59 protein-coding genes and 1 riboswitch (1 of these 60 only partly in view) are annotated in these 56,166 nt (G+C 45.7%); of the genes, 39 read left to right on the forward strand and 20 right to left on the reverse strand.

Going from position 1 to position 56,166, the window contains the following annotated elements; genetic code table 11:
- Positions 1–155 precede the first annotated feature (155 nt).
- Positions 156–1,157, reverse strand: coding sequence for an HTH-type transcriptional regulator GntR (gene gntR, locus LSG34_RS03600; RefSeq protein ID WP_233007444.1), 1,002 nt, complete (start codon positions 1,155–1,157; stop codon positions 156–158).
- Between the two features lie 125 nt (positions 1,158–1,282).
- On the opposite strand from gntR, the gene LSG34_RS03605 reads away from it, so the two are divergent.
- From LSG34_RS03605 to LSG34_RS03660, 12 genes are all read left to right on the forward strand, one after another.
- Positions 1,283–1,834, forward strand: a complete 552-nt coding sequence (locus LSG34_RS03605; RefSeq protein WP_233007445.1) for a gluconokinase — start codon at positions 1,283–1,285, stop codon at positions 1,832–1,834.
- An 87-nt stretch (positions 1,835–1,921) separates the two neighbouring features.
- Positions 1,922–3,319, forward strand: coding sequence for an MFS transporter (locus tag LSG34_RS03610; protein WP_233007446.1), 1,398 nt, complete (start codon positions 1,922–1,924; stop codon positions 3,317–3,319).
- A 2-nt stretch (positions 3,320–3,321) separates the two neighbouring features.
- Positions 3,322–5,697: a GH36-type glycosyl hydrolase domain-containing protein gene (locus LSG34_RS03615; RefSeq protein WP_233007447.1), complete on the forward strand. Its 2,376-nt coding sequence runs from the start codon at positions 3,322–3,324 to the stop codon at positions 5,695–5,697.
- 68 nt (positions 5,698–5,765) lie between these two features.
- Positions 5,766–6,758, forward strand: coding sequence for a Gfo/Idh/MocA family protein (locus LSG34_RS03620; protein ID WP_233007448.1), 993 nt, complete (start codon positions 5,766–5,768; stop codon positions 6,756–6,758).
- A 233-nt stretch (positions 6,759–6,991) separates the two neighbouring features.
- Entirely contained in the window at positions 6,992–7,297 is a 306-nt protein-coding gene (locus LSG34_RS03625; protein WP_233007449.1) for a transcriptional regulator, read from the forward strand.
- Complete coding sequence (locus tag LSG34_RS03630; protein WP_233007450.1) at positions 7,294–8,544, forward strand: type II toxin-antitoxin system HipA family toxin; 1,251 nt, start codon at positions 7,294–7,296, stop codon at positions 8,542–8,544. Before LSG34_RS03625 ends, LSG34_RS03630 begins: the two co-directional genes overlap by 4 nt.
- A gap of 69 nt (positions 8,545–8,613) precedes the next feature.
- Positions 8,614–9,612 (forward strand): YecA family protein, encoded by a 999-nt coding sequence (locus LSG34_RS03635; RefSeq protein WP_233007451.1) that lies wholly within the window; start codon positions 8,614–8,616, stop codon positions 9,610–9,612.
- A 182-nt stretch (positions 9,613–9,794) separates the two neighbouring features.
- On the forward strand, positions 9,795–11,390 hold the full coding sequence (locus LSG34_RS03640; protein ID WP_233007452.1) for a type I restriction-modification system subunit M: 1,596 nt from the start codon (positions 9,795–9,797) through the stop codon (positions 11,388–11,390).
- Positions 11,390–12,556 (forward strand): restriction endonuclease subunit S, encoded by a 1,167-nt coding sequence (locus LSG34_RS03645; RefSeq protein WP_233007454.1) that lies wholly within the window; start codon positions 11,390–11,392, stop codon positions 12,554–12,556. The genes LSG34_RS03640 and LSG34_RS03645 overlap by 1 nt, the downstream gene beginning before the upstream one ends.
- Before the next feature lie 125 nt (positions 12,557–12,681).
- Positions 12,682–13,458 carry a hypothetical protein gene (locus tag LSG34_RS03650; protein ID WP_233007457.1) on the forward strand — a complete coding sequence of 259 codons (777 nt, stop codon included), beginning with the start codon at positions 12,682–12,684 and terminating at the stop codon, positions 13,456–13,458.
- Between the two features lie 55 nt (positions 13,459–13,513).
- Entirely contained in the window at positions 13,514–13,921 is a 408-nt protein-coding gene (locus tag LSG34_RS03655) for a nucleotidyltransferase substrate binding protein (RefSeq protein WP_233007458.1), read from the forward strand.
- Positions 13,921–17,760 (forward strand): type I restriction endonuclease subunit R, EcoR124 family, encoded by a 3,840-nt coding sequence (locus LSG34_RS03660; protein ID WP_233007460.1) that lies wholly within the window; start codon positions 13,921–13,923, stop codon positions 17,758–17,760. Before LSG34_RS03655 ends, LSG34_RS03660 begins: the two co-directional genes overlap by 1 nt.
- Positions 17,761–18,015: 255 nt before the next feature.
- Here LSG34_RS03660 and LSG34_RS03665 read toward each other — a convergent pair whose 3' ends face one another.
- Positions 18,016–19,437 carry a Fic family protein gene (locus LSG34_RS03665; RefSeq protein ID WP_233007464.1) on the reverse strand — a complete coding sequence of 474 codons (1,422 nt, stop codon included), beginning with the start codon at positions 19,435–19,437 and terminating at the stop codon, positions 18,016–18,018.
- 250 nt (positions 19,438–19,687) lie between these two features.
- Complete coding sequence (locus tag LSG34_RS03670) at positions 19,688–20,548, reverse strand: YicC/YloC family endoribonuclease (protein WP_233007465.1); 861 nt, start codon at positions 20,546–20,548, stop codon at positions 19,688–19,690.
- A 244-nt stretch (positions 20,549–20,792) separates the two neighbouring features.
- Between LSG34_RS03670 and rph the strand changes: the two genes are divergently transcribed.
- Genes rph through LSG34_RS03685 form a run of 3 tightly spaced genes read left to right on the forward strand, consistent with a single transcriptional unit; the run spans position 20,793 to position 22,583 of the window.
- On the forward strand, positions 20,793–21,506 hold the full coding sequence (gene rph / locus LSG34_RS03675; RefSeq protein ID WP_127019779.1) for a ribonuclease PH: 714 nt from the start codon (positions 20,793–20,795) through the stop codon (positions 21,504–21,506).
- 33 nt (positions 21,507–21,539) lie between these two features.
- Complete coding sequence (gene pyrE / locus LSG34_RS03680) at positions 21,540–22,184, forward strand: orotate phosphoribosyltransferase (RefSeq protein ID WP_233007466.1); 645 nt, start codon at positions 21,540–21,542, stop codon at positions 22,182–22,184.
- Positions 22,185–22,211: 27 nt separating this feature from the next.
- Entirely contained in the window at positions 22,212–22,583 is a 372-nt protein-coding gene (locus tag LSG34_RS03685; protein WP_233007467.1) for a diacylglycerol kinase, read from the forward strand.
- Between the two features lie 77 nt (positions 22,584–22,660).
- Here the strand turns inward: LSG34_RS03685 and slmA are convergent, their stop codons facing one another.
- The 3 genes from slmA to coaBC are packed head-to-tail and all read right to left on the reverse strand — an operon-like array spanning position 22,661 to position 24,938.
- Positions 22,661–23,254, reverse strand: coding sequence for a nucleoid occlusion factor SlmA (gene slmA / locus LSG34_RS03690; RefSeq protein WP_046518824.1), 594 nt, complete (start codon positions 23,252–23,254; stop codon positions 22,661–22,663).
- A gap of 18 nt (positions 23,255–23,272) precedes the next feature.
- Complete coding sequence (gene dut, locus LSG34_RS03695) at positions 23,273–23,731, reverse strand: dUTP diphosphatase (protein WP_233007468.1); 459 nt, start codon at positions 23,729–23,731, stop codon at positions 23,273–23,275.
- The gene (coaBC, locus tag LSG34_RS03700; protein WP_233007475.1) at positions 23,715–24,938 is read right to left on the reverse strand and encodes a bifunctional phosphopantothenoylcysteine decarboxylase/phosphopantothenate--cysteine ligase CoaBC; all 1,224 of its coding nucleotides are present in this window, start codon (positions 24,936–24,938) and stop codon (positions 23,715–23,717) included. The genes dut and coaBC overlap by 17 nt, the downstream gene beginning before the upstream one ends.
- An 82-nt stretch (positions 24,939–25,020) precedes the next feature.
- Between coaBC and radC the strand changes: the two genes are divergently transcribed.
- The 5 genes from radC (at position 25,021) to mutM (ending at position 27,836) form a co-directional block, all read left to right on the forward strand.
- A complete protein-coding gene (gene radC, locus LSG34_RS03705) occupies positions 25,021–25,695 on the forward strand; it encodes a RadC family protein (protein ID WP_127019791.1) in 675 nt (224 codons plus the stop codon).
- A gap of 166 nt (positions 25,696–25,861) precedes the next feature.
- On the forward strand, positions 25,862–26,098 hold the full coding sequence (gene rpmB / locus LSG34_RS03710; protein WP_008899984.1) for a 50S ribosomal protein L28: 237 nt from the start codon (positions 25,862–25,864) through the stop codon (positions 26,096–26,098).
- Positions 26,099–26,109: 11 nt separating this feature from the next.
- Positions 26,110–26,265 (forward strand): 50S ribosomal protein L33, encoded by a 156-nt coding sequence (rpmG, locus tag LSG34_RS03715; RefSeq protein WP_008219722.1) that lies wholly within the window; start codon positions 26,110–26,112, stop codon positions 26,263–26,265.
- 277 nt (positions 26,266–26,542) lie between these two features.
- Positions 26,543–27,013 carry a hypothetical protein gene (locus LSG34_RS03720; protein ID WP_233007477.1) on the forward strand — a complete coding sequence of 157 codons (471 nt, stop codon included), beginning with the start codon at positions 26,543–26,545 and terminating at the stop codon, positions 27,011–27,013.
- Between the two features lie 7 nt (positions 27,014–27,020).
- On the forward strand, positions 27,021–27,836 hold the full coding sequence (mutM, locus tag LSG34_RS03725) for a bifunctional DNA-formamidopyrimidine glycosylase/DNA-(apurinic or apyrimidinic site) lyase (protein WP_233007479.1): 816 nt from the start codon (positions 27,021–27,023) through the stop codon (positions 27,834–27,836).
- Here the strand turns inward: mutM and LSG34_RS03730 are convergent.
- The 3 genes from LSG34_RS03730 to LSG34_RS03740 all read right to left on the reverse strand — a co-directional run bounded on the left by LSG34_RS03730 (position 27,833) and on the right by LSG34_RS03740 (position 31,247).
- Positions 27,833–29,479, reverse strand: coding sequence for a BamA/TamA family outer membrane protein (locus LSG34_RS03730; protein WP_233007480.1), 1,647 nt, complete (start codon positions 29,477–29,479; stop codon positions 27,833–27,835). The two genes, mutM and LSG34_RS03730, sit on opposite strands and share 4 nt — an antisense overlap.
- Positions 29,480–29,577: 98 nt before the next feature.
- Positions 29,578–30,435 (reverse strand): mechanosensitive ion channel family protein, encoded by an 858-nt coding sequence (locus tag LSG34_RS03735; protein WP_233007481.1) that lies wholly within the window; start codon positions 30,433–30,435, stop codon positions 29,578–29,580.
- Positions 30,432–31,247, reverse strand: coding sequence for a DUF432 domain-containing protein (locus LSG34_RS03740; protein ID WP_233007482.1), 816 nt, complete (start codon positions 31,245–31,247; stop codon positions 30,432–30,434). The genes LSG34_RS03735 and LSG34_RS03740 overlap by 4 nt, the downstream gene beginning before the upstream one ends.
- Positions 31,248–31,531: 284 nt before the next feature.
- On the opposite strand from LSG34_RS03740, the gene mgtE reads away from it, so the two are divergent.
- The 5 genes from mgtE to LSG34_RS03765 all read left to right on the forward strand — a co-directional run bounded on the left by mgtE (position 31,532) and on the right by LSG34_RS03765 (position 36,927).
- Positions 31,532–32,881 carry a magnesium transporter gene (gene mgtE, locus LSG34_RS03745; RefSeq protein WP_233007483.1) on the forward strand — a complete coding sequence of 450 codons (1,350 nt, stop codon included), beginning with the start codon at positions 31,532–31,534 and terminating at the stop codon, positions 32,879–32,881.
- Between the two features lie 71 nt (positions 32,882–32,952).
- Positions 32,953–33,052, forward strand: a riboswitch (TPP riboswitch).
- A 43-nt stretch (positions 33,053–33,095) separates the two neighbouring features.
- Positions 33,096–35,186 carry a TonB-dependent receptor gene (locus LSG34_RS03750; protein ID WP_233007484.1) on the forward strand — a complete coding sequence of 697 codons (2,091 nt, stop codon included), beginning with the start codon at positions 33,096–33,098 and terminating at the stop codon, positions 35,184–35,186.
- Between the two features lie 21 nt (positions 35,187–35,207).
- Positions 35,208–35,456: a YkoF family thiamine/hydroxymethylpyrimidine-binding protein gene (locus tag LSG34_RS03755; RefSeq protein WP_046520436.1), complete on the forward strand. Its 249-nt coding sequence runs from the start codon at positions 35,208–35,210 to the stop codon at positions 35,454–35,456.
- Positions 35,453–36,079, forward strand: a complete 627-nt coding sequence (pnuC, locus tag LSG34_RS03760; RefSeq protein ID WP_233007485.1) for a nicotinamide riboside transporter PnuC — start codon at positions 35,453–35,455, stop codon at positions 36,077–36,079. The genes LSG34_RS03755 and pnuC overlap by 4 nt, the downstream gene beginning before the upstream one ends.
- Complete coding sequence (locus tag LSG34_RS03765) at positions 36,034–36,927, forward strand: phosphotransferase (protein WP_233007486.1); 894 nt, start codon at positions 36,034–36,036, stop codon at positions 36,925–36,927. Before pnuC ends, LSG34_RS03765 begins: the two co-directional genes overlap by 46 nt.
- Positions 36,928–36,931: 4 nt before the next feature.
- On the opposite strand, the gene LSG34_RS03770 is transcribed toward LSG34_RS03765, so the two are convergent.
- Complete coding sequence (locus LSG34_RS03770; protein ID WP_233007487.1) at positions 36,932–37,114, reverse strand: helix-turn-helix domain-containing protein; 183 nt, start codon at positions 37,112–37,114, stop codon at positions 36,932–36,934.
- A 418-nt stretch (positions 37,115–37,532) separates the two neighbouring features.
- Between LSG34_RS03770 and nhaB the strand changes: the two genes are divergently transcribed.
- The 7 genes from nhaB (at position 37,533) to LSG34_RS03805 (ending at position 45,262) form a co-directional block, all read left to right on the forward strand.
- The gene (gene nhaB, locus LSG34_RS03775; protein ID WP_233007488.1) at positions 37,533–39,122 is read left to right on the forward strand and encodes a sodium/proton antiporter NhaB; all 1,590 of its coding nucleotides are present in this window, start codon (positions 37,533–37,535) and stop codon (positions 39,120–39,122) included.
- 365 nt (positions 39,123–39,487) lie between these two features.
- Positions 39,488–42,286 (forward strand): monovalent cation/H+ antiporter subunit A, encoded by a 2,799-nt coding sequence (locus tag LSG34_RS03780; protein ID WP_233007489.1) that lies wholly within the window; start codon positions 39,488–39,490, stop codon positions 42,284–42,286.
- Positions 42,286–42,642, forward strand: coding sequence for a Na+/H+ antiporter subunit C (locus tag LSG34_RS03785; protein ID WP_053425803.1), 357 nt, complete (start codon positions 42,286–42,288; stop codon positions 42,640–42,642). The genes LSG34_RS03780 and LSG34_RS03785 overlap by 1 nt, the downstream gene beginning before the upstream one ends.
- Positions 42,639–44,129, forward strand: a complete 1,491-nt coding sequence (locus LSG34_RS03790) for a monovalent cation/H+ antiporter subunit D (RefSeq protein ID WP_233007490.1) — start codon at positions 42,639–42,641, stop codon at positions 44,127–44,129. Before LSG34_RS03785 ends, LSG34_RS03790 begins: the two co-directional genes overlap by 4 nt.
- Complete coding sequence (locus LSG34_RS03795; protein WP_233007491.1) at positions 44,129–44,638, forward strand: Na+/H+ antiporter subunit E; 510 nt, start codon at positions 44,129–44,131, stop codon at positions 44,636–44,638. Before LSG34_RS03790 ends, LSG34_RS03795 begins: the two co-directional genes overlap by 1 nt.
- The gene (locus LSG34_RS03800; RefSeq protein ID WP_233007492.1) at positions 44,638–44,907 is read left to right on the forward strand and encodes a K+/H+ antiporter subunit F; all 270 of its coding nucleotides are present in this window, start codon (positions 44,638–44,640) and stop codon (positions 44,905–44,907) included. Before LSG34_RS03795 ends, LSG34_RS03800 begins: the two co-directional genes overlap by 1 nt.
- Before the next feature lie 22 nt (positions 44,908–44,929).
- A complete protein-coding gene (locus LSG34_RS03805; RefSeq protein WP_233007493.1) occupies positions 44,930–45,262 on the forward strand; it encodes a Na+/H+ antiporter subunit G in 333 nt (110 codons plus the stop codon).
- Between the two features lie 21 nt (positions 45,263–45,283).
- On the opposite strand, the gene LSG34_RS03810 is transcribed toward LSG34_RS03805, so the two are convergent.
- From LSG34_RS03810 to LSG34_RS03855, 10 genes are read right to left on the reverse strand one after another with little or no spacing between them, the layout of a single operon-like run.
- Positions 45,284–45,562: an HPr family phosphocarrier protein gene (locus LSG34_RS03810; RefSeq protein WP_233007494.1), complete on the reverse strand. Its 279-nt coding sequence runs from the start codon at positions 45,560–45,562 to the stop codon at positions 45,284–45,286.
- The gene (rapZ, locus tag LSG34_RS03815) at positions 45,552–46,409 is read right to left on the reverse strand and encodes an RNase adapter RapZ (protein WP_053425809.1); all 858 of its coding nucleotides are present in this window, start codon (positions 46,407–46,409) and stop codon (positions 45,552–45,554) included. The genes LSG34_RS03810 and rapZ overlap by 11 nt, the downstream gene beginning before the upstream one ends.
- The gene (gene ptsN, locus LSG34_RS03820; protein WP_233007495.1) at positions 46,406–46,876 is read right to left on the reverse strand and encodes a PTS IIA-like nitrogen regulatory protein PtsN; all 471 of its coding nucleotides are present in this window, start codon (positions 46,874–46,876) and stop codon (positions 46,406–46,408) included. Before ptsN ends, rapZ begins: the two co-directional genes overlap by 4 nt.
- Positions 46,877–46,886: 10 nt before the next feature.
- On the reverse strand, positions 46,887–47,174 hold the full coding sequence (gene hpf, locus LSG34_RS03825) for a ribosome hibernation promoting factor (RefSeq protein ID WP_233007496.1): 288 nt from the start codon (positions 47,172–47,174) through the stop codon (positions 46,887–46,889).
- Between the two features lie 25 nt (positions 47,175–47,199).
- On the reverse strand, positions 47,200–48,693 hold the full coding sequence (locus LSG34_RS03830) for an RNA polymerase factor sigma-54 (protein ID WP_264345274.1): 1,494 nt from the start codon (positions 48,691–48,693) through the stop codon (positions 47,200–47,202).
- A gap of 48 nt (positions 48,694–48,741) precedes the next feature.
- Positions 48,742–49,464, reverse strand: coding sequence for an LPS export ABC transporter ATP-binding protein (gene lptB, locus LSG34_RS03835; RefSeq protein ID WP_233007498.1), 723 nt, complete (start codon positions 49,462–49,464; stop codon positions 48,742–48,744).
- A complete protein-coding gene (gene lptA, locus LSG34_RS03840; RefSeq protein ID WP_233007499.1) occupies positions 49,464–49,958 on the reverse strand; it encodes a lipopolysaccharide transport periplasmic protein LptA in 495 nt (164 codons plus the stop codon). Before lptA ends, lptB begins: the two co-directional genes overlap by 1 nt.
- Complete coding sequence (lptC, locus tag LSG34_RS03845; protein WP_233007500.1) at positions 49,948–50,502, reverse strand: LPS export ABC transporter periplasmic protein LptC; 555 nt, start codon at positions 50,500–50,502, stop codon at positions 49,948–49,950. Before lptC ends, lptA begins: the two co-directional genes overlap by 11 nt.
- Positions 50,499–51,056, reverse strand: a complete 558-nt coding sequence (kdsC, locus tag LSG34_RS03850; protein ID WP_233007501.1) for a 3-deoxy-manno-octulosonate-8-phosphatase KdsC — start codon at positions 51,054–51,056, stop codon at positions 50,499–50,501. The genes lptC and kdsC overlap by 4 nt, the downstream gene beginning before the upstream one ends.
- Positions 51,056–52,024: a KpsF/GutQ family sugar-phosphate isomerase gene (locus LSG34_RS03855; RefSeq protein WP_233007502.1), complete on the reverse strand. Its 969-nt coding sequence runs from the start codon at positions 52,022–52,024 to the stop codon at positions 51,056–51,058. Before LSG34_RS03855 ends, kdsC begins: the two co-directional genes overlap by 1 nt.
- 376 nt (positions 52,025–52,400) lie before the next feature.
- On the opposite strand from LSG34_RS03855, the gene LSG34_RS03860 reads away from it, so the two are divergent.
- The 7 genes in view from LSG34_RS03860 to murA are tightly spaced (at most 9 nt apart) and all read left to right on the forward strand, a layout consistent with a single transcriptional unit that may run on beyond the window.
- Complete coding sequence (locus LSG34_RS03860) at positions 52,401–53,216, forward strand: ATP-binding cassette domain-containing protein (RefSeq protein ID WP_233007503.1); 816 nt, start codon at positions 52,401–52,403, stop codon at positions 53,214–53,216.
- On the forward strand, positions 53,213–53,995 hold the full coding sequence (mlaE, locus tag LSG34_RS03865; RefSeq protein WP_264345287.1) for a lipid asymmetry maintenance ABC transporter permease subunit MlaE: 783 nt from the start codon (positions 53,213–53,215) through the stop codon (positions 53,993–53,995). The genes LSG34_RS03860 and mlaE overlap by 4 nt, the downstream gene beginning before the upstream one ends.
- A gap of 3 nt (positions 53,996–53,998) precedes the next feature.
- On the forward strand, positions 53,999–54,466 hold the full coding sequence (gene mlaD, locus LSG34_RS03870; protein ID WP_233007504.1) for an outer membrane lipid asymmetry maintenance protein MlaD: 468 nt from the start codon (positions 53,999–54,001) through the stop codon (positions 54,464–54,466).
- A 2-nt stretch (positions 54,467–54,468) separates the two neighbouring features.
- Positions 54,469–55,134 carry an MlaC/ttg2D family ABC transporter substrate-binding protein gene (locus LSG34_RS03875; protein ID WP_233007505.1) on the forward strand — a complete coding sequence of 222 codons (666 nt, stop codon included), beginning with the start codon at positions 54,469–54,471 and terminating at the stop codon, positions 55,132–55,134.
- Complete coding sequence (locus LSG34_RS03880; RefSeq protein ID WP_233007506.1) at positions 55,121–55,432, forward strand: STAS domain-containing protein; 312 nt, start codon at positions 55,121–55,123, stop codon at positions 55,430–55,432. The genes LSG34_RS03875 and LSG34_RS03880 overlap by 14 nt, the downstream gene beginning before the upstream one ends.
- Positions 55,422–55,679: a BolA family protein gene (locus LSG34_RS03885; RefSeq protein ID WP_233007507.1), complete on the forward strand. Its 258-nt coding sequence runs from the start codon at positions 55,422–55,424 to the stop codon at positions 55,677–55,679. Before LSG34_RS03880 ends, LSG34_RS03885 begins: the two co-directional genes overlap by 11 nt.
- Before the next feature lie 9 nt (positions 55,680–55,688).
- Positions 55,689–56,166, forward strand: the 5' end (the start) of a protein-coding gene (murA, locus tag LSG34_RS03890) for a UDP-N-acetylglucosamine 1-carboxyvinyltransferase (RefSeq protein ID WP_233007508.1). It continues 785 nt past the right edge of the window; only the first 478 of its 1,263 coding nucleotides appear in the window; its start codon is at positions 55,689–55,691; its stop codon lies off the right edge, out of view.

Below are 56,166 nucleotides of genomic sequence, written 5' to 3' on the forward strand. Positions count from 1 at the left end.
TCGTCGCTGCGCTCCAATGTTCACAAAACGGCAGGATAGCCGTTTTGCACAGCTTTAGCTGCCGAAGGCGAACATCATGGACGATGTGAGTGAAAAACATTCCAGATGTTTTTGTATGTTTGAGGATACAAATATCTAGGGCTGACCTTGAGGAATTAAGTCGAAGCCCTTTCCACTATACGATAACCCACATCTATAGGTGGCTTATGGGTTTTGTCCTGTCCTGAGGCTGTCATCAGTAATTCAACAGCTTGCTGGCCCATCTCAAAACGAGGTGAGGCGACGCTGGTTATGGCGGGTTCGACCAAAGCTGAAGCTTCTAAATCGTTAAAACCACAAATGGCAATATCTGCCGGTACTTTCAGGTTCATTCGTTTGGTTTCAAACAAAGCACCCAAGGCCAAATCGTCATTACAGCAGAACACTGCATCACACTGGCCTTGAGATTCTGCCATCACAGCCTGCAATAACTGACCACCTAAACGTATGGATGAAGACTGAGTGGTAGTGACCACATAACTCTGACAAGGCTGTTTAAAATCCGCTATCGCCTTTTTAAAACCAGCTAACCTTTGCTGAGTACGGGTATCCATGCGGGCACCCAAAAAGCCCAGTTTGCGATAGCCTTTTTGCAGTAAATGCCTGGTGATATCCACCCCTGCATTAAAGTGCGAAAAACCAATATTCATATCAATAGGGCAGTCGCTGAGTTCCATCAGCTGCACTATAGGAATCCCTGATTGCTGCAGTAATTTGCGGGCGTAATCGGTTTGATCTGTGCCGGTTAAAATAAAACCTTCAGGCGACTGACTCAGTAAAGTAGCGATCAGTTTTTCTTCTTCCAATGGCGAATAATGGCAATCGCCTAATACCACCTGCAGATGGTGTTGTTTCACAGCACTATAAATACCCTGCAGTACATCATTAAAAACTATGTTAGATAATGATGGAATGATAACCGCTATCACACCTGAACGACGGGAAGCCAAAGCACTGGCGGCATGGTTACGGATATAACCAATTTCATGCACTGCCTGTTCAACTTTTGCCCGCAGTTTTTCTGATACTTTATCCGGATTGCTAAGCACGCGGGACACCGTAATAGCGCTGACACCTGCTACTTTAGCCACATCTTTCAGGTTAGGTTTTTTATTCATCGCACCATTCTCTTTATTTTTAAAAAACAATAACTGAAAGCTCAGTTTGAGTCAAAATGGTTGCGCTATCATTTTATCTGAATTAAGCTGAGACCACATTTTTACAGTAGGTGTGATCGTATCTGATGCAACAGGATCTAACAGCTCAGAAGCAGGCAAGCAGTACAACAAAAAACCAAAGTCTGATCATTATGGGTGTAGCCGGTAGCGGCAAATCTACGCTGGCTTTGCGCCTTGCAGAGCAGCTGGGCTGGCATTATCTCGAAGGTGATGATTTCCATAGCCTGGAAGCCAAACAGATGATGGCGTCAGGCACTCCTATTACCAGTGAGATGCGTGACCAATGGGTCGGCCGTTTATGTGCAGCATTACAAGAGTGCGCAGCCAAACAACTGCCCGTGGTATTAAGTTATTCAGGTTTAATCCGTAAGCATCGTGAGCGTATTCGTCAGGCGGCTTCCAACCCACAGTTCATTTATTTACAAGGCAGTGTTGAATTGCTGGCCGAACGACTGGCGCAGCGACAAAACCATTTTATGCCTGTGTCTATGCTGCAAAGCCAGTTGGCGACTATGGAATCGGTAGAGCAGGAAGCTGACGTGTTGTGTCTGGATATCAGCCAAAGCGTCAACGAACTGATGCTGCCAGTCATTTTAAAAATAGAACAACGACTATAACAAGCGATCACGACTGGCCATCAGTGGCTGGCGCATGATCAATCAAATCTGCGAATCAAAACAACAGAACAACGACAGGGTGACAAAGTGACAACAGAAACTGCGGTACCTCAAGACAGGCTAAAGCTGAGTGAAAAACTCGGCTATGGCGTGGGCGATATGGGCTTTAACTTCTACTGGGCCAATATCTCCGCCTTTTTATTAATTTTTTATACCGATGTGTTTGGTATTTCAGCTGCTGCTGCCGGCACCATGATGCTGATCACTAAAATCATCGATGCGTTTACCGACCCAATGATGGGTGCTATAGCGGACAGAACCAAAACCCGGATGGGCAAATTCAGACCCTATTTGTTGTGGTTGGCTTTGCCTTTAGCTGGTGCTGGTGTATTAACTTACAGCACGCCAGACTTAGGCCCAGGCGGTAAACTGGTATGGGCTTATTGTACTTATAGCCTGCTGATGCTGACCTACACCGCCATTAATATTCCTTATTCAGCTTTGTCTGGTGTGATGACCCGCAATAGCCAGGACAGAACCACTTTAGTTAGCTTCCGTTTTATCGGCGGTTTTACCGGCGGTATTCTGGTGACTTATTTAACCCCTAAGCTAGTGGTGTTATTAGGCCAGGGTGATGAAGTGTTAGGTTGGCAGCTGACTATGGGCGTCTTTGGTATAGCTGCTGCTTTGCTGTTTTTATTTACTTTTGCCAGCACCAAAGAGCGTATTCAGCCTGTTAGTGAAACCAACAATGCCGTGAAACAGGATTTGCTCGATTTAAAAAACAACAAACCCTGGCTGGTGCTGTTTAGTCTGGCGCTGATCATTATGATCACTATCACCATGCGCGCCAGCAGTGGTACTTATTACTTTAAATACTATGTAGAGCGGCCTGAGCTGGTCGGCGAGTTTTTATCCTCTTACATGCTGGCTTTGGCTTTAGGCGCGGCATCTACGCCTTTAATGACCAAGTTTATGGATAAAAAGCCGCTGATGATGCTGCTGATGAGCCTGGCCGGATTATTCTCTATCAGCTTGTTTTTTGTTCCAGCCGATCAGATAGGTTTAATTTTTGCCATCAACCTGGCTATAGGTTTTGTGTTAGGACCTAAATCGCCACTGGCTTTTTCTATGTATGCCGACACCGCAGATTACAACGAATGGCGCACTGGCCGTCGTGCTACAGCTATGACCTTTTCAGCCGCTACCTTTTCGCAAAAACTCGGCGGTGCTATTGCCTCTGCTGTGATTGGCTGGTTATTAGCGCTGATAGGTTATGTCGCCAACACTGAACAAAGTGCGGGCTCACAAATGGGTATTTTGTTAATGGTATCGGTGATCCCTGGCTTAGTGGCCTTTTTGGCAGCTTTTGTCATGCGCTTTTACCATTTAGATGAAAAACAATTGCTGACTATTCAACAGGAACTGGATCAGCGCAAAACAGCACCTTCAAACAAAGCGGCAGTAGTCGGAGTGTCGGAGTAACTATGAAGAAGTTGATGCAAGCCACAGAAAACGGCCAGCGTTATGAATTGTACAGCGCCACTGCGATGCCACAGGCTGCGGGCTTTTTATGGAACAAGGTCATGATGATCCAGCAAAACTGCCGTGGTTATGCCACAGCGCAGTTTATGCAGCCAGAGCCAGCCAAATATGCCCATGCGCCAAACTTAGAAGCTAAGACTTTTATGCAGCCGGAGCAGCCGTATTACGCTCATCATCCGGGTCGTTTTGTTTATATCAAAGATGAAAACAGCGGTGAAATCTGGTCTGTGCCTTACGAGCCGGTGCGCAAAGAAGCCCAAAACTTTGTGTTTTCAGCAGGCCAGTCGGATATCCGCTGGCAGCTGACGCTGGACTGTGGTTTAACTGTAGAGTGGTTATTAACCTTAACTCCGGATCAACCGCTGGAGTTATGGCAGCTAACAGTACGCAACGATTCAAATCAGAACCGTTCCTTAAGCCTGTATCCGTATTTCCCGGTCGGTTATATGTCCTGGATGAACCAGTCTGGCCGTTATGATGCTGATTTAAAAGCCATTATCTGCTCATCAGTGACGCCTTATCAAAAGTATCCGGATTACTTTAAAAACAAGTTCTTAAAAGACAAAACCTTCTTATTGGCCGAGCGCACACCGGATTTCTGGGAAGTGAACCAGCAACATTTCGAAGGGCAGGGCGGTTTACATGCGCCTTCTGCAGTGCAACAGCCGTTTTTAGCTTGTGGTGATTCAGATTACGAAACGCCAGCTTGTGTGATGCAATACAGACTGTCTTTAGCCAAAGGCCAGACAGAGCAATACCGTTTTGTGTTTGGTCCGGCTTATGACAAATCAGAAGTTGCGCAAATTCGTCAGCAAGTGTTTGGTACGCCAGAGAGCTTCGGCCAAATTCAGCAGGCTTATGCCGCTTATGTAGCCCAGGCTGTGCCTTGTCTGGAAATCGACACTCCGGACCAGGAGCTGAATAACTATGTGAACCACTGGCTGGCGCGTCAGGTGTATTACCATGGCGATGTGAACCGCTTAACCACAGATCCGCAAACCCGTAATTACCTGCAGGATAATATGGGCATGAGCTATCTGGCTCCTGCTGTGGCACGTCAGGCTTTTTTAACGGCTTTATCGCAGCAGCATCTGTCGGGCGAAATGCCAGACGGTATCTTGTTGCACAAAGACGCCGAACTGAAATATATCAATCAGGTGCCTCATACCGACCAATGTGTCTGGTTACCTGTTTGTATCAGTGCTTATCTGGCTGAAACCAATGACTATGCGCTTTTAAGCGAAAAAGTAGCCTACAAAGATTCTGCCGAGCAACACACTGTGGCTGAACATATCCACCGTGCTATGGGCTGGTTATGGCTGAAAAAAGATGAACGTTGCTTAAGTTATATCGAGCAGGGCGACTGGTGTGACCCAATGAATATGGTGGGTTACAAAGGCAAAGGTGTATCGGGTTGGTTGAGCTTAGCTGCAGCTTATGCACTGAATGTTTGGGCGCAAATTTGCCGTGATTTAAATTTTGACGAACAAGCCGCTTTGTATCAGCAACAGGCCAGTGAATTTAATGCCGCCGTTAATAAGTATTTATGGGATGGCAACTGGTATGGCCGTGGTATCACAGACGAGAACCTGGTGTTTGGTATCAGCAAAGATACCGAAGGCCGTATTTATCTGAACCCACAAAGCTGGGCATTATTGAGTGGTGCCGCCAACAGCGAACAACAGCAGCAACTGTTAAAAGCTGTAGAGCAGCAATTGCATACGCCTTATGGTCCGCAAATGCTGGCGCCTGCTTATACAGCCATGCGTGAAGACGTGGGCCGTGTTACCCAGAAATATCCGGGTTCGGCAGAAAACGGCTCAGTCTATAACCACGCCGCAGCTTTTTATCTGTTTGCTTTGTATCAGGTGAATCAAGCCGACAAAGCCTATCAGGTATTAAAACAAATGCTGCCGTCTGACGATCCACAGGATCAGTTACAACGTGGCCAGTTGCCGGTATTTATTCCAAATTATTACCGTGGCGCTTACCAGACGTTACCGCGCACTGCAGGTCGTTCCAGCCAACTGTTTAATACAGGCACTGTGCACTGGGTATATCGTTGTTTAGTCGAAGGTTTGTTTGGCGTGAAGGGCGATCAACAAGGTTTAACTTTGGCGCCTCAACTGCCGGCTAGTTGGAGCAAAGCCTCTGTGTTACGCCGTTTCCGTGGCGCAGACTTCCATATCCGTTTTGAACGTGTTGCTGGTGTCAAAGCTCCAACACTCTGGCTGGATGGTGTGCAGCAGGCGGAGTTGGCGGTACGTAATATCACAGCAGGCCAAAGTTATCAGTTGCTGGTGCAATTGCCGCTTTAAGGCAGTTCGCAAAGGCTGTTTGTTAAAAGCAGAGCTTTAAGGGAATAGGCTAAACAAAAGGTATAACTATGATCCGTATAGGTTTATTAGGTGCCGCACGTATTGCTGAGCGGGCTATTATTCAGCCCGCTGCTTTACGCCGTGATGTAGTCATAGCAGCAGTGGCTGCATCGAATCTTGAAAAAGCTCAGGCTTTTGCCCAGCAGTTTGATATAGAACTGGCTTTAGGCAGTTATGACGAGCTATTGGCCCGTGATGATATAGACCTGATTTACAACGCTTTACCGCCGTCTTTGCATGCCCAGTGGTCCATTAAAGCTCTGCTGCTTGGCAAACACGTCTTGTGCGAAAAACCTTTTGCAATGGATGTGGAAGAAGCCAAAGACATGGTGGCCACCGCAGAAATCAGTGGCCGTTTACTGATTGAAGGTTATCACTACCGTTTTCATCCGGTTTTTGCGGAAGTTCAGCGTTTAGTCGCCAGCGGCGAGCTTGGCACTATTCACACAGTGCGCAGCAATTTTTCAGTGCGTATTGCCGAAACACCAGGTTCTTTGCGTCATAACGTGCCTTTAGGTGGTGGTGCTTTAATGGATTTAGGCTGCTACCCACTGCACTGGTTACGCACTTTATTTGGCAGCACGCCAGAGATTTTATGGGCCGACGCCATTTGCCCTAAACCTCAGCTCGATAGCAGCTTCGAGCTTCGCCTGCAGTTCCCGAACGGCCCACTTTGCTATGTCGGCTGCTCGATGAGCGAACATTTAAACCGCCAACACGACGCTTATTTATGCCTCGAAGGCGACAAAGCCCAACTGGAAGTCTTTAACCTGGTCGCCCCACATCAGGGTCACCACTTACGACTCACCAAATACGGCGAAGCCCACGACTATCAAATGAACGGCGACTCCACCTACGACCACCAACTGGCGCATGTAGTCGCCTGCATCAAAGGCGAAACCAAGCCGCTGACAGGTGGCCGTGACGCAATCGACCAAATGCAACTGATTGATGATGCGTATAAAGCTGCGGGTTTATTGCCCAGAGGGCTTTGTAAGTAGTTTTGGGTTTTACTGCTGAATTTGGAAGCCGCTTTTTATAGCGGCTTTTTGTTGTCTGGTATTCTCGGGGTAACTGGGACTATATTCCTACTTAACTATAGTTTTATGGGAATATAGTCCCATTTTTATTTTACGAATCAGGCGCTACCTTGCATTGAAATAAACCATAAACAGGACTATATTCCCTATATAGCTAAAATAAAGGGAATATAGTCCCATTTTGGATAGTTTTTATGTCAAAGCGCGATATGCACAGAGTGTTATTTCCTAAGCAGCAAAAAATCCTCGCTACTTTTGGTGAAGACTTGCTGCTTGCGACCAGACGTCGTGGTTTTAATAAACAAACCATCTGTGACAGAACAGGCTTTGATAACAAGACTGTCAGTAAAGTATTTGCCGGTGATCCAGGTGTATCCATAGGGGCCTATCTGAAGGTCATGGCAGTGCTGGGTATGGAAGACAATTTTGCTGAAGTGGCGGCACATGATGAAGTTGGGCTCAAACTGCAAAACATCCAGCTGTTGGTGCGCTCACGATGAACCGAACTCTGGTAGACGTTTATGCAGCATGGATGCCGATAGCTGAGCCTTTACAGATAGGGCAACTGACTTTTGCTGAAACAACCAGAGGCGGCATTTTTAGTTTTGCCTACGACAAAAGTTTTCTTAGTTCTAAATATCGTCTGCAAATCGACCCGCTGTTAGCGTTGCATAGCGGTGAGCTTTATAACGACTTGCCCGATCAAAATTTTCGTGCATTTTTAGACTCATCGCCAGACCGTTGGGGGCGTTTATTAATGCAACGACGGGCTGCGATTGAGCATCGCAAAGGCATTCGGGCTTCGGCCAGATTAACAGAGCTGGATTATCTGTTAGGTGTGCATGATTCCTATCGAATGGGTGGGATCCGCTTTAAAACTGGCGGATCGTCAGACTTTCTGGACAACAACGCCGAGTTTGCTGCTCCACCTATTACATCACTCAGAGAGCTTGAATATGCTGCGATGAAAATTGAGCAGGATGGCAACATCGACAGTGACGAATACTACCGCTGGTTAAAGATGTTAATTTCTCCAGGCTCATCATTGGGCGGAGCCAGACCCAAAGCTTGTGTGACTGATGCTGATAACAACCTTTGGATAGCCAAATTTCCTAATCAAAACGATAACTTCGACGTCGGTGCCTGGGAAATGTTGTGTCATGAACTTGCACTAGCCTCTGGCATTGATATGTTTCCCTGCAGCGTACAGCGCTTTTCTTCCAACCATCATACGTTTTTGACCAAACGCTTTGATCGGGTGGGTGACCAAAGAATTCACTTTTCCTCGGCCATGACGCAGCTGCAATACTATGATGGTGAACATTCAGCAGGAGCAAGCTACCTGGAAATCGCAGAGTTCCTGAGTAACAAAGGTGCTCAGACGAAAGCAGACCTTACTCAGTTATGGCGGCGAATAGTCTTTAATATTGCAGTGTCGAATACCGACGATCACTTACGAAACCACGGTTTTTTATTGACGGAAAAAGGCTGGAAACTTTCTCCGGCTTACGATTTAAACCCAAGCCATGACAAACAAGGTTTGCATCTGAACATTACCGACAACTCCAACGCCCTTGATTACCAGCTGGCTTTTGAAGTGAGAGATTTCTTCCGTTTAAGTGAGGCTGAAGCTACCGTTATTTATGACGAAGTACTCAGCAAAGTGAGGCACTGGCAAGCCGTGGCAACCAAACTGGGGATTAGCCGCAGTGAGCAAATTACTAAGCAAGGGGCGTTTAATCTTTAGCCCGTATTATTCAGGGTAGTGTTGTTTTGCTTTTATGGTTAACAGAGGAATAATTCAGAGCATATCAGGATGAAAACAGGTCGTAACGATCCTTGCCCTTGCGGCAGTGGTAAAAAATACAAACAGTGCTGCATCAACGCCCTATCAAAGCGGCATACAGAAGTGTTCGACGACATAGCGCAAGTAGTGGTGATGAACCCAAACCTGAGTTTGGACCAATTGAATCTGGTGGCTCAGCATAAAATGGCGGAGCGTAACAACAAGCCTCATGCTGATTTTTGTGGCCTGTCACCCACGCAGATGGAAAACTGGTTGTATGCGCCTTTGAGCGAATTAGCTCTGGTCAATATCACTACACCTGAAGATTTATTCGCCAGCCCTGTGATGCGTTATTTGGCTTTGATGCTGGATGAAGCCATAGAACAAGGTGGATCTTTTAAGGCAACGACCAAAGGTAATCTTCCTGCCAAGTTGGTGAAACAAGCCTGTGAGCTGTTGCCAGAATTTACGGTAGCCCGGTTTGAAACAGAACCCAGTATCAGCGAATTTTCTGGCGGCAACGAAGATAAATTTAATGCTCTGCATTACAGCCGATTATTGGCTGAACTTGCAGGTATTCTTTATAAAAAAACCGGCAGTTTTTATGTGAAAAAAGCGGCGATAAAACAGTATCAGCAGCAGGGCATCCGGGCTTTTTTCCTGCCCATGCTGGAAGCCGCTGTGAAGCAATATAACTGGTGTTATCTGGATGGCTGGAGTGAGCAGGTGAAGCTGCAACCATTCTGGATTTTTATGCTGTGGCGTTTACAAACCCATGCCTCAGTCGAAAAGCTGATTGAGGAAGTGTGTGTCGCATTTCCTACTCTGCTTCAGCAACTGCCGGATAAGCACTATTCTTCACCTGAAGAACAGCTGGGAAAAATGATTGAATCGCGTTTTGTGCTGCGCTTTTTACAATTTTGGGGCTTTGTCACTTTAGACCCAAGGCTGTACGTTAATGGAGTGAAAGTGCAGAGAAAGGCCAGTATAGAGCCGCTGCTGATTCAGAGTTTTAAGTTTATGGTCTAGGTTGAGTACGTTGCTTCTGGACCAGAACCCACCTGCACTCACTCTCAGGTTATCCATAGCGATAAAAAGCTTTGGTAAAACTTCTTCAGGGCTATACCATAGGCGCCTATCTGAATCGGTTTTATAAAACCAATGTCAAAGCATTGATTTTGCATTAACCGCTGCCTTATTTGAGAGTAACCATGACCGAAGATCAAAAGAAAAAGCTAGAACAGAAACTGTGGAATATTGCCAATGAACTACGTGGCAAAATGAACGCAGATGAGTTCAGGGATTACTGTTTAGGCTTCATTTTCTTTAAGTATTTGTCTGAAAAACTACACAACTTTGCCAACAGCATTCTGGCAGAAGACAACATCGACTTTTTACAGATTGATGAAGCCAGTACTGATGGCCAGGACATGCTAAACGCCATCAAAGAGGAGGCAGTGCAGGAGTTAGGTTATTTTTTAAAGCCCTCTGAGCTATTCAGCAGTATTGCTAAACGCGGTGCCCATAAAGCCAGCGATGATGAAGACGATGTAGTAGTGGATACCTTTATTCTGGACGACCTGACCCGGGTGCTGAATAACATTGAGCATTCCACTATGGGTACGGACAGTGAAGAAGATTTTGACCACCTGTTTGAAGATTTAGACCTGACCTCTACCAAGCTGGGCCGTACTGCAGATGCAAAAAATAAGCTGATTGCCAAAATTATGCTGCATTTAGACAGCATAGATTTTGCGTTAAGCGATAGCGAAAGCGATGTGTTGGGTGATGCCTACGAATATCTGATTGGCCAGTTTGCGGCCGGTGCAGGTAAAAAAGCCGGTGAGTTTTATACCCCTCAGGCTGTGTCGACTGTATTAGCTAAGTTAGTCACGATAGGCAAAAGCCGTTTAAAGTCTGTGTATGACCCAACCTGTGGCTCGGGTTCCTTATTGTTGCGCGTTGCCAAAGAAGTGGAACATGTGGGCGATTTTTATGGTCAGGAAATGAACCGTACTACCTACAACCTGGCGCGTATGAATATGATTTTGCACGGTGTGCATTATCGTAACTTCAACTTGCAGCAAGAAGATACACTGGAGCAACCTCAGCATTTAGATTTTAAGTTTGAAGCCGTAGTAGCAAACCCGCCGTTTTCTGCGCAGTGGAGCGCCAACAAAATCTTTGAAAGCGACGACCGCTTTGCCCAATACGGCAGACTGGCACCGGCATCAAAAGCCGATTTCGCTTTTGTGCAGCATATGCTGTATCAGCTCGACGACAACGGCACTATGGCTGTGGTATTGCCACATGGCGTATTGTTTCGCGGCGCAGCCGAAGGCCATATTCGTAAATACCTGATTGCCGAGCGCAACTGGCTGGATGCGGTAATAGGGCTGCCTGCCAATATCTTTTATGGCACCAGTATTCCCACTTGTATTCTGGTATTCAAAAAATGCCGAGAACACCCGGATAATGTGTTGTTTATTGATGCCAGCGGCAGTGAGTATTATGAAAAAATCAAGAGCCAGAATTATCTGCGCTCGCAGGATATAGACAAAATTATCAGCACTTACCGCGAACGTAAGGAAGAGACCAAATATAGCTATATTGCTCCTTTAGCAGAGCTGGCCGAAAACGACTACAACCTGAATATTCCTCGTTACGTTGATACCTTTGAAGAAGAAGAGCTGGTGGATTTAGCCGCCGTGGCGGAAAAAATTAAGAAGCTAGATGCAGAGATGGTGGAGATTGATCTGAGCATCCGCGAATTTTGCAAAGAGCTAGGGATAGAGGCGCCAGTGTAATGAGTGAATCAATGCAGAAATTGCCTGTTCTTAGATTTCCAGAATTTGACCAGCCTTGGAAAAGCTGCAAACTCATAGATATTGCGGAAGTTTATGATGGCACACATCAAACTCCGAAATATACTGATGAAGGGATTCCATTTGTTAGTGTTGAGAACATTAACAACCTTTATGCAACTAATAAATTTATTTCAGAAGAAGATTTTGAAAAGAATTTCAAAGTTAAGCCCCGGCAAAATGACATCTTAATGACCCGTATAACTGCTGGTATTATCGGTGCTACTACTTTAGTTGAAAGCAATGAACCCTTAGCTTATTACGTGAGCTTAGCATTGATCAGAGCAGGGGAGGATATCAATTCTCGTTTTCTTGAAAAGTTAATAAATTGTGAGATATTTAAACGTGAGCTTCACAAAAGAATAATTCACGTTGCTTTCCCTAAGAAAATTAACCTTGGTGATATTGGTGAATGCGCAATAAAAATACCGGACTTGGATGAGCAAAAGAAAATATTTCAAGCGATTGACAGTATCGATAGAAAAATTGCCAATTTGAATAAAAAACTAGGACTGTTTATTGAATACAAACTTGGGATTGTGAAGGATATTTTTTCCCAGAGAATTAGACTGAAAAATAGTAATGATAGTAATTATGAAGAGTGGAAGACTTGTACTCTTGGAGAAGGTAACTTAGTCAGCATAACAACTGGCGGTTCCAATAGAGAAGACTCAACTGAGGTTGGTAAATATATATTCTTTGATCGTTCTACCGATGTAAGAAAAAGCGATAAATATATCTTTGATTGTGAAGCTATTATTGTTGCAGGGGAAGGGAAAGATTTTATTCCTCGTTATTTTAAGGGTAAGTTCGATTTGCATCAACGAGCATATGCAATAAAAGACTTCAATAATTGTTATGCTTTATATATTTATCACTGGGTTATGCATCATAGAGATCATTTTTTGAAGTTTTCTGTCGGTTCTACTATGCCATCTTTGAGAATGGAATCTTTTACTAAATTTCCAATAAAACTTCCAGAAATAGAAGAACAAATCGCCATCGCAAATTTGTTCACTAAGTTTGAAGGTAAAATTGAAAAGATTAAAGAAAAAATAAAAGAGCTAGAAGCGTTTAAAATAGGTCTTTTGCAGAAAATGTTTGTGTAGTTGGGGGGGGGATATGTTTAAGATAAATAAACTGCCTGCAGGATTTACCTCAAAAAATTTTACTATTTACCAGTTATGTACGGAAATCAATAGCGCTTGTTGCCGCTCTCGTAAAGGCGTCATAAATGCGTAAAACTAGGAAACTACTTAACAGTAATCGAGAAAGCTTCGATATGTACTCGAATTTTTCTGATTATCAGATATTGATAGATTGTATCGAAAGTAAAGTTACAGCAGATAATAGTATCGAAGCATGTAAGGCTTTGATTGAGGGTATTTCAAAAACTATTATAGATAGAGTGGATTTAAGGTGTCGATTTATACTTCGTGAGTTAGATAATAATCAAATTGATAACATATCGAACGCGAAAAGTCAGATAAAAAATAATACAATAAAATTTGTTTTTGCTTTTAAGCAAGCGTCGTTAATATTGTCGATATATCATCATTCTTTTGGAAAGTCATTCTTTGATGCGGTAGGTAATCCTTTTTGTAATATGATTGGTGAAATAAGGAACTGGAAAGGGGATGTCTCGCATGGGCGTGTTGCTCCAAAAATGGAAAAAACTTCTCTTGAATTAGCTAGTCTTGTGGAAAGCCTAACCGATACGATTACTTTTCACATGCTCGAAGTGTTCTCATTGATAGATTTTTCTGCAGGTTTAGTTCCAGATCGCTCGACTATTATCTCCGAGTCTTTCGTAGATAAAACCGAAACGCAATTAACCGATATACCAGACGAAGAGCGCGATATTAGAGATTTTAATGATGTGTTGGATGAACTGTATCCACTTCCAGGTAAGCCTAGATATAGCAGAGCTTTGTACGAGCAGTATTTTGAAGATTATGAGATACAACTAAAAGAGTTTTTGGACAATAAAGAACTGGAGTTATCAGAATGACCGGAGGCACGGTAACTATAGAGGTTGTAAGTCGTTATATAAAAAGGAAATCCTTATGACTGACGATATTCGCTGGCAACAACGACTGCAAAACTGGAACCGGGCTTTAGCACAGCTGAGCAAGTTCATGCAGCGTGATTCGCTGAATGAGCTGGAGGAGCAGGGCCTTATCCAGAGTTTTGAATATAACCATGAACTGGCCTGGAAAACGCAAAAAGACTTTCTGGAAGATCAGGGTTATACCGATTTGTTTGGCTCGAAAAACGTGGCAAAAAAGGCTTTTGAAACCGGCCTGGTGCAAAACGGTGAGTTATGGCTGGATATGATTAAAAGCCGCAATTTAACTTCTCATACCTATAACGAAGCCGTCACCCGGCAAATAGTGGATGCGATCATTGATCACTACTTTGCAGAGTTGTGTGAGCTAAATAAAAAAATGAATGACATAGCGGAACAAGATTAATGTTAAGTGATAAATCCGGCCTGCCTGCCCAGACCATTGATGCCATAAAACACACCTTGGCTCAGTTTACTGCTATTCGCTCTGCAATGCTTTATGGTTCGCGTGCTAAAGGCAGCTACAGACCTGGTTCGGATATTGACCTGACATTGCATACCACGCCTGATGCGCCAGCCAATTTATTATTGAAAGTGAGTACGGCGCTGGATGAGCTGAACATTCCCTATAGCTTTGATCTGTCTTTGTATCACCAGATTGATAATGCGGCACTGAAAGAACATATTCAGCGGGTGGGTGTTGAACTCTACAACGCAGCCAGCTACCACATGGCAGTCACACAAAGTGAAAACATCAGGCGTTATCTGGAACAGGAGCATCAGTCTGAAGCCCAGCTTGAAGCCAAGCTGGTAAAACAACTGAGCGAGCTTGGGTACCAGCCGGTCAGTATCACTAATGCTGATGAACTTAGGGCTAACCTGAAGCGACAGCTGGAAATTCATAACAAAATTGAACTGAGCCATGGTGAATTTAATAGAATTTTGAATCATCTGGACAAAGGCAATGTGTTTGTCCGTGCCAAAACACTGCGTGACCGGTTTTTACTGAACCGTGATGATGGCTCCACTTGTTATATTCAGTTTTTCAATACTTTGCACTGGTGTCAAAATCAGTATCAGGTTTCTCACCAAATCACTCAGCAAGGTAAATATCAGAACCGCTACGATGTTACCTTACTGATCAATGGTTTGCCCTTGGTACAAATAGAACTGAAGCGCCGTGGTATTGAACTGCAGGAAGCCTTTAACCAGATTAACCGCTACCAACGTCACTCCTTTTGGAGTGAAAATGGCCTGTTTAACTATGTGCAGTTGTTTGTTATTTCCAATGGTGTAAATACTAAATATTACGCTAATAACCGGAAGCAGGAATTTAAACAAACCTTTTACTGGTCAGACAAAAACAACCACTTAATTACCCAGTTGGATGCTTTTACCGACGCTTTTTTAGAAAAATGCCATCTGTCGAAAATGATCAGCAAATACATTGTGTTGCATGAGTCTGACAAGCTTTTGATGGTACTGCGGCCTTATCAATATTACGCAGTAGAGGCTATAGAGCAGCGGGTAAAGGAAGGTCGGAAAAACGGTTATATCTGGCACACTACGGGCAGTGGTAAAACTCTTACCAGCTTTAAAGCTGCCCAATTACTGACTGAACTTTCGAAGGTGGACAAAGTTGTATTTGCGGTCGATCGGGCGGATCTGGACTACCAAACTACACGCGAATTTAACCATTTCAGTGAAGGTAGTGTGGACGGCACGAGTGATACAGTCGCACTGGTAGAACAAATGGCTGGCAAGAATAAGCTGATAGTTACTACCATTCAAAAGCTCAATAGCGCCATCAAAAGTAGTAAACACGAAAAAGCTATGGCTGCACTGCGTGATCAACGCGTGGTGTTTATTTTTGATGAGTGCCATCGCTCGCAATTTGGTGATACCCATAAAAATATTGTCAACTTTTTCACTAAAGCTCAGCTGTTTGGTTTTACCGGTACTCCTATATTGGCTGAAAATGCCACGGCAAATCAGGCTGGCAAGCGCACAACCAAAGATTTATTTGAAGAGCGGCTGCACGAATACCTGATCAACAATGCGATTGCCGATCATAACGTGCTTAAATTCGCCGTTGAGTATTGGGGCAAAGCTTTTACAAACGACTCACCTGGCCTTAATGAACAAGTCAGTAGTATTGATACTCAGGGTTTTTTACAAAGTGATAAGCGCATAGACCTGAATGTCGATTGGATCATAGCGAACCATGATCGCAAAACTCACAACAGGCAGTTTTCAGCCATGTTGTGTGTCAGCAATAAAGATATGCTGTTTAAATACTACGACACTTTCAGGCAAAAACAGCTGGCAGGCGAGCATGATCTCCGAGTCGTTACTATTTTTACCTATGCGGCTAATGAAGCAGATGACGAAGCCAATGGCCTGATAGGTGAACCTGACTTTGATATGGCTAGCGCTGATATCAAAGCTGATGATCCTCAGTATGCAGATAGCAGAGAAAAGCTGCAGCGGTATGTGGCTGATTACAACACTTTGTATCAGACCCAGCATTCAGTAAAAGACAGCAAGGCCTTTTACAGCTACTACAAAGATATTGCCAAGCGCATGAAAGAGCGCGACAAGGAAAACTTTCAGGATAAAGACAGGGCTGACATTCTGTTGGTAGTTAATATGTTTTTAACCGGTTTTGACGCGAAAAAGCTCAATACATTGTATGTGGATAAGAACCTGAAGTATCACGGCTTAATTCAGGCTTTTTCCCGCACTAATAGGGTGCTGGGTGAGTTAAAGTCGCAAGGCAATGTGGTTTGTTTCCGTAACCTGAAGCACAACACAGATGAAGCTATTACTTTGTTCAGCGACCCGGATTCCAGTGAAAAAGTATTACTGGAACCCTATGAACATTATGCTGCCGAATTTAACCTGGCTGTAGAGCAGTTACTGGCTCTTGTAAATAGTCCCAACGATGTGAACAGCTTGCAAAGCGAAAGTGAGAAGCTGGAATTTGTGAAGCAGTTTCGCCAGTTGATTCGAACCCTCAATAAGCTGAAGTCTTTTGCTGATTTTGACTGGAAAGATTTACAACTGAACGAACAAGTGTTTGAGGATTATAAAAGCAAATATCTGGATATTTATGATTTTGCTCATAATAAAGAACCAGGCGCTTCAATTTTGGAAGAGATTGATTTTGAGCTGGAACTGATCCATCGCGATGAAGTGAATGTGGATTACATTCTGAAGTTGTTAAGTCAGATCCAAAAAAATCAGGGTAAGCACGGTAAATCAGTAAGCAACGATGACGCCAAACAGACAGTGCTTAATTTATTGGGCAAAGAAACACAGCTGCGAAGTAAACGTGAACTGATTGAGAAGTTTATTTCCGATTATATGCCTAAGCTCACAGCTAAGCAGGATTTACGTGATGTTTTCACAGGCTTTTGGCGGCGCGAAAAACGTTTAGCCATTCATCAATTGTGCGAGCGTGAGTCTCTGGATAAAGAGGCCGTTTACCAAATGCTGGACGATTACAGCTTTACGGGTAAAGATCCGCTGCGTGAGCAAGTTTTTTCCGCTCTTACCTTCCGCCCAAAACTACTGGATCGTAAACAAATTTATGAGCGTATTCTGGGTGATTTAAAAGAGATTATTCAGCGTTTTGAAGATCATACCGGCACTATGGAGGCCGGGGAAGAACCCAGTGACTATGAGTTTATCAGCCATTATGTGCATAGGTTGGGCGACTATGAGCTGTTTTTTGCTGACGAGGTAAAAAAATCCCGTTATGCCCACCAATTGGCACGTTTTAGCATAGTGTTGGATAAACCTTATCAGGAAGGGTTACCAAGCTTAGCCGCTTACCCTGTGGTCAGTCACCTGTTGGGACATGGTATCGCCAGCGAAGCGATGTTTGACGACTATATGCAGCTGACTGCAGAGTTTCAGCAAACGTTAAGCCAATATGGTTTTGAGTTTGATCGTACTGAAAATTTCAAAGATGGCACAGTATTCTGGGCCCTTGCTGAAGCCCGTGAAGGCAGCCTTATTCTTGAATTTGCGCTTTTTATATGGGTAGCCAGTAAGGCTGTCAAAACGGTAATGGAAATTCTGAAAGACTATAAAGATGCGGCTGAAGGCTTGGACAGGCTAAAGTCTGATATCAAATCGCGCTTTGTTGCGAAAACTGAAGATCCAACGAAACAGCCGAGTATGATTATCGTCGACGGTATTGAAGAAGAACTGAAAAAACTGCGTAATAGTAGGCATTAGTTCTTGCAGGAACTAAAACGCAGGTTCAGATTAGAACCTGCGTCTTGCTTAGAATGAATTAGTTATATCACTCAATGTTTTGGATTTGTCATGAGAATAGCTGGTGTAATTCTTTATATTTCAAAATGTTACGTTCATCTCATCAAAACCACCATTTTAGTCACCAAGATGACAAATTGTAATTACCGTTTTCCTCATGTACTCAATGTTCATTTGAGTACAAAACTAATTGAAATGACACAATAAAATCAGCTTTTATCGTTGTTTCTTCCACTCTGTAAACATCTTCTCAGTAATACCTAGTCCAATGATTGAACCGGTGTGGAGTTGTTCTAAATCACTCAGTGCCATGTTTACAAATTTGTCAGCAGAGGGAATGCTATTGTCTGCACAGTACTGTTCGAGATACTGAGTCGCTGAGCGCTCATCGAGGTTTTGACGAATAATATGGCCCATCGCAAACTTTCGTGCCGCTCTGTGCTGCACTCTGTATGCATCAATTTCTCCAAGTGATTCTTTGACAACATCATACTGCTGACATGAGCGTAAATAAGCCCACTCAAAGAGTTCTAATGCCGGTTGCAGCTCATTTGTCTCATAGAAAAACAGCAATGACTTAAAATAATCTTCCTGTGGTACATCAATAAAACTTAATGGGCACAAGTTGTGCTGAATAAATGGGATATTGCAGGAGAGGCGAGCTGTTCGCTTATTCACATCCTCAAAAGCTTGCAGATAGGATAAATGGATCAATAAGAAAAAGCTCTGTTCAAACGGATCATTAATTTGTGCTGCTTTTCGCAGCAGTAACGCTAAATATTCTTCCAGTTGATGTGGGTTATTTAGCGGCAAATAAGCTGATTTTCCAATAGTGACTTCAATCCGCCTGACATTGCCACAGGCAGCGGCGTTGGCTAATAGGTCTTGTGACAGGAGGGCATGAATATTTCGGATTGTAAAAGTGTTGAGAGCAATTTCTTCGGCATTCTCGATCAAGAACCCGATAGCTTCTTTGTGATTCATGATCATCACTGTTTCTTCGTGCACTTTGCCTTCGGCAGACAGCCCTTGCTCAAGCAATCGCTGAGTATCAAGCTTTGAGTAGGTGTTACCCTCTAGTCGGCTAGAGTTGTAAGACAGATCAATTAACAGTTTTTGACTAATATTTTTTGCATAAGTCCCGGCAGCCACTTTGTGATCAAACCGCTTTCCAGCTTCAAGAAGCCTTTCCCGCATTGGTTTTGGGACATAGTGGGTTTGATTAGGAATGTAGTCATCAACCAGGGCGAACTGATAGCTAGACTTCTTACGCGCATAAGAAGGGGTGTCTAAATAACTAAGTTGAGACATGGCAGCATTTGAAAATATGGGGTGCGAGTCTTTGTTTTCGTTATTTGTCTGTATACCTTGGCTGGCGCTGTCCTTATCAGAGTCTTTAGAAACATTTTTTAAAAGGTTTTTGTCCTTATTTACATAGTATTTGGTATTTCTTTTTTTACCTTCAGTACTCACGTAACCGTCAGCCTGCAAGTCTTTCATTCGACGTTGAAGAGTTTTTTTATGTATTGATATAGGTAGCTTTTTTTCTATTTCCCCTAAGCTCGCAGGCGAGCTTAATTGCTCTAGAAAATTTAAAATGCATGCTTTTTCTTGCTGTATTAAGCTTTCTTTACTCATGTAGATAAGGACAAAAATAGAATAATTGTCTCTAAATTTAATCGATATAAGGACATAAATCAAGCTGATAAGGACATTTTTAGTGGTTTGTCTCTATGTTCTTGTGAATAAGGACACTTGAGCTGGGCGGATTGGGCTATGAAGTAAAACATTTTGCGATGGATTGCCTGAAATGGCCTTTGCTTGAGCTAAGATCAAGCAAAGACTTTAACCAGTTTTATGAGTGGGATTTTATTATAATATATTGATTTTATTCGATATTTTGAATTTGTTCCCGCATCTGCTCAATTAAAACTTTAAGCTCCACCGCTGTATTGGTGATCTCGGTTGAGATTGCTTTAGAGGACAAAGTGTTCGCTTCGCGGTTGAATTCCTGCATCATAAAATCGAGGCGGCGGCCTATGGCTCCGCCTTGTTTTAGGCTGTGGCGGGTTTCTTTGATATGAGCGTCTAAACGGTCCAGCTCTTCTGCCACGTCAGATTTCTGGGCTAAAAAGGCCATTTCCTGCTCAAGGCGGTTTTGGTCCAGTTCGGCTTTTACTTCTTGCAGGCGGTTGAGCATTTTGTCGCGTTGCCATTGCAGTGCTTGTGGTAAATGCGTGCGTAAGGTGCTGACATGAGTGGAGATTTGATCCAAACGGTCGCGGATCATTTGCTCTATCGCAACACCTTCACGGCCACGGCCTGCAACGAAGTCTACTAAGGCGGCGTCAAAAGCTGCCATCAGTTCGGCTTGTAAGCTGTCGATATCTTCTTCCTGAGTTTCCATCACACCAGGCCAACGCAGAATATCGACCACGTTAAGTTGGGCTTTGCCGCTTTGCTCAGCTAATACACTGGCGCTTTGCATCAGTTGTTTGGCCAACGCTTCGTTAATTTTTAACTCACCAGCAGTGTTTGATGCGCTGTATTTCAGGTTGATTTCCAGTTTGCCGCGGTGCAGTTTCTGCCGCAGTTTGTCGCGTAATAAACCTTCTAAGCAACGAAACTGTTCTGGCAGGCGGAAATAGCTTTCCAGATAACGTTGGTTAACGGAGCGAATTTCCCAAACGGCATTGCCCCAGCTGGCACGAATTTCGTGGCGGGCATAAGCGGTCATACTGTGGATCATAATGAAGTCCTGAAATACAAAATAATTCCGAGTATACCCAGTTCAGGCATGATTCGTCTAATCTGGCCGTCGCACCTGAAGCTGCAACTTTGTAGCCTGCGCTCTGCGATAAAATATGCGATGAGATCCTGTCACTGCTTTGATGCAAAAAAACGCCTTGCCGCATTTACTTAGTGTATAGATGGCACAGCAAGGCCTAAATCCCTATAATGAAGCACTTTTAATATCAGGTTGAGGCTTCACCATGCGTCCTAGCGGCAGAACAGCGAGTCAAATTCGTCCTATTACTTTCACCCGTCAATTTACGGCTCATGCTGAAGGTTCAGTATTGGTTGAGTTTGGTAACACCAAAGTTATTTGTACTGCCAGCGTGATTGAAGGTGTGCCACGTTTTATGAAAGGCCAGGGCAAAGGCTGGATCACAGCTGAATATGGCATGTTGCCACGTGCAACTCATACCCGTAACGACCGTGAAGCGGCTCGTGGTAAGCAGGGTGGCCGTACTATGGAAATTCAGCGCCTGATTGGTCGCGCTTTACGTACTGCTGTGGATTTAAAGCTGTTGGGTGAAAACACTATTACTATCGACTGTGACGTGATCCAGGCCGATGGTGGCACCCGCACTGCGTCTATCACTGGTGCTTGTGTGGCTTTAGTGGATGCGCTGAATTTTATGCGCGCTAAAGGCATGATCAAAACCAACCCATTGAATTTTATGGTCGCTGCAGTTTCTGTGGGTGTTTATAAAGGCACTGCTGTTGCCGATTTAGACTACGCCGAAGATTCAAACGCTGAAACCGATATGAATATCGTCATGACTGAAACCGGCAAAATCATTGAAATTCAGGGCACAGCCGAAGAAGCGCCATTTAGCTTTGAAGAAATGCAGCAGATGATGGAATTAGGCAAACACGCCATCCGTGAAATTATCGACGAACAAAAACGCGTTTTAGCTTAAGTTTCGCTTAAGGTTTTGAGGTCACACTAAGTTATGAAACAGTTTCAAAAAGACTTTATTGAATTTGCATTGTCGCGTCAGGTACTGAAGTTTGGCAGTTTTACGCTGAAATCCGGCCGTAACAGCCCGTACTTTTTTAACGCAGGTTTATTTAATACAGGCGGCGACTTAGCCCGTTTAGGCCGGTTTTATGCCGCTGCTTTAGAAGACGCTGGCGTAGAGTTTGACCTGCTGTTTGGCCCTGCCTACAAAGGTATTCCTATAGCTACTACTACAGCTGTGGCTTTGTTTGATCAGTACGGTAAAGACGTGCCTTATTGCTTCAACCGCAAAGAAGCGAAAACCCATGGTGAAGGCGGCAACTTAGTGGGTTCGCCTTTACAGGGCAAAGTGATGCTGGTGGATGATGTGATCACGGCCGGTACTGCTATTCGTGAATCGATGCAGCTGATCCAGGCACAAGGCGCCAGTTTAAGTGGTGTACTGATTGCGCTTGATCGTCAGGAAAAAGGGCAGGGCGAACTTTCAGCTATTCAGGAAGTCGAACGCGACTTTGGCACCCAAGTGGTTTCTATCATTTGTTTAAACGACTTAATCAATTACCTGCAAGGTAAACCAGAGCTGGCCCAGTATTTAGAAGCTGTCTCTGCGTACCGCGCCCAATATGGTGTGAGCTAAGGTTGTGATCTAGTTTAAGGACCGGGAATGAGCAAGCTGAATGGCACAGGTTTAGGCCGTATTATTAAAGCTGCGGATTGCAGCCGTAAAGGTTTTACTGCGGCTTGGGTGAACGAAGCCGCCTTTCGTCAGGAAGCGGCTTTAACTTTGATAGCTATTCCTTTTGCCTGGTATTTAGCAGCTGATTTTGGTCACTTTGCTATTTTGATGGGGGTTTGGTTACTGGTGATTATTGTTGAGTTACTCAACTCAGCCATTGAAGCCTTAACCGACCGAGTCAGTTTAGAGCGGCATGAATTATCAGGCCGGGCTAAAGATATGGGCTCTGCTGCTGTGACTTCAGCCTTGGCGTTCGTCACATTGGTATGGGCAGCCGCTATCTGGCAGAAATTTAGCTAAGCAGATTTAAATAATAAAAAACCGGTCAACTTCAAAACTGACCGGTTTTTTTATCTGTAGCTTTTAAACAGTAATCTTTAAACCGTGAATAAGGTTTTTTGCAGTAAAGCCCATTGGTTTGGCCATTGAGCTGTTGGCAAGCGGGCAAAACCTGAGCGGACAAATTGCTGCATTTTGCCTTCACAAATACCCAGCAACAGGTTGGCTAAATCACCTTCATCCACAGGAAAACTTTTGCCTTCGCGTAACTTACGTTCGCGTAAACATTGTTTTAACTGGGTTTCCAGCTTTTCATACAAGGCGCTGATGCGCTCCTGCAAACGCTCCTGTTCACCCTGTAAGGCATCGCCGGTCAGAATGCGGCAGATACCAGGGTTACGCTCGGCGAAGATCAGCAACAGCTGCATAATCAGTTCGATACGTTGCTCGGTTTGTTTGTGCTCCTGCACTATCGCATTAATACGCGACAACAAGGTGTCTTCAATAAAGTCGATTAAGCCTTCAAACATCCGGGCTTTGCTAGGGAAATGCCGGTACAAAGCCGCTTCGGATACACCCACCTGAGCAGCCAAAGCTGCTGTGGTGATACGCTGGCCCGCATGGCTTTGCAGCATAGCGGCCAGAGCCTGCAAAATATCTTCTTTGCGGTTGGGACGTTTTGTCGTTGCCATGGATATCCTTGTCACTAATTACTGCCGGCCAGAGTGACCAAATCCACCTTCGCCTCTGTCTGAAGCGTCAAAATCTGAAACTATGTTCAATTCTGCCTGCACTACCGGCATAAACACCAGCTGAGCGATGCGATCGCCCGGGTTAATAGTGAAGTGTTCCTGCGAACGGTTCCACATAGACACCATCAGCTGGCCCTGATAATCCGAGTCGATTAAACCCACTAAGTTACCCAGCACTATGCCGTGTTTATGACCTAAACCAGAGCGTGGCAGTATAGTGGCGCATAAATTTGCGTCACCAATATGAATAGCCAAACCTGTTGGGATCAGCGTGGTTTGGCCTGGGGCCAGTTGTACTTCTGCATCCAGACAAGCCCGTAAATCTAAACCAGCGCTACCCGGTGTGGCATAAGCCGGTAATGGGAATTCAGTGCCGATACGTGGGTCGAGAATTTTTAAATCAATGGCTTTTTTCATGCAGATAACGCTCGTTAATCAATAAAAGAAGTTGGTGTGCCAGCTCTGTTTTGGGTTGTAAGCCAAACTGCTGTTCGCCGTCAGCCCAAAATACAGTGAGAGCATTTTGTTCGCTGTTAAAGCCCTGGTTCGATAGAGATACGTCGTTAGCGCAAATCAGATCCAGTTTTTTCTTCGCCAGTTTCTGGCGGGCATAATTGGCGACATCCTGAGTTTCAGCAGCAAAACCTACAGTAAAAGGACGTTGTGACTTTAATGCGGCCACAGCGGCAATAATGTCCGGGTTTTTCACTAAGGTCAGGCTGGTGCTGTCGTCGCTGGTTTTTTTCAGTTTCTGTTCTGCAATCTGAGCCACTTTATAATCAGCTACAGCCGCGCAGCCAATAAAGATGCTTGCGCTGGTCGCCTGTTCTAATGCGACCTGATACATCTGATCTGCTGTGACCACATCAATACGTTTTACCTGATCAGGAGTCTTAAGCTGCACTGGTCCTGCAATTAAAGTGACCTGTGCACCCAATTGCACAGCGGCTTCAGCTAATGCAAAACCCATCTTGCCCGAGCTGTGATTGGAGATATAACGCACAGGGTCTATCGGTTCGCGGGTAGGGCCAGCGGTAATCACCAGCGATACGCCGGTTAAAGGCTGAACTCGCGGCGCAAAATGCTCAAGTACTAAATCCACCAACTGCAAAGGTTCTAACATCCGGCCCATACCGACATCACCACAAGCTTGTTCGCCTGCTGCCGGGCCCCAGATGTAAAAATTACGTGTCTTTAATGTATCTATATTATGTTTGGTGGCTATATTTTTATACATCTGCTGATTCATAGCAGGAGCCACAGCCACTGGGGCATCAGTTGCCAGCACACAAGTGCTCAACAGGTCGTTGGCCAGACCATGAGCCAAGCGGGCAATTAAATCAGCCGAAGCTGGGGCTATGAGTAATAAATCGGCCCATTTGGCCAGCTCAATATGGCCCATAGCGGCTTCAGCAGCTGGGTCGAGCAAGCTGTTGGCCACCGGATTGCCGGATAAGGCCTGCAAAGTTAAAGGCGTAATAAATTCGCGCGCTGCGTCGGTTTGAATCACCCGTACTTCAGCGCCACGTTCTTTTAAACGGCGAATTAAATCGGCACTTTTGTAAGCGGCAATACCGCCGCTAATGCCTAATAAAATGCGTTTTCCTGCCAGTAATAGTGCCATGTCTGTCGCAGCAAAAAGTGGTTAAGTTGGCGTTAAGATAACACGGAAAGATGAAGGAAAACAAAAACTCAAGGAGGCGAAGATGAGTATCAAAAGCTGGCCTGAAGGTGAAAGGCCAAGAGAAAAACTGCTGGCGCATGGCGCAGAACATTTATCGGACGGCGAATTGCTGGCTATTTTTTTACGTACTGGTGTGGCTGGTATGGATGCGGTGGAATTGTCCCGCACTTTATTGCATCAGTTTGGTGGCCTTCGGCCTTTATTAGCAGCCAGTCAGGCGGACTTTTGCAAAGGTCACGGTTTAGGTCAGGCAAAATATGTGCAATTACAGGCGGTTATGGAGCTAAGCAGGCGCTACCTGGTGCAAAGCATGCAGCGTGATACTGTCTTTACTGAACCTGCTTTGGTGAAGCGTTATCTGCAACAAAGTTTAGCTTCGCAAAAACGTGAAGTTTTTATGTTGCTGTATTTAGACAGCCAACACCGGCTAATTTGCGCCGAGCCGTTATTTTTCGGCACTATTGATGCATCTCCTGTGTATCCGCGTATTGTAGTTCAGAGTGCTTTAGCGCATAATGCCGCCGCCGTTATTTTGGCTCACAATCATCCATCCGGAGTTGCAGAGCCGAGCCGTGCCGATCGGGTTATAACGGAACGCCTGACTCAAGCCATGTCTCTTGTCGACATTAAGTTGCTGGATCATTTTGTGGTAGGTGATGCAGAGGTTATTTCCTTTGCCGAACGCGGCTGGCTATAAAGGTCTGAAGTTTGGATGTGCAAACGATCGCCTGAACCGTACAGATTTGCTTGAATTTGATCAGGCTTTCGTGTATAAATTGCGCCCTTTCAGAAATCCGGGGCATTCTTCTTGGCCAGAAGGATGAACGAAGCTCGAGCTGAAGTAATTTTGGAGAAACATTGACATGTCTAGAGTGTGCCAAATCACTGGTAAGGGTCCGATGGTAGGTAACCGTCGTTCACACGCCAACAACGCAACTAAGCGCCGTTTCCTGCCTAACCTGCAAACTCACCGTTTCTGGGTTGAAAGCGAAAACCGTTTTGTGACTTTACGTATCTCCACTCGTGGTATGCGTATTATCGACAAAAATGGCATCGATACTGTTTTAGCCGATCTGCGTGCTAAAGGTCAGAAGGTTTAAGGAATTAAATTATGCGCGATAAAATTCGTTTAGTTTCTTCTGCTGGTACTGGCTTCTTCTATACAACTACGAAGAACAAACGCACCATGCCGGAAAAAATGGAAATCAAAAAGTTCGATCCTAAAGTGCGTAAGCACGTGATTTTCAAAGAAGCGAAAATCAAGTAATTGAACTTAAAAAACCCGACGCAAGTCGGGTTTTTGTTTTTTACGTCTGTATAAAACGTTTCGAGAACTATTAAGTAAAATTGTTCACAAAATAGCAGGACAGCTATTTTGCACAGCGTAAGCTGCCGAAGGCGAACATCATGGACGATGTGAGTGAAAATCGTTCCTTACGATTTTGTTATATCTACAGTAAATTCTTTCCTGTTACGTTTTTCTGGTTGTTCCGCCTGTCTCTGGTTTACACTGCTGTTTTTCTTCTGCCTCGGTTTTTATCTTTATGATCCGTTTAAGTCAAAAAGGCTGGAATAACGTTATGATTTACACAGTGGTGATTTTAGTCGCCCTGTTTATTGGTTTGCCTGAATACTTAAAACAAGCGCGTAACGAGCCTCAGCCACAACTTATTTCTGCAAGCCAGACTTTATTAGCTTTGCATTTTCCACAGCATCAGATTGAGCGGGCAGGGCCAAATTGGCGTTCACAACCTGCTTTACTGACTGAAGAGCAATTAACGGTTTTACTGCAGCATTGGCAACAAGCGACTTTGCCAGAACAATCTCCATTGAATCCAATCAATCCAGTGCTTGTGACCGAAGTGTCAGTCTGGCTGACTGGCAAACCTGCGCAGCAGCAATGGCAGTTGTATCAGGCGGGTGAGTATTATTGGTTAAAAGCTGTAGACACGGATCTGTGGTATCGCTTGCCACCAGATCATGCCGAGTTGTTATTTCCAGCCGTTTTACGTTGAGGGTGTTATGCCAGAATTACCAGAAGTAGAAGTCTCCCGTTTAGGCATTAGCCCCCATTTACAGCAGCAACGTATTGAAAAAGTGGTGGTGCGGCAACGCCAGCTGCGCTGGTTGATTCCGGATGAAGTGCTGCAGATTAGCCAGCAGCCTGTGCTTGATGTAACAAGAAGGGCGAAATACCTGCTGATCCATTTGCCAGATGGCGAATTGATTATCCACCTGGGCATGTCAGGTCATCTGAAAGTGGTGCCTGCAGTGACGCCAGCGGGGAAACATGACCATGTGGATATTTATTTGAGTAATGGTTTAGTGCTGCGCTTAAACGATACCAGACGTTTTGGTGCTGTGCTGTGGCAGCCAAAAGACACAATGCATACCCTGATGGCGAACTTAGGGCCTGAGCCTTTGCTGGGGGATTTCCATGCCGCTATGTTGCTGACCGCTTGTCAAAAACGCAGTAGCGCCATCAAACTGGTGTTGATGGATAATCATGTGGTGGTTGGTGTGGGTAATATCTATGCCAATGAAGCTTTGTTTCAGGCTGGTATTCATCCAAAAATGCCAGCGAATCAACTCAGCGCGGAAAAAGCTGAACTGCTGGTGCAGGTGGTGAAACAAATTTTGGCCAAAGCCATCACTCAGGGCGGTACTACTTTAAAAGACTTCAGCCAAACCGATGGCAAGCCGGGCTATTTTGCCCAGCAACTCCTGGTTTATGGTCGTGGCGGTGAGGAATGTTTCAGCTGTCAGACTGAATTAAAAGAGATACGTTTAGGTCAGCGCAGCACCGTCTATTGTCCGGCTTGTCAGGGCGAAGACTAGAAACTCTGTTTGGCCAGTACACGCCATTCCACGCCAGATAAATCGTCATCGCCGCCATAAGCTTTGGTCAGGTCGATATGGATCATGGTGCCGCGGCTGCTGTGGCTCGACAGCAAACGTATGCCGGCACCTATGCCATATAAGGTTTGATCGCCTGAACTGCCAGGTAAATCCGGGTTGTCACCCCAGGTGCGGCCCATATCAGCAAAAGTGGCGTAGCCTACATCAAAAATCTGCGCTATGGATAAGTTGCTGTAATAGCGGTATTCCATGGTGGCCAGCGCCAGGCGTTCACCTGTTTGATAATACAAAGGGAAAGCTCTTAAACCTGTGTCGCCGCCTAAACTCAAACGCTCATCACGAAATAAATCATTGCCATATTGGTAAGTCAGCTGACCGACCAGACTATGCTGCGGGTCAAACTTATGGATCCACAACATATGGCTTTTTATTAAGGTTTGGCTGAGGTCAGCCTGTTCCAGCTGACTGGCTGAGGCTGAGGTCAGCAAATAGTTATCTGCTGTTAATTCTGTGGCTTTATAGGCTGACGCTGTGACTTGCCAGCCTTGGTCGTCAGCGCCGAGCATAGGCGCCAGATAAGCCAGTTTTACATCAGCCTGCCAGCCTAAGTTGATGTCTTCTACCCGGTTAAACTGGTAGATATTAAACATCTGCCGGTAATCAGACTGCAAGTACTGCCAGGCCAGCCAAAACTGTGACAAATCCCGTTTTACCGGAGTACCAAACAAGGTGTCCGGTGTTTCTTCAAACTGTACTTCGTTGTGGGTAGCGCCAACAAAAACACGTTGTACCCAGTTATCAGCAGCAGATACTTTCAAACCACCCTGAATATCAAAGAACCTTTTTTGTTTCTGGAATTCGTTGGCTTCGTCGCCCAGCAGGTATTCGTTAATATCCTGACTGTCCTGATCCAGAGTCAGGGCAAAAGACCAGGGCGCATTCAGGCGATAAAAAGGTTTTTCTACCGCAATTAAATAGGATTCACCATCGGATTTGTCAGCGTAGCGGGTATTTAAACCCCAGTGGCTGCCAAACATATTAGGAGAGCTGAAATTCAGTAAGTAGCTGGTGCGTTCGCTGTCGTGTTCATAATCGAGGTTGATTTGGTTACCCGATCCGAACAGGTTGTCTTCGGCCAAACCAAAAGTGGAACGGCTTTCTCCGCCTTCCCGGCTGGCTGATATTTTGGGTAAAAGCGACCAGTTATCCCAGCTGGTAATGGTCACTATCACTTGTTGATCCGGGCATTGTTGAGTCACCCGTACTTCGACTTTACGCAAATAACCCCGTGTTCTTAGCAAACGTTCGGTTTCTGCCAGACTGGCAGCGTCAAGCGCATCACCGGTTTTAAATAACACATCTTCCTGCAAGGTCGCTTCAGTGGTGATGATATGAGTACGGTTGGCTAAGCGGTGGAACCAGTAGGTATTAGGTTGCTCTAAATCAAATACATCGTTGCGGACAAAACGCACTTCTTTAATAGTTTGTCCCTGATAGGCACTAAAATCAGCTTTATTTTCCACCGAAGAACACAACTCTGAGGCCTGAGTTGTGTTACTTAGACTAAGCAATAATACTGCTACAGCTGCTGTTAGCGGCTTCAGTAAACTAAGGCTATACATCTTCGGCATTCTCAACACTACAACATCCATTCTTGTTGATTGAGTTTTATCATGACACAATTTTCTGCAGAAGGCAGGAAAAAGGCTCAGATCATCTTTCAGGCCTTGTCCGCTACCCCCTGGATTTTTTGCTGTTGCTCATTCCGTAATAAAGTCAGGGTACTTTGGCTCAGGCTTAGCTCCCGCTGTGGAAATGGTAGATCAATGCCTTGTTGGTCAAAGGCCAGCTTAATTTCTTCCAGTAACGAGGTGCGCAATTCTCTGTAGTTTTCTTTCCTGGTCCAGACAGAAAATTGCAAATCCAGCGACGACTCGGCAAAACTTAAAAACTGAAATACAGGAACTGGTTCATCCAGACTTAGTGGATTTTGTTCAGCCACCTGCAGCAATACTTGCCGAACCTGACTGATATTTTCTTTGTAGGCCACGCCAATTTTCAGATCCAGCCGACGGATAGGAAAGCGGGTTAAGTTGGTCACTTCGGTTTTAATCAGGCTTTCGTTGGGAATACGGACAAAAAGGTTATCAAAAGTGCGCAATTTAATGGAAAGCAGGTCGATGGACAGAATTTCACCTGTAGTATTTCCCACCTGAATAGTATCGCCAATCTGAAAAGGCCGTTCGCCAATTAAAAATAAGCCACTGATCAGGTTCGACACTGAGGTTTGAGACGCAAAGCCGATAGCAACAGACAACACCCCGGCAGCGCCGAGTAATACACCTAAGTTAAAACCTAACTGCTTTAAACCGCTGGCAATAAACAAGGCCAATACCAGCCAGTACACCAGGCGACGACTTAAGCTGGCGTGATGCGGGCTAAAACGTTTTAAGCATACTTTGTAGATAGCACGCGATAACAAACTGGCAGCTAAAAAGCCAACAATAAACAACAGGCCTGCCTGCAGCAAAGAGAAAAACTTGTCGGAATCTAAATAGTTAATGATCAGGTCAATCATAAAGAACCTCTGCTTGCGGCATGAGCAAATAAATCACTAAAAGCACGGAATAAGCCATGTTTTTCCATAACCAAGCGGGGTTTGGCTAAACGCTCTGCGCCGTCTGAACCTGCGGGCATTTTTTTACTGATTTGTAATCGACTCAGCTCGGCGTCGTCATGATGATCCAATAGCACTTGATCTGTCCACAAGCTGCCGTCGGCAAGACCATACAAGGACAGATAAGGCACAGGTAAGCTGAGTTTTTCGATACTCATCATCTGGCTGGAGTTGTTTTTCACTGTGACAGGGGTAACAGCTTTGTGCACCCGTCTTGGCAGTTCTTCTTTGCTGTGTCTGGCCTGAGTTTTATCGGCATAACAGAGTTCGCCTACCTGGGTATTGGGACCAAACCAGGTGTCGGATAAGCGCTGACTTTGTACTTCCTGCAACAATAAAGCGGGTTGCTGTAATTCAATACGAATACTGACCGGACTACTGATATAAAAGGTGACTTGTTCGCCAGGCGGCACATAAACGGGCTGATGAGTTTTAACCACCACAGGCCGATCGGCCAACACAGGTTTCAGACAAAACTGCAGTGGTTCGTTTTCAAATACAAAACGGTTTGCCAATTGATGTTGTGGCCATTGAGCCAGCAGCTGTGATTCCACATGCTGGTGTTCTGCCTGCGTCAGCAGCTCTGTTGCGAGTCGCCATTCGCCCGCCTTACGTTGTAAAAAAATCTGTAAAGGCCCCAGCTGAATTTTACAGCTTTGTTCATTCAGCAGCGTTTGAGGTTGCCACCATAAAGCCTGATTTTCAGCAAACATGTTGTGTCCTTTTGACGTTCGGGTATAGCCTGAACTAAATCACGCACTTATAACCGTTATTAAGTTGAGGTTAAGTGGTTACAGGAGTAAAATGATGCTCGTTTTTCGCTGTATCAGCAATAAGTTAAGCCGATATTCCTTCCCATTTGCATAGGAGAGTTCCGTTTTTATGGACGTACCCAGTCACAGGCCTGGCCTGACATACAACTTAACCCTGTAGTTTTGCTGTAGACCGCTGGTTTGTCTGAACCTTGCGACTACGGCCCGTAGTTCGAGGTGAAAACATGGAACCCTTAGTTCTGATCCATACATTACGTGCTGCTCTGGAGAGCGGTGATTTCTCTGTATTGCATATTCGTTTGGCTGATACTCACGCAGCCGACTTAGCCGGTGCTTTGGCTGAATTTTCCACGGAACATCAGTGGCAACTATTGAGTTGTTTTCCGTTAAGCACACAAGCTGAAGTATTTAGCTATTTACCTGAATATCAGCAGGTTGAACTAGCGCATAACGTCAGTCGTCAGGATTTTACTCCTGTGATTCGTCAGATGTCGTCTGACGAACGAGCCGATTTATTTAATAAGTTGTCTGATGCACAAAAACAAGCTTTGTTACCCGCTTTAGCTCAGGCTGAGCGTGATGATGTATTAAGCTTGTCGGCTTATTCAGAAGGCACGGCTGGCGCCATTATGAGTTCGGATTACGCTATGTTGTCGCCGGACTTAACCGCCACTCAAGCCATTGAAGTGTTGAGAAACGAAGCGCCGGATAAAGAAACCATTTACCTGTCTTATGTGGTGGATCAAGACCGTATTTTGATTGGCGCTTTGTCGTTACGTGAGCTGATTCTGGCGCCAGCTTATGCGCTGGTCGATGACGTGATGAAACACGATCCTATTCACGTTCATGTTGATACAGCACAGGAAGAAGTTGCGTCACTGGTGGCTAAGTACGACTTAATTGCTATTCCTGTGGTCAATGCGCAAGGGCAGTTAGTTGGTATTGTCACCCACGATGACGCGATGGACGTAGCAGCGGCCGAAGCCACTGAGGATTTTCACAAAACAGCCACTATCGGCAAGCTGGAAGGCAGTGTCAGAGATGCCAAAATCAGCCTGTTATATCGCAAACGAGTGGTGTGGCTGGTGGTGCTGGTGTTTGGCAATATTTTCTCAGGCGCTGGTTTAGCTGCTTTTGAGCAAATTATTTCTGATCATATAGCCTTGCTGTTTTTCCTGCCGTTATTGATTGCAAGCAGCGGTAATGCCGGTGCTCAGTCTGGTACTTTGATGGTGCGGGCTTTAGCCACTGGCGATATTAAATTACGCCACTGGGGCAAGATGCTGGGTAAAGAAGTGCTGGTGGCCGGTTTATTGGGGATCACTATGGCTGTTGCTGTGTATGCGCTGGGCTATTGGCGTGGCGGGCTGGATATAGCGCTGGTGGTCGCTGCCACTATGATGATAGTGGTATTGGTTGGCAGTTTAGTGGGTTTGTCTTTACCCTTTTTACTCAGCCGTTTTGGTATGGACCCGGCAACCGCCAGCGGACCTCTGATCACCTCTATCGCCGACGTGGCTGGTGTAGTGATTTATTTCTCTATTGCCAGCTGGTATTTACCTGCTTTGGTTTAATTCGTAAGCCAGATCTGCATAAAGGTGTAGATCTGGCAATTGCCTGTCTGAAAAAAAGCCGTTACACTCCGCCGCGAACCAAGGGGTGCTTTTAGCTGAGACGCCGTCAAACGCGAACCCTTCGAACCTGATCCGGATCATACCGGCGGAGGGATGGTACTTCTGTATTCCTTTTGCTTTGGTGATCCTACTTTTCGATGTGGAGTAGAATCATATGTCTCGAGTTTCTTATTTATCCCTGGCCATTCTGGCCGCTTTATCCACAACTGTGAGTGCTGAAGAAAACCCTGCGTCCGAACAGGCTGTAGAGCGTATTCTGGTGCAAGGCGATTTTAGGCAGCAGCAGTTACAAAAGCTGCCTGGTAGTATTCTGGTATTGAGTCAGCAGGATATCAGTCGTCAGAACGCCCAGCATTTAGATGATTTGTTGCAACAAGCAGCCAACGTAAACTTTTCAGCTGGTGCGTCCCGTGGCCGTTTTTTACAAATTCGCGGCATAGGCGAGCGCAGTGAGTTTGTCGACAGCATCAATCCTTCGGTGGGTGTGCTGATTGATGGCATTGATTATTCAGCTTTAGGTGTCAGCTCTTTGGCTGATGTGCAGCAAGTAGAGATATTCCGCGGCCCTGAAGCCACACGCTTTGGTGCCAATGCCATGGCCGGTATGTTGAATTTAACTTCTAATGCTCCGAGCTTTGAAGGTGAAGGCCAGTTAAGTTCTACATTGGCTAACTACGATAGCTACCAGCTAAGCGGCGCTTACAGCAATGCGATCAACCAGCAGTGGGCTTATCGTGTGGCTGCTGATCATCAAAGCTCAGATGGCTTTATCGACAACAGCTTTCTCAATCGTGACGATACCAACAATATTGACGAAACCTCAGCCCGCGCTGCGCTGCGTTATCTGGCGACCACCGATCTGACGCTGGATTTTATTGGCCATTACCGTGATATCAATAATGGCTACGATGTGTTTTCTTTAGATCGCAACCGCACCACCTTATCGGATAAACCAGGGCAAGATGAGCAACAAAGCCGAGCTTTAGCTATCAAAGCGGATTACCAGGGGTTAAGTTGGGCTAATGTCTATACGCAACTCAGCGGCCTGACCGCAGATACCGACTATGGCTTTGACGAAGACTGGAGTTATGAAGGTATTCACCCTGATGGCTATGCCACAACAGACAGGTATTTACGGCAGCGTGATCAGTGGAGTCTGGAACAGCGTTTTTTAGGCAAAGAGCAGGCGAATTGGGTTGCCGGCTGGTATGCCAGTGGTCAGCAAACTGATTTAGAACGCCAATTCTGGAACTGGGATCTATGGCAGGCTGCGCAGTTTTTCAGTGATTTTAAACGCCAGAACCTGGCGTTATTTGGTGAGTGGACCAGCGATTTAGGGGATGGCTGGAGTTTAACCTCTGGCGCCCGTGCTGAACGTTATGACGACGAATACAGCGACAGCAATGGCATAGCTCAGCAAAACGACGAGCTGATGTGGGGCGGCAAACTGAGTTTAAGTTTAGCGCTTACCGATTCAACAAGCCTTTATTTGTTGGGGTCAAGGGGTTACAAAGCGGGTGGCGTTAATGGTGAAGCTCTGGGTAAAGCGCAGGGCAGTGGTCTGGATGAACTGGCAGATTATTTAAACAGCAAAGCCAATTTTTCACCTGAAACTTTATGGAATGCCGAGTTTGGTGTCAAAGGCAGTTCCGCTGATCAGAAGATCGTCAGTCGGGTGGCTTTATTTGCCATGTGGCGTGATGAGATGCAGGTCAATAGTTGGGTCACCCGTGACCAGTCCTTTATTGGTTTTATTGATAACGCAGCATCTGGCCGTAATCATGGGCTGGAAGTGGAAAGCCGGATTCAACTGACGGACAGCTGGACTTTGTTTGCCAATGCAGCCTGGCTTGACAGTGAAATCCGTGGTTTTGTCACGGAAGAGGGCGTAGATAAGACTGGCCGCGATCAGGCTCATGCGCCAAAGTATCAATACAGTGTCAACAGTGAGTGGTTACTGACCTCTGACTTGAGTTTTAATCTGGGCGTGCAGAGTAAAGCCGCGTTTTATTACTCCGACAGCCACGATTCCCGCTCAGAGCAAATGCATTTAGTGAATTTACGCCTGCAGTACCAGTGGGATGACGTGCAACTGGCGCTCTGGAGTCGTAATGCGCTGGATGAAGACTACGGCGTGCGGGGCTTTTACTTTGGTAACGACCCGCGTGATGGCTACGAGCCTCATACCTATGAACAATTGGGTGAACCACGCCGTATAGGTGTGACAGCCAGCTACCAGTTTTAATCACAGTTTAAGGAATTTTTGATGAAATTATCTATTGAAATCAGTAAGTACCCACTCACCAGTGATTACATAGAACCTATCAAAGGTTTTATTGAACTGTTAAATACTAACCCTAATGTGCTGGTGATCACCAATACGCTGAGTACGCAAGTCTTTGGCGATTACGACGAAGTGATGGCGTTGTTGCAGCAAGGCATTCGCTGGTCTTTTGAAACTTATGGCAAAGTCGTGTTTGTGGTGAAGTTTCTGCACGGTGATTTACGGCCATGACGGAATCCTGGTGGCAGCTGTTTAGCGGCTGGCAAACTTTGACTCAGCTGGAACTGGCGGCGACTTTGTCAGCGCTGGCTTATGTGCTGCTGGCGATGCGGCAAAGTTTATGGTGCTGGCCAGCAGCTTTGCTCAGCACCCTGTTATACACCCATATAATGTGGCATTCGGCACTGTTATCCGATGCGTTGCTGCAGCTGTATTATGCCGGTATGGCGTTGTATGGCTGGTACAGCTGGCGTCAGCAGAAACAGCAATTACCAGCAGGGCAATCGGGTATGACCGAATGGTCAGCCAGTACTCATCTGAACTTAATTGGCGGCACAGCTATAGCTGGATTGATATTGGGTTATCTGATGAGCCAGTACACTCACGCTGATTTTGCTTACATAGATGCACAAACCACAGCTTTTAGTGTGATGACCACTTATCTGGTGGCGCGCAAAGTGGTGTCTAACTGGTTGTACTGGGTGGTGATCGATGCCGTCTGTATTTATGTTTATATACAAAAACATCTGTATTTTACGACGGCACTTTTTGTACTCTATACCATCATTGCCTTGATCGGATTTTTTGTATGGCGCAGCAGCTATCAGCAACAACAGCAGACTCATCCCGCGTGATCTGGCATTTATGCCAACAGCTGGAGTTTTTTGCTGATCACAAGGCTGTGCTGCTCAAGCAACTTACCCAAGGCAAAAGAACCAGCTCCTATCAGGTGCAAACCGACAGGGGACATTATGTGTTACGGCATTATGGTCCTTCTGTATTGGGTGTATGCAGGCAACAGGAGTTACGTTGCCAGCATGCAGCAGCCGCCGCTGGACTGGCGCCGGCGCCTTTGTGTCTGAACAATCATCAGCGGATGCTGATCACTGAGTTTTTGCCTGATGCTCAAGCTCCTTCAGGTGTTTATATCCGGCAGAACCTGTCCGTCTTAGCGCAAAAGCTGGCGACTTTACATCAGTTGCCTGTGCAAACTGCTGTGCTCGATCCCTGGCTTTACTTACAACAACTGAAAAAACAGCTGGAGCCGCACTGGACAGCTGATGCAGAAAAAATCTGGGGGCCTTTGATCACTGCTGCCCGTGATCTGCAGTATTTTCAGGCCGACGTTGGCCTATGCCATATGGATTTGCATGCGCAGAATATGTTGCTGTGGCAGCAAAAGTTATGGTTGATTGATTTTGAGTACTGCCAGTTGGCGGATGTGGTCTTTGATTTAGTGGCATTGATAGTACAGTTTGATTTATCTGACACTGAGCAACAGCAACTACTGGATAGTTACAGAGCCTCCAGGGGCGCATCCTGCAGTGTGCAGTTATTGGAAAAAGTCGCTTTGGCTAAAGTGGTGTATTCGGGTTTTTGCTGGTTATGGTACTGGCAGGAAGAATTAGAAAATCAGGATCCCAGATACAAACAAGCCGCAGCAGACTGTTACCAGCTTTTACTGCGGCTTATTCAGAACTAAAAGGTTACAGACCGCCTAATCGCTCGGCCAGAATCTTGTAGCGTTTTACATCTTCCTCATCAAACACAGGTTTGCCTTGTTCATCTTTGCCATTGGCAACCAACAGGTTTTCGCGGGCCAGACGCTCGACGCGGATTTCCTGAATACCTAAAAAGGCGGCGACTTGTGCAACGTTGAGTATTGCCATAATGAATTCCTGCAGTAATTACTTCAATTAAGTTAAGCTGATATTTTTGTTTTTGTGAATAAAGTTCAAACAAGCACAGATGTTTTACTCACTTTTTTGCAGAGTGACAACTCAGTACACTGCGAATTTTGTGTTTTTTTGTTTTTTTCTTTGCTTTATGTTGGTTACATCCTGTTTTCATCAGCAAAAGTTGGTTTTTAGCAAAATAAAGTGACGACTCTGGTGCTGGTCTTTTATTTATTCCTTTAGTCTCATTGCCACCGTAATCTGTCTGGACAAAAACGGGTGCTCTAGGTATAACAAACTGAACTACCTGATAATTTCTGTGCTAATTGTCATCACCTTTACACAGAATTGAACTATGGTAAATAACAAAACATAAATCCAACATGCAACAATTCGAATTTGGGTAAACACTATGAAACCATCAGGCATGGCTTTGGCCTTGTACAATAACTTTCTCGGGCAGGCGCCAAACTGGTACAAACTAAGTATCATCGCTTTTCTTTTTATTAACCCCATTCTGTTTTTGCAAAACCCCTATATAGCGGGTTGGGCTTTAGTGGTTGAATTTATTTTCACTCTGGCAATGGCGCTGAAATGTTATCCATTGCAGCCTGGTGGCTTATTGGTGTTGCAGGCCATAGTGATGGGCATGACCAGTACCACTAAGGTGATGCATGAAATTGAAGTGAATATCGAAGTAATTTTGCTGCTGGTCTTTATGGTGGCAGGTATTCACTTTGTTAAAGACCTGCTGTTGTTTGTCTTTACCAAGCTGTTGATCCGGGTGCGTTCAAAAACCAATTTGTCGTTGGCCTTTGTCTGCATGGCCGCGTTTTTATCTGCCTTTTTAGATGCGTTAACAGTAGTTGCTGTGATTATTGCCGTAGGTATAGGCTTTTATGCGATTTACCACAAAATATCCTCAGGCAAAAAGTTCCCTGACCCACATAACCACAATGAAGATACTGACGTTGCTGAACTGTCCCGCGCTGACTTAGATGCATTTCGTGGTTTTTTACGTAACTTGTTGATGCATGCTGGTGTAGGTACTGCCTTAGGTGGCGTATCCACTATGGTCGGCGAGCCGCAAAACCTGATTATTGCTGAAGCTGTAGGTTGGGGGTTCGGCGAGTTTGCTTTACGTATGGCTGCAATCAGTGTTCCAGTGCTTATCGCGGGTTTACTGACAACTATAGTGCTGGAAAAATTCCGTTTATTTGATTTTGGTGTGCGTTTGCCAGTCGCTGTACAGGACGTATTGATTGCTTATGACAACTACCAGACTGAACGTATGACGGCCTCTGATATCAGTAAATTATGGGTGCAAAGCATTATCGCCATTTTACTGATTATCTGTTTAAGCCTGCATTTGGCCTCTGTTGGTTTAATAGGCTTAATGGTGATTATTCTGGCCACTACTTTCTGTGGTGTGACAGATGAGCATGCTATTGGCAAAGCCTTTCAGGAGGCTTTACCTTTTACCTCTTTATTGGTGGTGTTTTTTGCTGTGGTCGCCGTCATTATCGACCAGCATTTATTTAAACCTGTGATTGATTTTGTGCTGACCTTTGATGGCCAGGAACAAATGGCAGTGCTGTTTTTGGCCAATGGTTTGTTATCCATGGTCAGTGACAACGTCTTTGTTGGCACTGTCTACATCAATGAAGTCAAAGCCGCATGGCAGGCTGGTACTATCAGTCGTGAACAGTTTGAAATGCTGGCAATAGCCATTAATGCGGGAACCAATCTACCAAGTGTAGCCACACCTAATGGTCAGGCTGCGTTTTTGTTCCTGCTGACCAGCGCTCTGGCTCCACTCATTCGTTTGTCCTATATGAAAATGGTATGGATGGCTGTGCCTTACACTATAGTGCTGGCCATAGTAGGTTTATTGTGCACCACCTTCTTGCTGCCTGAAGTGACCCATTGGATGTATGCAGCGGGTTGGATCCATCATTATGATGCCGCAGCGGCTGCCGCAGCAGCAGCGACAGGACATTAAGTTGTTATGGATCAGAGGGGTATTCCTCTGATCCTTTGTTTTTCCCACTTCAGCTTGTCATCCACCAGAACGTCTGGACAGCCCGTAGTCAGACAGGTATAAAGTACAGCATGTATACCCTTCTTACTTGAAGCTGCAGCTTTGTTGACTGCGTGCTCTCGCCCCAGTCACATAGGACTACTATGCTCCTGGGGTCTCGCACACTTGTCGCCTCCCTGCAACTCCAATTACTTTGGGTATAGAATTTTAAGGGTATTTCACCCTCTGTCTGGCGCAAAAAAGTTGATTGCTTGCCACACTGCTTAGGTCGTTTTCTTTGTTGATGAAAATGAACGCCATTAAGCCTGCAAAGAGGACGCAATTACATGATTGAACTTCTATTTTTAGTTTTGTTCCCCTTAATAGGCTCCTTAGTGCCAGTGCTGACAGCTCGCTGGTCTCGTAGCTATAGCACCTTAGCCACAGCAGTATTACCTGCTGCTGCATTAGCCCTTGTGTTGCATCTGGCCCCAGCAGTATTTTCCGGTGAAACCTTATTTTATAAATTGCCATGGGTCGAAGCTTTGGGCTTGTCCTTAAGTTTCCGTTTGGATGGTTTATCGCTGCTGTTTGTATTTTTGATCCTGGGTATTGGTTTACTGGTGATTTTATACGCCCGTTATTATCTGGCCGCTAAAGATTCGATGGCGCGTTTTTACGGCTTTTTAATGCTGTTTATGACGGCCATGCTTGGCATAGTGTTGTCGAATAACTTAATACAGCTCTGGGTATTTTGGGAGCTAACCAGCATCAGTTCCTTCTTACTCATTAGTTTTTGGTGGCACAGAGCCGATGCGCGGGTTGGCGCCCGTATGGCATTAACCATCACTGGCTTTGGTGGTTTGGCTTTGTTGGCCGGTATTTTATTGATTGGTCAGGTGTTGGGTAGTTTTGAGCTGGATGTTGTATTGTCTCAAGCGGATCTGTTGCAGCAGCATAGCTTATATCCGGTGATTTTAATTCTGGTGTTGTTGGGGGCTTTTACTAAATCTGCCCAGTTTCCGTTTCATTTCTGGTTGCCTAATGCGATGTCGGCTCCAACCCCAGTCAGTGCTTATCTGCATTCGGCTACTATGGTCAAAGCCGGTATTTTTTTGCTGGCGCGGATGTATCCGTTATTAGCCGGCTCAGATTTATGGTTCTTACTGGTCACCATTACCGGTATGACAACTCTGTTGGTGGGCGCTTATCTGGCTTTGTTCCAGCACGATTTAAAAGGCTTACTGGCCTATTCGACCATTAGTCATTTAGGTTTGATTACCCTGCTGTTGGGGTTAGATACAGATCTGGCCACAGTGGCGGCTATTTTCCATATCATTAATCACGCTATTTTTAAGGCCTCGTTGTTTATGGCCGCCGGTATTATCGACCATGAATCCGGTTCGCGGGATATGCGTAAACTGAACGGTCTCTGGCAGTTTATGCCCGTCACAGCGACTCTGGCGATGGTGGCTTCTGCATCTATGGCTGGAGTGCCTTTACTCAATGGTTTCTTATCCAAAGAAATGTTCTTTGCGGAAACTTTGCACCAGGACGTATTAGGCGCTTTGTCCTGGCTGATCCCTGTATTGGCCACGCTAGCTGCCACTTTATCTGTGGCGTATTCCGCCCGTTTTATTCATGACGTATTTTTTAATGGTCAACCAAAGGGCTTACCCCACACTCCACACGAACCCCCTCGTTATATGAGGGTGCCGGTCGAAATTTTAGTAGCACTTTGTATTTTGGTGGGTTTAGCTCCGCAGTACGTAGTGGGAGATTTACTGGCTGTTGCGTCCAGTGCTGCGTTAGGCGGACCTTTGCCTGAATACAGTTTGTCGATTTGGCATGGGGTGAACTTGCCGCTGATGATGAGTGTGATGGCGATGACTTTAGGTATTTTGTTGTACTTGAACCGCAAACACTTGTTTCGTTTCCAGGCCGAGTTGCCAGAGCTGAACCCTTTGCTGTTGTTTGAGCAAAAAATAAAAGCATTACTGAATTCTGCGCAAAAATGGCATCAGAAGTTTGAGTCTTCTGAGTTGCAACGCTATTTGTTGTGGATGTTCTTGATTGTTATAGTTCTGCTGATTTGGCCGCTACAGCAAATGGGCCAGTTTACGCAGCATAACGCTATGTTACCTGTAGATGGACTGATGTTAACTGCTGTGCTGGTCGCTATCATCGCCGCTTTTGCAACCGTATTGTGTCAACGTCAGCGTTTATTGGCCTTGGTGATGATTTCTATCGTCGGTCTGGTTGTGACGCTAATTTTTGTGCGTTTTTCAGCACCGGATCTGGCGTTAACTCAATTGTCTGTTGAAGTGGTGACCATAGTGTTGCTGATGTTGGCGCTGTTTTTCCTGCCGCATAAAATCAGCAGAGCATCCAATGCTGGACGGCTGATCCGTGATGGAGCCATCGCCTCTGTCTGCGGTGTGGTGATTGGCAGTTTAAGTTATGCCATGATGCTGGAACCGCAGCAGCGGATCTCCGACTTTTTCCTCGCTAATGCCAAAACGGGCGGCGGTGGCTACAACGTGGTTAATGTCATTCTGGTCGATTTCCGCGGTTTTGATACCTTGGGCGAAATTACCGTATTGGGTATTGCCGCTTTAGGGATCTTCAAGTTATTAACCCGTTTACCTTTGTTTAAACCCAGTTCAGACGCAGAAGGACGGCAATGGGCGCTTGATAAACATCCTATGCTGCTGGCTGTAGTGTCACAGGCCTTATTGCCTTTAGCGCTGCTGGTATCGGTGTATATTTTTTTCCGCGGTCATAACTTACCTGGTGGCGGATTTGTGGCGGGTTTAATCACGGCGATCGCTATTATTTTGCAGTATGTGGCTCAAGGCGTGGATTGGGTAAAACAGCGGCTTACTCTGGAATACCACAGGCTGGTTGCGGTAGGTGTGATGATTTCCGCCCTGACAGGCGTCGCCAGTTGGCTGTTTGAACGACCTTTTTTAACCTCATGGTTTGATTACTTCCAGTTACCGCTTTTAGGCGAAATTGAGCTGGCCAGCGCTATTGCTTTTGATTTAGGGGTTTATCTGACCGTAGTGGGGTCTACACTGATGATTTTGGCCAATCTGGGCAAAATGACCACGGACCACAGACCTGTGCATGAGGGGCAAAACTAATGGAATTACTGGTTGCAATCATCATAGGGGTTTTAACCTGTAGTGCTGTGTTTTTGATTTTACGGGCCAGAACCTTTGCCGTGATGCTGGGGCTGACGATGTTGTCTTACGCCGTTAACTTATTCATTTTTGCCAGTGGTGGCTTAAAGATGGGCGCTGGCGCTGTGCTTAAAGCGACGGAGGACTATGCGGACCCTTTACCACAGGCTTTAGTTTTAACAGCCATAGTCATTGGTTTTGCGATGACAGCTTTTTTGGTGGTGCTGTCTATCAGAGCCCGGGCTGATTTAGGCAATGATCATGTCGACGGCAAGTTACCCGTGGCGAAAAATACCCGACAAGGGGCTTCATCATGAACCATCTGATCATTCTGCCCATTCTCTGGCCTTTACTGGTGGCTTTACTGACGATGCTGCCGCCTTTTGATCAGAACCTGTTATTACGCCGCTTTTTAAGTGTCGGAGGCTCTGCGGTATTGGTGTTGTTGAGTGTGCTGCTGGTGATGCAAAGCACAAACGGCCCGGCCCAACTCTATCAGCTGGGCAACTGGCCTGCGCCTTTTGGCATCAGCTTATTGCTGGATCAGCTCAGCAGTTTAATGTTGTGTCTGACCTCTGTTTTGGCTTTAGCTGCCAGTTTATATGCCAGCAGCGGTGAAGATGAAAACGGTCCTTTTTTCCACGCTTTATTGCATTTCCAGTTGATGGGTATCAACGGTGCTTTTTTAACAGCCGACTTATTTAACCTTTTTGTATTTTTTGAAGTGCTGTTGATTGCCTCTTACTCTTTGCTGATCCATGGCGGTGGTAAAGCAAAAACCAAAGCCGCAGTGCATTATGTAGTGTTAAATCTGGTGGGCTCTGCTTTGTTTTTATTTGCACTGGCGCTGATTTATGGTGCGTCAGGCACCTTGAATATGCTGGACTTAGGCACCAAAGTGGCGACCTTATCCGACACTCAACTGCAGCTATTGCAGGCGGCAGTCGCATTGCTGTTGGTGGTATTTGGTTTAAAAGCTGCGGTGATGCCTTTGCATTTTTGGTTAGGCAATGCCTATTCTTCCGCTTCGCCTGCAGTGGCTGCCTTGTTTGCCATCATGACCAAAGTGGGCATTTATAGTTTATTACGTGTTTTTGCTATGGTACTGCAGGATGCAGGTTTTGTTGCCAGCTGGGTTTTCCCTGTGTTGTGGTGGACAGGCTTACTGACCATAGTGATGGGTGTGTTAGGTGTGTTAGCCAGTGAAGACTTGCGCAAAATGGCCAGCTACCTGGTGATCGTATCAGTAGGGGCCTTGATCGCTATTTTATCTTTAGGCACACCAGAGTCCGTGCAGGCCCTGTTGTATTATCTGGTGCATTCGACACTGGCAACAGCTGCTTTATTTTTACTCGCTGATTTGATTGCTAACCAGCGTGGCAAATCTGGCGATCGGCTGGTAAATGGCCGAAAAATTGCTCAGCCAGTGTTACTTGGTACGGCTTTTATTGTCGTGGCGCTGAGTATAGTGGGAATGCCACCATTTTCTGGTTTTATCGGCAAGCTATTACTGTTGCAGGCCGTGCCTCAAGGTAGTGCCATGTTGTGGTACTGGTCCTTTTTATTAGGCAGCAGTGTGGTGTTACTGATTGCTGTGAGTAGAGCGGGTAGCATTCTGTTCTGGCAGGTGTCAGGCTCTGATGTCGAAGCCCGTCTGGCTGGAGGTCGCCGTAGTACAGCCTTACTGCTTTTGGTGCTGGCCAGCCCTTTGTTAAGCCTGTTTGCCGGACCATTAACGGCCTGGTGTCAGGCTGCTGCCGTGCAGTTACAGCAAATTGCTAACCTAAGTCCGGGAGCCTTCTGATGCTGTCTTTGAAGAACTGGTGGCCAACCCCTGTCCGTAGCCTGTTTTTGTTTCTGGTCTGGTTGTTACTGAACAACAGCGTGGCTCTGATCCATCTGTTTTTTGGACTGCTGTTGGCCTGGTTGATCCCGTTGCTTATCCATAAATTCCGCCTGATCCAGCCTGGTATTAAAAAACCGGGTCTGGCTTTTACTTATGGCCTTATGGTGCTGTGGGACATTGTTATCGCTAACCTGCAGGTGATCCGGTTGGTGCTTGGCCCGAACAAAAGGCTAAGGCCTGCTTTTGTCATGGTGCCACTGGATTTAACAGATAACCTGGCCATTACCATTCTTGCAAGCACAGTATCTTTAACACCAGGCACAGTCAGTGCTGATGTGTTGCCACTGAATGCAGAAGGTGCAGAGCAGCGTTTTTTGCTATTGCATGTGCTGGATTTAGCGGATGAAGCGCAACTGATTGAGCAGGTGAAACTACGTTATGAAGCACCATTAAAGGAGATATTTTAATGCTGACTTTAATACTTCAAGGTTGTTTTGTAGTGGTGGGTGTGGCGCTGGTGCTGAATTTATATGCCGCTATTCGCGGGCCTTCAGTGGTGGATCGTTTGTTGGCACTGGACACTATGTATATCAATAGCATCGCGCTACTGCTGCTGTACGGGATTTATCTGGGCACCAGTTTAAATTTCGAAGTCGCTTTGCTGATCGCTATGTTAGGTTTTGTCAGCACTGTGGCCGTGTGTAAGTTTTTGCTGCGCGGCGATATCATTGAATAAGTCAGCGAATAAGGAGTAACAGATGAGCATGATTGAATGGCTGGTGGCACTCTTGGCTGTGGCGGGTTCGTTATTTGTTTTAATGGGCTCGGTGGCGCTAGTGAAGCTACCGGACTTCTACACCCGTTTGCATGGCCCGACCAAAGCCACAACTTTAGGCCTGGGGGCTTTGGTGTTGTCTTCCATGGTTTATTTTAACTTCGTCAAAGGCGAGCTGAGTTTGCAGCAACTGCTTATCGCGTTGTTTTTATTTATCACAGCACCTATTACAGCCCATATGTTGATTAAAGCGGCTTTGCATTTAAAGCTGGATAGTGCCAGGCAAACATCAGGACAACAAAAAGCAGATCTTTAGTGAGATCTGCAGCAGGGCCTATTAGTTTTCTTCGTCGAAACCGTTTTCAATCAAAGCCACCACTGCGTTCAGCGCTTCTTGCGCCTGAGTGCCTTCGGTACAAACTTCCAGTGTTTTACCTTTGCTACTTGCCAGCATCAATAATGCAAGCACACTGCTGGCGTCGGCTGTCTGTCCTTCCTGCTGCAATTCAATTTTGGCATCAAACTGGCGGCATAACTGCACCAGTTTAGTGGCAGCCCTGGCGTGTAAACCCAGTTGATTGACTATGGTTACGGTCTGCTGAAGTTTATCGGCCATGATGTCTTACCAATTCGCGGTGACGGATTTGTACATCTTCGCGCTGTAAACGGTAACTTTCAGCCAAAGATTCAGCAATATAAACAGAACGGTGTTGTCCGCCGGTACAGCCTATGGCGATCGTCAGATAACTGCGGTTATTGCGTTCTAAATGCGGTAACCAGGTGCCGATAAACTGATTAATTTGCCAGATATACTGAGCCACTACCGCCTGTGACGACAGGTAGTTTTGTACAGGTTTATCCAGTCCCGTCAGGATTTTCAGTTCGGGTTCCCAATGTGGATTCGGCAAAAAGCGCGCATCAAATACATAGTCGGCATCTTTGGGAATACCGTATTTAAAACCAAACGATTCGAACAAGATCACCAGACGACCGGTTTTCTGCCCCAGGATACGCTCCCGCAGCTGTTCAGCTAGCTGATGTACGTTCAGCTCTGTGGTATCCAGGTATAAATCTGCACGGCTAGAGATAGGGTCCAGCAGCTGCTGCTCGCGTTGTATGGCTTCATCCAGCGACATGGCCTGGTGTGATAACGGATGCAGGCGACGGGTTTCGCTAAAACGTTTAATCAGGCTGGTATGGTCGGCGTCGAGGTAAAGAATGGTCAGGTCAACTTTGTGCGGCAGGTACGACAGAATATCGGTCAGCTCATCAGGGTCTTGTGGCAAGTTGCGCACGTCGATACTGACAGCAACCCGTTCATACTGACCCATGACCGCGTTAGCTAAAGTCGGCAACAAATTAACCGGGATGTTATCTACACAATAATAACCAAGGTCTTCCATGACGCGCAGGGCAACAGATTTGCCCGAACCCGATCGACCACTGACGACCAGTAACTTCATTTTGCTATCACCTGTTCAGCTCCCACCATCAGCAATTGATACAAATCATGGTTGGTAGCGCTGTGACGGATTTTTTTGGTGAAGTCTTTCTGACTGAGCATCCGGGCTATGCCGGACAAGGTGGATAAATGCGTCTGACATTGATTTTCCGGGATCAGGATGGCACAAAAAATATCCACGGCCTGGTTATCAATAGCATCAAACTGTATTGGATCCTTGCTGACCACAAACACCAGTAAAGGGGTAGTGACGTTTTTTAATTTGCCATGCGGAATAGCAATACCACCGCCAATACCTGTGGAACCGAGTTTCTCACGGCTCATCAGGGCTTCGAGTATGTTGTACTCAGGAACTTCCGGTAAACGCTGATGTGCCAGTTCAGCTATGTATTCCAGAATGCGTTTTTTACTATTAAAAAGGACCGCACTCTTGGTGCAGTCCTCCGATAACATTGAGCTCAGGTTCATAGTTTCAGAATCAATGACGAGAAATTTTCTCTTTATGTTTAATAACTTGGCGATCCAGTTTATCGATAAGCTGGTCTATCGCAGCGTACATATTTTCGTCTTCCGATACAGCGAATACTTCACCTCCGTTGAGGTGTATCTTAGCCTCTGCAATCTGCTTCAATTTTTCCACGTTCAGCACTACATGTACATTATTAATATGATCAAAATGACGTTCAAGTTTGGAAAATTTGCTATCTACATACTCTTTCAGTGCTTCAGTGATTTCTACATGACGACCAGTTAAGTTGATTTGCATAGACTCTTCCTTCTTAGTAGAGCTGTTAAAGCAAGCTCTTGCGCTGATTAGACGGCGGAATAAACAAGGCTTCACGATACTTGGCAATGGTACGCCGTGCGACATTAATCCCTTGTTCTGACAGTATTTCTGCCATCCTGCTATCACTTAAAGGTTTGGCAGGATTTTCCGCCGCCACCAATTTTTTAATAAAGGCGCGGATTGCGGTAGATGAACACTCACCGCCACTCTCTGTACTTACATGACTGGAGAAAAAGAACTTAAGTTCAAATATTCCTCTGGGAGTGTGCATATATTTTTGTGTAGTAACACGGGAAATTGTTGATTCATGCATTCCCACCATCTCAGCAACATCGTTTAACACCATGGGCTTCATGGCTTCTTCGCCGTGCTCAAAAAAGGCCTGTTGCTGCTGTACTATGCAGTTGGCTACTTTGAGTAAAGTTTCGTTGCGGCTTTCCAGGCTCTTTAAAAACCACTTAGCTTCCTGCAGGTGGGAGCGGATAAACTGACCATCGGATGCGTTACGGGCGTTACGTGACATGGCGGCATATTGCTCGTTAATTCTGATCTTTGGCATCGCATCAGGATTTAACTCGACCATCCAGCGTCCTTTAATTTTCGCTACCGACACATCAGGGATCACGTACGACTGCTCTTGTCGAATCACATCTGCCCCTGGCCGTGGGTTCAGGCTGTGAATAAGCCGCATCACTTCTTTTAAGTCGTCTTCTTTGAGTTTAGTCACACGCATCAGAGAACGGAAATCTCTGTTGGCTAAAAAGTCAGTATATTCTTTAATAATATGCCGTGTTTCAGCCAGATAGGGGGTTTTAGGGTCAAATTGGCGTAACTGCACCAATAAGCACTCCTGAATAGTGCGTGCACCGACACCTACAGGGTCGAATAACTGAATACGTTTGATCACAGCTTCAACTTCATCGGCTTCCACATCGGGCATGCCAAGAGATTCCAGAATTTCTTCTGCGTCTATCGTCAGTAAACCGTTTTCGTCTATGGCTTCAATGATAATTTCGGCGATGGTGCGGTCTGTGTCTGAAAAAGGGGTCAGCTGCATTTGCCAACGTAAATAGTCTTGCAATGTTTCGCTGGTTTCGCCCTGAAATACCGTGTCTTCATCGCCATTGAAGTTATTGGCACCAGCGACCGGAGCAGCGCTGACTAAATCGTCCCAGTGGTTGTCCAGCGGTAAGTCTTCTTTGATATTTTGCTCGGACATTGCTTCGCTGCTGTCCTTTACCTCGGGCTCGTAATGCTCATCATGGCTGCTGTCGTAGTCGGGGGCATCAAACTCGGCACCGTGATTTAAGTCTTTAGAGGAAGGTTCCTGAAACACAGCATAGTCATCTTCAGCTTCAAGCAATGGATTAGCATCCAGCGCTTCCTGAATTTCCTGTTGCAGTTCAATAGTAGACAATTGCAGCAGTTTAATGGCTTGCTGCAATTGAGGAGTCATTGTGAGCTGCTGACCAAGACGAAGTTGCAGAGACGGTTTCATGTACTTCTTATTTTCTCCAAACAACCCTATTCGGATGTTGTTTTTAAACTATAACCTGAATTGCTCACCAAGGTAGACATCACGGACTTGTTGGTTTGCTAAAACCTCAGCCGGGGTACCTGCAGCAATCAGTTCTCCATGACTTACAATATAGGCAATTTCACAGACATCAAGGGTTTCGCGCACATTGTGGTCGGTGATAAGCACCCCTATGCCTCTTTGGCACAGATGCTGAATAATTTTTTTAATATCTAACACTGAAATAGGATCAACACCAGCAAAAGGTTCATCCAACAGGATAAATGCCGGATCTGCGGCCAATGCTCTGGCTATTTCCACCCGGCGACGTTCACCACCGGATAAACTCATACCAAGGCTATTACGGATATGACCTATATGAAATTCTTCCAGCAGCGCATCGGCTTTCTCTTCACGCTGCTCTTCCGTTAAATCTTTGCGATGTTGCAAAATGGCCAGCAGGTTGTCGTATACCGTCAGTTTACGGAATATCGAGCTTTCCTGCGGCAGATAGCCAATGCCTGCGCGGGCACGGGCATGGATAGGATCAAAGGTGATCTCTTTGTCATCCAAAGTGATTTTGCCTTTATCGGACGGCACTAAGCCAACAATCATATAAAAGGTCGTAGTTTTACCTGCGCCATTCGGGCCCAGCAAACCTACAATCTGACCAGCATTCACTTCCAGACTAACGTCTTTGACCACCTGACGGCCTTTATAACTTTTGGCCAGATGGGACGCGACTAACTTCATTATTCTTTTCCTTCCTGGCTGAATACAGTGGTGACCCGTTCGGTTTTTTTACCGTCAGACTCCGCTTCCAGCTCTTGTTTCTCAAGGTTGTATTTAATCACTGCACCTTGCACCATGCTGCCATTTTGGCTGAGTTCAGCGCTGCCAGTCAGCACCAGCGTGCCATTGGCTACGTCATAGCGGATTTCATTGGCACTGGCTTTAATTGGCTTATCACCGTCCAGCATTTGCGAATAGGTGGCAGGTTGACCTGAGGCGATAAAGACTTCTTTGCCTTTACCTGCGCTGGCAATGACTTCTAGCTTGTCGGCTTCAATCAATAAGCTACCTTGTTCAACTTTGACGTTATCAACAAAGGTCATGACTTTGTCTTTAATCGAACCAAACTGACGGTCAGAACCAACCTGAATTTCTTTTTTGAAGTCATCAGGACCAGCCAGACAAAATCCGCTGAATGTGATGAGAACGCTGAGTAAAATAATGTTACTTTTCATTGTAATAAACCGTTTTAGTGTGCTTTTTCAGCTCTATATTTTGTGCGTTCAAATCGGCCAGCATGCCTTGGCCTGTGATCTGAAAACCTAATCCAAAAATCCGCACCTGTTCGTTCGATTGCAGCGTATTACTGTTAAACAGCAGCTCAACTGCATTGGTTTCTATTCGGGTAAAGAGTGGGTCTGTCGACATATTGCGCAGCTCCACTCTGTGTTCAAGAATGAGTTTATCATCAGGATAAAGCACTGCCTGTTCGCTTGTCACTTGCCATAATGGCACTTTTTCCTGATAAATGGTGTAGATAGGGAAATCAAACTGCAAAAAACCAAAACGTTCGAAGTGTTCCATACGCTGAGCACGGATTAAATCCGACAAATGGCCTTCTTTATCGTAAATCATTCGGGTCAGGTCCTGCGCCACATAGTCAGGTTGATTATCCTGATTGGACGGGGTTCCACTTTGCTCTTGATCCAGCAGTTGCCAGCTATAAAAGCCAGCTGCCGCCGCGACAATAAGCAATAACCAGAGAAATTGACGGATCATGTGCTGCTTCCTGAAAATTCAGCAAATTTGCCCTGACTGGTCAACAGCAAATCACAGAGTTCACGCACTGCACCAAAACCACCTGGTAATTTACAACGGTAATCTGCATGCAATGCAAGGTAAGGGTGAGCGTCCTGCACCGCAACACTTAAACCACAATGCTGCATTACGGCCCAATCCGCCAAATCATCGCCAATAAAGGCAATTTGTGACGCTTCGAGTGCCAGTTTTTGTTGGAGTTCAGCAAAAGCTGCGAGTTTATTTTCCTGACCCTGATAAATGTAAGGCACAGTTAAGGAGGCCATACGTTGCTGTACTATCTCTGACCGACGACCTGTGATCACTGCCACTTCAACACCAGCGTGACGTAAGGCTTTAATGCCGTAACCATCGCGGGTGTGAAAAGCTTTGAGCTCTTCACCCTGATTCCCCAGATAAATACGGCCGTCGGAAAACACACCATCGACATCACAAATCAACAAGCGAATGTGCCGGGCTTTCTGTTCCAGCTCCGGGCTGATGGCCTGATACATTTGTGTAAATAAAGACGACATCAGAGCACTCCGGCTTTTAATAAGTCATGCATATTCAGAGCACCGACAGGCTCCTGTTGCTCGTTGACCACTATTAAACCATTAATTTTGCGTTGTTCCATGATTTGTAAGGCTTCTGCCGCCAGCATAGCAGGTTTAGCAGTAATACAGTTTCTGGTCATCAGGCTGGCAATGCTGGCTTTATGTAAATCAACTTGTTGATCCAGTACACGGCGCAAATCACCATCGGTAAATAAGCCTGCCAATTTGCCGGAGTCATCCACAATAGCTGTCATGCCGAGACCCTTGCGGGATATTTCCAGCAGCGCTTCTTTCAGACTGACCTGCTGGTGTACCACAGGCAAGGCATCGCCAAAATGCATCACATCTTCCAGCCTTAACAATAAACGACGGCCCAGACTGCCACCCGGATGAGATAAAGCAAAATCATCAGCAGAAAAACCACGAACATCCAAAAGAGCAACGGCAAGCGCATCACCCATAGCTAAAGTGGCTGTGGTACTGGCGGTTGGTGCTAACCCTAAAGGGCAGGCTTCCTGTTCAACGCGAACACAAACATGCACATCGGATAAGCTGGCTAAAGTCGATTCAGGACGGCCTGTCATTGCGATCATTTTGATACCACGGCGTTTCAGCACTGGCACGATCGTCAGAACTTCTGCAGTTTCACCTGAGTTGGAGATAGCCAAGACTATATCGTCCTGGGTGATCATACCCAAATCGCCGTGGCTGGCTTCGGCCGGGTGAACAAAAAAAGAAGGAGTGCCGGTGGAGGCTAAGGTGGCCGCAATTTTATGAGCTATATGGCCGGATTTACCCATACCAATCACAATGACCCGACCTGTACAGTCAAACATCATCTGGCAAGCCAAATTAAAACTCTCGTCTATGTAGGCGGCAAGTTGGGTTACTGCGGCTGCTTCAATCTGCAGTACCTGCAGAGCCTGAGGGCGAAAGTCCAGAGTCATGCAAAAATCCCCATCAATTAGTCGGTGCCAGCTTTTTTTGGATCCCAGGTTCTGTGGAAAGGATCCAGTAAGAAAATCTGTTAGATCATTTAGATAGCTGAAACATTAAGCTGCGATTCATTTTCAGCGCGGCACACTTTGCGGCCATACACAGAGGCTGATATTTTCGTGCTTATTAGGCTCAAATGCAAAAGATTACGTAAAACAATCGAATTATTCTGTTTTTGCAATCAGTTGTTACTATTTTTTATAAGGTTGTCGGGGCGAAAAACCTATACAATGACAGACCTTTACTGGATCGCGTGGCTTGAAGTCGCAGTTGTGCATAGGTATATTGCGCGCCTTTAATTTTAGCCATGTGCGCTACTCTCTTTAAATGAGGATCAACGTGTCAGATATTCTGGTAGACATTCAGCACCTGACGTTCAAACGTGGTGACCGTGTGATCTATGATGACATGAGCATGCAGTTTCAGCGTGGCAAAGTGACCGCCATTATGGGGCCCAGCGGTATTGGTAAAACCACATTGCTGCGTCTGATCGGCGGTCAGTTGAAACCTGAACAAGGTAAAATTTTGATCAATGGTCAGGATATACCTCAGCTCAGTCGTAAAGATTTGTACAAAGCACGACAAAAAATGAGCATGCTGTTCCAAAGTGGCGCCATGTTTAGTGATATGTCGGTCTATGACAACGTGGCATTCCCTATCCGCGAGCATACCCGTCTGCCAGAAGATATTATCCGCCTGATGGTGTTGATGAAACTGGAAGCTGTGGGTTTACGTGGTGCACGGGATTTAATGCCGGCCGAATTATCTGGTGGTATGGCTCGTCGTGCTGCTTTGGCCCGCGCCATTGCACTTGACCCGCAATTGATTATGTACGATGAACCTTTTGCTGGTCAGGATCCTATTTCGATGGGCGTGATAGTCCGTCTGATCCGCTCATTGAATAACGCTTTAGGTTTAACTTCTGTTGTGGTGTCGCACGACGTTAATGAAGTGATGAGTATTGCTGACTACGTCTATGTGGTGGCGGAACAAAAAGTAATAGGGCAGGGGACACCGGATGAACTTCGGGCTCATCCATCCGCCTTAGTACAACAATTTTTACAGGGGCAGTCTGATGGTCCTGTGCCTTTCCACTTTAAAGCAGCAAGTTACAGTGCTGAATTAATGGAGTTAGCGAAGTGATAGTGGATAAGTTACAGCAACTTGGACAACACAGTATTGCTAAAATCCAGGGCATGGGCCGTGCAACTCTGATGTTGTTTGGTGCTTTAGTCGCCTGGCCAACACCCCGCAAGAGCTTCCCTTTATTGATGAAGCAGTTGTATGTCGTAGGTGTATTGTCTTTACTTATTATTCTGGTCTCAGGTTTGTTTATCGGCATGGTGCTGGCGTTGCAAGGCTACACAGTGCTGTCAAAATTTGGTGCAGAACAAATGTTAGGCCCACTAGTCGCCTTGAGTTTGTTGCGTGAGCTTGGTCCTGTAGTGACCGCCTTGTTGTTTGCCGGTCGGGCTGGTAGCGCCTTAACCGCAGAAATAGGTCTGATGAAAGCGACAGAGCAGCTGTCCGGTATGGAAATGATGGCTGTTGACCCGCTGCGTCGTATTATCGCACCCCGCTTTTGGGCTGGTGTCATTAGTATGCCGCTGCTGGCGATGATTTTTACCGCTGTAGGTATTTTAGGCGGTCATTTGGTGGGTGTGGATTGGTTAGGTGTAGATGGTGGTGGTTACTGGTCTGCCATGCAAGCTAACGTCGATTTCCAGCAGGATATTCTGAACGGCGTGATTAAAAGTGCTGTGTTTGCCTTGATTGTGACCTGGATAGCCTTACATAAAGGCTTTGATGCGGTGCCAACCTCTGAAGGTATCAGCCAGGCCACCACACAAACTGTGGTGACATCTTCTTTAGCGGTCTTAGGTTTTGACTTTATATTAACTGCAGTAATGTTTGGTGGATAAAAAATGACATCTCGCAAAATCGAAGTGTTGGTGGGTTTGTTTGTTGCTCTGGCTATAGCCGCTTTTTTATTGTTATCTCTGAAAGTGGCAAACAGCGGTATGACGGGCTCCGGCGAAACTTATATGTTGTATGCCAAGTTTGAGAATATTGGCGGTTTAAAAGTCCGCTCGCCGATCAAAGTAGGTGGTGTAGTAGTTGGTCGCGTGCGTTCGATTGAACTGAACACCGAAGAATATTCGCCTGTAGTGGCGATGGAAATTGATAGCCAATACAACAATTTCCCGGAAACCAGTTCAGTCGCTATTTTGACTTCTGGTTTGCTGGGTGAACAGTACCTTGGGCTACAGCCTGGTTTTGTTGATGAAACCGTCTCTATTCTCAAGAGTGGCGATTATGTTGAAGACACCAAGTCTGCCATAGTACTGGAAGAGTTAATTGGTCAGTTCTTATTTAACAGAGGAAGTAACTAAGCATGAAAAACTTGCTGGTAAAAATTGGAGCTGCAGCGCTGATCTCTTTGAGCTTAGCCGCTCAGGTATGCGCCGTTGAAGTAAAAACCTACGAAGACCCGTACAAAATGATCGAAGCTGTGGCGGATCAAACCTTTCGCCGTATCTCTAACGATCAACCTGTGATCCAAAAAGATATTGAGCATCTACGTGTCATCGTCAACGAAGAGTTAGTGCCTTACATCGACAGCCGTTATGCGGCTTTCCGTGTGATAGGCAACTACATTAAACAAACCAAACCAGAAGAGCGTGATGCTTTTGTTGTCGCCTTTAAAGACTATATGGTTGCAACTTATGCTGGTGCTTTGACTCAGTATAAAAATCAAAAAGTAATTTTTGAACCAGCCAAAGCTGTAGGCAATCAGAACATTGTGACCATCAAAACCCGCGTAATTGACCCTGGTAAGCCAGATATCAATATCGAGTTTAAACTGCGCCGTGCTAAAGATTCTCAGAACTGGCAGGTGTTTGATATGGTTGCTGAAGGTATTTCTCTGCTGGACAGTAAAAGAGCTGAGCTGGGTAACCTGATCCGTCAACAAGGTTTAGCCAGTGTAACAGCTCTGTTAGTGGAAAAATCAAAAGCTCCTATCACAGCTCCTTTGCAGGGTAACAATGCTAAAAATTAGTCAGCAAGAACAAACACTGTTTTTTGCCGGCGCTTTGGATCGGGAAACAGTGCCAACCCAATGGCCATTTAAGTTGTTGAAAAAATTAAATGGCACAGTGGTGTTTGATTTCAGTGAACTGGCGTTAGTGGATACTGCGGGCCTTGCCTGGTTACTACATCAGGTAGCGCAGGCGGCTAAGCTTGGATTACAGATCCAAATGCGCCACGTGCCAGAGCAGTTGATCTCTCTGGCGCAGTTGTCAGATGTATTGGCTTTGTTGCCATTGGTAAAAGAGGATAAAGGCAATGCAGTGTAATGACATTGAGCAACTGTTAACTGAAGAGCTGAAACTGGCTGAAGTGCATGTCAAGGCTGAAGGCAATCATTATGCGGTGACTGCAATAGGTGACTGTTTTGATGGTATCAGCCGGGTGAAGCAGCAACAAATGATCTATGCCCCTTTGATGGCAGCTATTGCTGATGGTAGTATTCACGCCGTTTCAATAAAAACCTTCACGCCGACTCAATGGCGCCGTGAAAAATTACTTAACCCACCTGTATAGTAGTTAAAGATGCAACAATTTCTGGTTTCAGGCGGCGCCACCTTAAAAGGTGACGTTGTTATTTCCGGCGCTAAAAACGCCGCACTTCCTATTTTATTTGCCACTATTCTGGCAGAGCAGCCGTCGGTGCTAAGCAATGTTCCTGTGTTAAAAGACATTGATACCACCTTCAAATTGTTGCGTATTTTTGGTGCTGAAGTCAGCCGTGACGACCATCAGGTGACAGTGGATGCGACTGCTATCCACAGTCAGATGGCTCCGTACGAGCTGGTGAAAACCATGCGTGCTTCTATTCTGGCGTTAGGGCCTTTATTAGCGCGTTTTGGCCATGCCGAAGTGTCATTACCAGGTGGCTGCGCTATTGGAGCCCGTCCGGTTAATTTGCATATCGATGGTTTGCGTAAAATGGGTGCAGAAATCAGTGTTGAAGCTGGTTATATCAAAGCCAAAGCGACACGTTTGCATGGTGCTCATATTTTTATGGATA

This window comes from Rheinheimera faecalis, from assembly GCF_021290965.1.
Classification (GTDB): Bacteria; Pseudomonadota; Gammaproteobacteria; order Enterobacterales; family Alteromonadaceae; genus Pararheinheimera; species Pararheinheimera faecalis.

Bases quoted from the DNA above. Each gene is read 5' to 3' on its own strand.
- pnuC (WP_233007485.1), top strand. From the start codon at position 35,453: ATGACGGAATCCTGGTGGCAGCTGTTTAGCGGCTGGCAAACTTTGACT.
- LSG34_RS03880 (WP_233007506.1), top strand. From the start codon at position 55,121: ATGCTAAAAATTAGTCAGCAAGAACAAACACTGTTTTTTGCCGGCGCT.
- LSG34_RS03665 (WP_233007464.1), bottom strand. From the start codon at position 19,437: ATGAGTAAAGAAAGCTTAATACAGCAAGAAAAAGCATGCATTTTAAAT.
- LSG34_RS03650 (WP_233007457.1), top strand. From the start codon at position 12,682: ATGCGTAAAACTAGGAAACTACTTAACAGTAATCGAGAAAGCTTCGAT.
- LSG34_RS03810 (WP_233007494.1), bottom strand. From the start codon at position 45,562: ATGGCCGATAAACTTCAGCAGACCGTAACCATAGTCAATCAACTGGGT.
- LSG34_RS03830 (WP_264345274.1), bottom strand. From the start codon at position 48,693: ATGAAACCGTCTCTGCAACTTCGTCTTGGTCAGCAGCTCACAATGACT.
- LSG34_RS03640 (WP_233007452.1), top strand. From the start codon at position 9,795: ATGACCGAAGATCAAAAGAAAAAGCTAGAACAGAAACTGTGGAATATT.
- LSG34_RS03805 (WP_233007493.1), top strand. From the start codon at position 44,930: ATGAGCATGATTGAATGGCTGGTGGCACTCTTGGCTGTGGCGGGTTCG.
- LSG34_RS03740 (WP_233007482.1), bottom strand. From the start codon at position 31,247: ATGTTTGCTGAAAATCAGGCTTTATGGTGGCAACCTCAAACGCTGCTG.
- LSG34_RS03635 (WP_233007451.1), top strand. From the start codon at position 8,614: ATGAAAACAGGTCGTAACGATCCTTGCCCTTGCGGCAGTGGTAAAAAA.
- LSG34_RS03770 (WP_233007487.1), bottom strand. From the start codon at position 37,114: ATGGCAATACTCAACGTTGCACAAGTCGCCGCCTTTTTAGGTATTCAG.
- mgtE (WP_233007483.1), top strand. From the start codon at position 31,532: ATGGAACCCTTAGTTCTGATCCATACATTACGTGCTGCTCTGGAGAGC.
- rpmG (WP_008219722.1), top strand. From the start codon at position 26,110: ATGCGCGATAAAATTCGTTTAGTTTCTTCTGCTGGTACTGGCTTCTTC.
- LSG34_RS03780 (WP_233007489.1), top strand. From the start codon at position 39,488: ATGATTGAACTTCTATTTTTAGTTTTGTTCCCCTTAATAGGCTCCTTA.
- rpmB (WP_008899984.1), top strand. From the start codon at position 25,862: ATGTCTAGAGTGTGCCAAATCACTGGTAAGGGTCCGATGGTAGGTAAC.
- LSG34_RS03875 (WP_233007505.1), top strand. From the start codon at position 54,469: ATGAAAAACTTGCTGGTAAAAATTGGAGCTGCAGCGCTGATCTCTTTG.
- LSG34_RS03885 (WP_233007507.1), top strand. From the start codon at position 55,422: ATGCAGTGTAATGACATTGAGCAACTGTTAACTGAAGAGCTGAAACTG.
- LSG34_RS03630 (WP_233007450.1), top strand. From the start codon at position 7,294: ATGAACCGAACTCTGGTAGACGTTTATGCAGCATGGATGCCGATAGCT.
- rph (WP_127019779.1), top strand. From the start codon at position 20,793: ATGCGTCCTAGCGGCAGAACAGCGAGTCAAATTCGTCCTATTACTTTC.
- nhaB (WP_233007488.1), top strand. From the start codon at position 37,533: ATGAAACCATCAGGCATGGCTTTGGCCTTGTACAATAACTTTCTCGGG.
- LSG34_RS03605 (WP_233007445.1), top strand. From the start codon at position 1,283: ATGCAACAGGATCTAACAGCTCAGAAGCAGGCAAGCAGTACAACAAAA.
- coaBC (WP_233007475.1), bottom strand. From the start codon at position 24,938: ATGGCACTATTACTGGCAGGAAAACGCATTTTATTAGGCATTAGCGGC.
- kdsC (WP_233007501.1), bottom strand. From the start codon at position 51,056: ATGTCGTCTTTATTTACACAAATGTATCAGGCCATCAGCCCGGAGCTG.
- LSG34_RS03645 (WP_233007454.1), top strand. From the start codon at position 11,390: ATGAGTGAATCAATGCAGAAATTGCCTGTTCTTAGATTTCCAGAATTT.
- LSG34_RS03765 (WP_233007486.1), top strand. From the start codon at position 36,034: ATGGCGCAGCAGCTATCAGCAACAACAGCAGACTCATCCCGCGTGATC.
- radC (WP_127019791.1), top strand. From the start codon at position 25,021: ATGAGTATCAAAAGCTGGCCTGAAGGTGAAAGGCCAAGAGAAAAACTG.
- mlaD (WP_233007504.1), top strand. From the start codon at position 53,999: ATGACATCTCGCAAAATCGAAGTGTTGGTGGGTTTGTTTGTTGCTCTG.
- LSG34_RS03620 (WP_233007448.1), top strand. From the start codon at position 5,766: ATGATCCGTATAGGTTTATTAGGTGCCGCACGTATTGCTGAGCGGGCT.
- LSG34_RS03730 (WP_233007480.1), bottom strand. From the start codon at position 29,479: ATGTATAGCCTTAGTTTACTGAAGCCGCTAACAGCAGCTGTAGCAGTA.
- LSG34_RS03790 (WP_233007490.1), top strand. From the start codon at position 42,639: ATGAACCATCTGATCATTCTGCCCATTCTCTGGCCTTTACTGGTGGCT.
- LSG34_RS03855 (WP_233007502.1), bottom strand. From the start codon at position 52,024: ATGACTCTGGACTTTCGCCCTCAGGCTCTGCAGGTACTGCAGATTGAA.
- hpf (WP_233007496.1), bottom strand. From the start codon at position 47,174: ATGCAAATCAACTTAACTGGTCGTCATGTAGAAATCACTGAAGCACTG.
- LSG34_RS03795 (WP_233007491.1), top strand. From the start codon at position 44,129: ATGCTGTCTTTGAAGAACTGGTGGCCAACCCCTGTCCGTAGCCTGTTT.
- LSG34_RS03685 (WP_233007467.1), top strand. From the start codon at position 22,212: ATGAGCAAGCTGAATGGCACAGGTTTAGGCCGTATTATTAAAGCTGCG.
- mutM (WP_233007479.1), top strand. From the start codon at position 27,021: ATGCCAGAATTACCAGAAGTAGAAGTCTCCCGTTTAGGCATTAGCCCC.
- LSG34_RS03615 (WP_233007447.1), top strand. From the start codon at position 3,322: ATGAAGAAGTTGATGCAAGCCACAGAAAACGGCCAGCGTTATGAATTG.
- LSG34_RS03720 (WP_233007477.1), top strand. From the start codon at position 26,543: ATGATCCGTTTAAGTCAAAAAGGCTGGAATAACGTTATGATTTACACA.
- lptA (WP_233007499.1), bottom strand. From the start codon at position 49,958: ATGAAAAGTAACATTATTTTACTCAGCGTTCTCATCACATTCAGCGGA.
- LSG34_RS03860 (WP_233007503.1), top strand. From the start codon at position 52,401: ATGAGGATCAACGTGTCAGATATTCTGGTAGACATTCAGCACCTGACG.
- ptsN (WP_233007495.1), bottom strand. From the start codon at position 46,876: ATGAACCTGAGCTCAATGTTATCGGAGGACTGCACCAAGAGTGCGGTC.
- slmA (WP_046518824.1), bottom strand. From the start codon at position 23,254: ATGGCAACGACAAAACGTCCCAACCGCAAAGAAGATATTTTGCAGGCT.
- LSG34_RS03660 (WP_233007460.1), top strand. From the start codon at position 13,921: ATGTTAAGTGATAAATCCGGCCTGCCTGCCCAGACCATTGATGCCATA.
- LSG34_RS03625 (WP_233007449.1), top strand. From the start codon at position 6,992: ATGTCAAAGCGCGATATGCACAGAGTGTTATTTCCTAAGCAGCAAAAA.
- lptB (WP_233007498.1), bottom strand. From the start codon at position 49,464: ATGAAGTTAGTCGCGTCCCATCTGGCCAAAAGTTATAAAGGCCGTCAG.
- rapZ (WP_053425809.1), bottom strand. From the start codon at position 46,409: ATGAAGTTACTGGTCGTCAGTGGTCGATCGGGTTCGGGCAAATCTGTT.
- LSG34_RS03670 (WP_233007465.1), bottom strand. From the start codon at position 20,548: ATGATCCACAGTATGACCGCTTATGCCCGCCACGAAATTCGTGCCAGC.
- LSG34_RS03755 (WP_046520436.1), top strand. From the start codon at position 35,208: ATGAAATTATCTATTGAAATCAGTAAGTACCCACTCACCAGTGATTAC.
- pyrE (WP_233007466.1), top strand. From the start codon at position 21,540: ATGAAACAGTTTCAAAAAGACTTTATTGAATTTGCATTGTCGCGTCAG.
- dut (WP_233007468.1), bottom strand. From the start codon at position 23,731: ATGAAAAAAGCCATTGATTTAAAAATTCTCGACCCACGTATCGGCACT.
- LSG34_RS03800 (WP_233007492.1), top strand. From the start codon at position 44,638: ATGCTGACTTTAATACTTCAAGGTTGTTTTGTAGTGGTGGGTGTGGCG.
- LSG34_RS03655 (WP_233007458.1), top strand. From the start codon at position 13,514: ATGACTGACGATATTCGCTGGCAACAACGACTGCAAAACTGGAACCGG.
- LSG34_RS03750 (WP_233007484.1), top strand. From the start codon at position 33,096: ATGTCTCGAGTTTCTTATTTATCCCTGGCCATTCTGGCCGCTTTATCC.
- lptC (WP_233007500.1), bottom strand. From the start codon at position 50,502: ATGATCCGTCAATTTCTCTGGTTATTGCTTATTGTCGCGGCGGCAGCT.
- gntR (WP_233007444.1), bottom strand. From the start codon at position 1,157: ATGAATAAAAAACCTAACCTGAAAGATGTGGCTAAAGTAGCAGGTGTC.
- LSG34_RS03785 (WP_053425803.1), top strand. From the start codon at position 42,286: ATGGAATTACTGGTTGCAATCATCATAGGGGTTTTAACCTGTAGTGCT.
- LSG34_RS03735 (WP_233007481.1), bottom strand. From the start codon at position 30,435: ATGATTGACCTGATCATTAACTATTTAGATTCCGACAAGTTTTTCTCT.